At 45.6% G+C, this 55558-nt stretch carries 43 protein-coding genes; 26 read left to right on the top strand and 17 right to left on the bottom strand.

Annotation, left to right across the window (positions count from 1 at the left end; translation table 11 throughout):
* Window positions 1-245: 245 nt before the first annotated feature.
* The 10 genes from HW45_RS14805 to cydX all read left to right on the top strand — a co-directional run bounded on the left by HW45_RS14805 (window position 246) and on the right by cydX (window position 10348).
* Entirely contained in the window at window positions 246-1769 is a 1524-nt protein-coding gene (locus tag HW45_RS14805; protein ID WP_038227666.1) for a sugar ABC transporter ATP-binding protein, read from the top strand.
* On the top strand, window positions 1769-3757 hold the full coding sequence (locus tag HW45_RS29760; RefSeq protein WP_200874580.1) for a substrate-binding domain-containing protein: 1989 nt from the start codon (window positions 1769-1771) through the stop codon (window positions 3755-3757). Before HW45_RS14805 ends, HW45_RS29760 begins: the two co-directional genes overlap by 1 nt.
* A gap of 261 nt (window positions 3758-4018) precedes the next feature.
* The gene (locus HW45_RS14795; protein WP_006069667.1) at window positions 4019-4975 is read left to right on the top strand and encodes an MBL fold metallo-hydrolase; all 957 of its coding nucleotides are present in this window, start codon (window positions 4019-4021) and stop codon (window positions 4973-4975) included.
* Window positions 4965-5279: a hypothetical protein gene (locus HW45_RS14790; protein WP_038227665.1), complete on the top strand. Its 315-nt coding sequence runs from the start codon at window positions 4965-4967 to the stop codon at window positions 5277-5279. Before HW45_RS14795 ends, HW45_RS14790 begins: the two co-directional genes overlap by 11 nt.
* Entirely contained in the window at window positions 5267-6133 is an 867-nt protein-coding gene (locus HW45_RS14785; protein WP_038227664.1) for a DUF692 domain-containing protein, read from the top strand. Before HW45_RS14790 ends, HW45_RS14785 begins: the two co-directional genes overlap by 13 nt.
* Window positions 6126-6833, top strand: a complete 708-nt coding sequence (locus tag HW45_RS14780; protein ID WP_038227663.1) for a DUF2063 domain-containing protein — start codon at window positions 6126-6128, stop codon at window positions 6831-6833. The genes HW45_RS14785 and HW45_RS14780 overlap by 8 nt, the downstream gene beginning before the upstream one ends.
* A gap of 1 nt (window position 6834) precedes the next feature.
* Window positions 6835-7434, top strand: a complete 600-nt coding sequence (locus HW45_RS14775) for an HvfX family Cu-binding RiPP maturation protein (RefSeq protein ID WP_038227662.1) — start codon at window positions 6835-6837, stop codon at window positions 7432-7434.
* Window positions 7435-7500: 66 nt separating this feature from the next.
* Window positions 7501-9081 carry a cytochrome ubiquinol oxidase subunit I gene (locus HW45_RS14770; RefSeq protein WP_038227661.1) on the top strand — a complete coding sequence of 527 codons (1581 nt, stop codon included), beginning with the start codon at window positions 7501-7503 and terminating at the stop codon, window positions 9079-9081.
* 9 nt (window positions 9082-9090) lie between these two features.
* A complete protein-coding gene (cydB, locus tag HW45_RS14765; protein ID WP_038227660.1) occupies window positions 9091-10227 on the top strand; it encodes a cytochrome d ubiquinol oxidase subunit II in 1137 nt (378 codons plus the stop codon).
* A gap of 13 nt (window positions 10228-10240) precedes the next feature.
* Window positions 10241-10348, top strand: coding sequence for a cytochrome bd-I oxidase subunit CydX (gene cydX / locus HW45_RS28835; RefSeq protein WP_038227659.1), 108 nt, complete (start codon window positions 10241-10243; stop codon window positions 10346-10348).
* 84 nt (window positions 10349-10432) lie between these two features.
* Here cydX and putP read toward each other — a convergent pair whose 3' ends face one another.
* The 4 genes from putP to HW45_RS14740 all read right to left on the bottom strand — a co-directional run bounded on the left by putP (window position 10433) and on the right by HW45_RS14740 (window position 17567).
* Window positions 10433-11926: a sodium/proline symporter PutP gene (putP, locus tag HW45_RS14755; protein WP_038227658.1), complete on the bottom strand. Its 1494-nt coding sequence runs from the start codon at window positions 11924-11926 to the stop codon at window positions 10433-10435.
* 80 nt (window positions 11927-12006) lie between these two features.
* Window positions 12007-12696 (bottom strand): 1-pyrroline-5-carboxylate dehydrogenase, encoded by a 690-nt coding sequence (locus HW45_RS14750; RefSeq protein WP_038227657.1) that lies wholly within the window; start codon window positions 12694-12696, stop codon window positions 12007-12009.
* Between the two features lie 11 nt (window positions 12697-12707).
* A complete protein-coding gene (gene putA, locus HW45_RS14745; protein WP_038227656.1) occupies window positions 12708-15848 on the bottom strand; it encodes a bifunctional proline dehydrogenase/L-glutamate gamma-semialdehyde dehydrogenase PutA in 3141 nt (1046 codons plus the stop codon).
* Between the two features lie 294 nt (window positions 15849-16142).
* A complete protein-coding gene (locus HW45_RS14740) occupies window positions 16143-17567 on the bottom strand; it encodes a 6-phospho-beta-glucosidase (RefSeq protein ID WP_038227655.1) in 1425 nt (474 codons plus the stop codon).
* A gap of 247 nt (window positions 17568-17814) precedes the next feature.
* Here HW45_RS14740 and HW45_RS14735 point away from each other — a divergent pair, with 247 nt between their 5' ends.
* Both HW45_RS14735 and edd read left to right on the top strand, forming a co-directional pair.
* Entirely contained in the window at window positions 17815-18327 is a 513-nt protein-coding gene (locus HW45_RS14735) for a gluconokinase (RefSeq protein WP_038227654.1), read from the top strand.
* Entirely contained in the window at window positions 18324-20138 is a 1815-nt protein-coding gene (edd, locus tag HW45_RS14730; protein WP_038227653.1) for a phosphogluconate dehydratase, read from the top strand. Before HW45_RS14735 ends, edd begins: the two co-directional genes overlap by 4 nt.
* A 55-nt stretch (window positions 20139-20193) precedes the next feature.
* Here edd and HW45_RS14725 read toward each other — a convergent pair whose 3' ends face one another.
* The 3 genes from HW45_RS14725 to HW45_RS14715 all read right to left on the bottom strand — a co-directional run bounded on the left by HW45_RS14725 (window position 20194) and on the right by HW45_RS14715 (window position 24191).
* Window positions 20194-21201: a substrate-binding domain-containing protein gene (locus HW45_RS14725; RefSeq protein ID WP_006069682.1), complete on the bottom strand. Its 1008-nt coding sequence runs from the start codon at window positions 21199-21201 to the stop codon at window positions 20194-20196.
* A gap of 203 nt (window positions 21202-21404) precedes the next feature.
* Window positions 21405-22832 carry a glycoside hydrolase family 1 protein gene (locus HW45_RS14720; RefSeq protein WP_038227652.1) on the bottom strand — a complete coding sequence of 476 codons (1428 nt, stop codon included), beginning with the start codon at window positions 22830-22832 and terminating at the stop codon, window positions 21405-21407.
* Between the two features lie 9 nt (window positions 22833-22841).
* Window positions 22842-24191 (bottom strand): PTS sugar transporter subunit IIC, encoded by a 1350-nt coding sequence (locus tag HW45_RS14715; protein ID WP_038227650.1) that lies wholly within the window; start codon window positions 24189-24191, stop codon window positions 22842-22844.
* Window positions 24192-24433: 242 nt separating this feature from the next.
* Here HW45_RS14715 and HW45_RS14710 point away from each other — a divergent pair, with 242 nt between their 5' ends.
* On the top strand, window positions 24434-24745 hold the full coding sequence (locus HW45_RS14710) for a PTS sugar transporter subunit IIB (protein WP_038227649.1): 312 nt from the start codon (window positions 24434-24436) through the stop codon (window positions 24743-24745).
* A gap of 15 nt (window positions 24746-24760) precedes the next feature.
* Window positions 24761-25105 carry a PTS lactose/cellobiose transporter subunit IIA gene (locus HW45_RS14705; RefSeq protein ID WP_038227648.1) on the top strand — a complete coding sequence of 115 codons (345 nt, stop codon included), beginning with the start codon at window positions 24761-24763 and terminating at the stop codon, window positions 25103-25105.
* A gap of 50 nt (window positions 25106-25155) precedes the next feature.
* On the opposite strand, the gene HW45_RS14700 is transcribed toward HW45_RS14705, so the two are convergent.
* Window positions 25156-26022, bottom strand: a complete 867-nt coding sequence (locus HW45_RS14700) for a LysR family transcriptional regulator (RefSeq protein ID WP_038227647.1) — start codon at window positions 26020-26022, stop codon at window positions 25156-25158.
* Between the two features lie 100 nt (window positions 26023-26122).
* Here HW45_RS14700 and HW45_RS14695 point away from each other — a divergent pair, with 100 nt between their 5' ends.
* The 7 genes from HW45_RS14695 (at window position 26123) to HW45_RS14665 (ending at window position 33025) form a co-directional block, all read left to right on the top strand.
* Window positions 26123-27112 carry a haloalkane dehalogenase gene (locus tag HW45_RS14695; RefSeq protein WP_038227646.1) on the top strand — a complete coding sequence of 330 codons (990 nt, stop codon included), beginning with the start codon at window positions 26123-26125 and terminating at the stop codon, window positions 27110-27112.
* Entirely contained in the window at window positions 27109-27711 is a 603-nt protein-coding gene (locus HW45_RS14690; protein WP_038227645.1) for a short chain dehydrogenase, read from the top strand. Before HW45_RS14695 ends, HW45_RS14690 begins: the two co-directional genes overlap by 4 nt.
* A 227-nt stretch (window positions 27712-27938) precedes the next feature.
* A complete protein-coding gene (locus HW45_RS28395) occupies window positions 27939-28388 on the top strand; it encodes a hypothetical protein (protein WP_051868096.1) in 450 nt (149 codons plus the stop codon).
* A 168-nt stretch (window positions 28389-28556) separates the two neighbouring features.
* Window positions 28557-30347 carry a protein translocase subunit SecD gene (gene secD, locus HW45_RS14680; RefSeq protein WP_038227644.1) on the top strand — a complete coding sequence of 597 codons (1791 nt, stop codon included), beginning with the start codon at window positions 28557-28559 and terminating at the stop codon, window positions 30345-30347.
* Window positions 30348-30349: 2 nt separating this feature from the next.
* The gene (gene secF, locus HW45_RS14675; RefSeq protein WP_038227643.1) at window positions 30350-31252 is read left to right on the top strand and encodes a protein translocase subunit SecF; all 903 of its coding nucleotides are present in this window, start codon (window positions 30350-30352) and stop codon (window positions 31250-31252) included.
* Window positions 31249-32340: a calcium:proton antiporter gene (locus HW45_RS14670; protein ID WP_038227642.1), complete on the top strand. Its 1092-nt coding sequence runs from the start codon at window positions 31249-31251 to the stop codon at window positions 32338-32340. The genes secF and HW45_RS14670 overlap by 4 nt, the downstream gene beginning before the upstream one ends.
* A 31-nt stretch (window positions 32341-32371) precedes the next feature.
* Window positions 32372-33025 carry a DedA family protein gene (locus tag HW45_RS14665; RefSeq protein ID WP_038227641.1) on the top strand — a complete coding sequence of 218 codons (654 nt, stop codon included), beginning with the start codon at window positions 32372-32374 and terminating at the stop codon, window positions 33023-33025.
* Window positions 33026-33091: 66 nt separating this feature from the next.
* Here the strand turns inward: HW45_RS14665 and HW45_RS14660 are convergent, their stop codons facing one another.
* From HW45_RS14660 to HW45_RS14635, 6 genes are read right to left on the bottom strand one after another with little or no spacing between them, the layout of a single operon-like run.
* Window positions 33092-33754: an HAD family hydrolase gene (locus tag HW45_RS14660; RefSeq protein WP_038227640.1), complete on the bottom strand. Its 663-nt coding sequence runs from the start codon at window positions 33752-33754 to the stop codon at window positions 33092-33094.
* Window positions 33747-34775, bottom strand: coding sequence for an ABC transporter ATP-binding protein (locus tag HW45_RS14655; protein WP_038227638.1), 1029 nt, complete (start codon window positions 34773-34775; stop codon window positions 33747-33749). The genes HW45_RS14660 and HW45_RS14655 overlap by 8 nt, the downstream gene beginning before the upstream one ends.
* Complete coding sequence (locus HW45_RS14650) at window positions 34772-35578, bottom strand: ABC transporter permease (protein ID WP_038227636.1); 807 nt, start codon at window positions 35576-35578, stop codon at window positions 34772-34774. Before HW45_RS14650 ends, HW45_RS14655 begins: the two co-directional genes overlap by 4 nt.
* On the bottom strand, window positions 35565-36458 hold the full coding sequence (locus tag HW45_RS14645; protein ID WP_038227635.1) for an ABC transporter permease: 894 nt from the start codon (window positions 36456-36458) through the stop codon (window positions 35565-35567). Before HW45_RS14645 ends, HW45_RS14650 begins: the two co-directional genes overlap by 14 nt.
* Window positions 36455-37261, bottom strand: coding sequence for an alkaline phosphatase family protein (locus HW45_RS14640; protein ID WP_038227634.1), 807 nt, complete (start codon window positions 37259-37261; stop codon window positions 36455-36457). The genes HW45_RS14645 and HW45_RS14640 overlap by 4 nt, the downstream gene beginning before the upstream one ends.
* Before the next feature lie 26 nt (window positions 37262-37287).
* The gene (locus tag HW45_RS14635) at window positions 37288-38364 is read right to left on the bottom strand and encodes an ABC transporter substrate-binding protein (protein ID WP_038227633.1); all 1077 of its coding nucleotides are present in this window, start codon (window positions 38362-38364) and stop codon (window positions 37288-37290) included.
* A 223-nt stretch (window positions 38365-38587) separates the two neighbouring features.
* Between HW45_RS14635 and HW45_RS14630 the strand changes: the two genes are divergently transcribed.
* Window positions 38588-39304 (top strand): UTRA domain-containing protein, encoded by a 717-nt coding sequence (locus tag HW45_RS14630; protein WP_038227826.1) that lies wholly within the window; start codon window positions 38588-38590, stop codon window positions 39302-39304.
* Here HW45_RS14630 and HW45_RS14625 read toward each other — a convergent pair whose 3' ends face one another.
* Together HW45_RS14625 and pdxH are read right to left on the bottom strand one after the other, a co-directional pair.
* A complete protein-coding gene (locus HW45_RS14625) occupies window positions 39305-40105 on the bottom strand; it encodes a helix-turn-helix domain-containing protein (RefSeq protein WP_096443736.1) in 801 nt (266 codons plus the stop codon). It abuts the gene before it with no gap.
* A 279-nt stretch (window positions 40106-40384) separates the two neighbouring features.
* Window positions 40385-41023, bottom strand: coding sequence for a pyridoxamine 5'-phosphate oxidase (gene pdxH, locus HW45_RS14620; protein ID WP_006069701.1), 639 nt, complete (start codon window positions 41021-41023; stop codon window positions 40385-40387).
* A 357-nt stretch (window positions 41024-41380) separates the two neighbouring features.
* Between pdxH and HW45_RS14615 the strand changes: the two genes are divergently transcribed.
* The 4 genes from HW45_RS14615 to HW45_RS14600 are packed head-to-tail and all read left to right on the top strand — an operon-like array spanning window position 41381 to window position 47538.
* Window positions 41381-42772 (top strand): HlyD family type I secretion periplasmic adaptor subunit, encoded by a 1392-nt coding sequence (locus HW45_RS14615; RefSeq protein ID WP_038227631.1) that lies wholly within the window; start codon window positions 41381-41383, stop codon window positions 42770-42772.
* Between the two features lie 60 nt (window positions 42773-42832).
* The gene (locus tag HW45_RS14610; protein ID WP_038227825.1) at window positions 42833-43492 is read left to right on the top strand and encodes a transglutaminase-like cysteine peptidase; all 660 of its coding nucleotides are present in this window, start codon (window positions 42833-42835) and stop codon (window positions 43490-43492) included.
* 6 nt (window positions 43493-43498) lie between these two features.
* Window positions 43499-45409: a bifunctional diguanylate cyclase/phosphodiesterase gene (locus HW45_RS14605; protein ID WP_038227630.1), complete on the top strand. Its 1911-nt coding sequence runs from the start codon at window positions 43499-43501 to the stop codon at window positions 45407-45409.
* 14 nt (window positions 45410-45423) lie between these two features.
* Entirely contained in the window at window positions 45424-47538 is a 2115-nt protein-coding gene (locus HW45_RS14600) for a type I secretion system permease/ATPase (RefSeq protein WP_006069705.1), read from the top strand.
* Between the two features lie 112 nt (window positions 47539-47650).
* Here HW45_RS14600 and HW45_RS14595 read toward each other — a convergent pair.
* Window positions 47651-55558 (bottom strand): VCBS domain-containing protein (locus tag HW45_RS14595; RefSeq protein ID WP_038227629.1); only part of this gene is annotated, 7908 nt, incomplete at its 5' end.

Here is a 55558-nt window from a genome sequence, read left to right as displayed (position 1 = left end):
TGCTAATAACAAATAATTTATATTATAAATCAAAAGCTTAAATCAAAACTCTACATCCAAAAACCTAGTGCTATCCCAGTTTACTTTGTTGAGACAGTAATCAATTATGTGATCGACCCCTTATAATCGTAAGACTTCGTTACCATTCGAAATGTTTCGAGTATATTATTTGTTCATAAGGAAATCGTCAGCAGAGAAGGTACACCTGCTGAGAAGAATAACTTTCCAATTTGCAAGGAACCAATATGAGCAGTCCATTACTCACGATGAGTGGCATATCGAAAGCTTTCACCGGCGTTCAAGCTCTGCAAAACGTGAACATTCAATTGCGGGCAGGCGAAGTGCACGCCCTAATGGGTGAAAACGGAGCAGGGAAGTCAACATTAATGAAAGTGTTGATAGGCGTGCATAAAGCTGACGAAGGGTATATTCAGTATAAAGGGCAAACGGTCGCATTTGATTCTGTTCTGGAAGCCCAAAAAGCCGGCATATCCATGATTTTCCAAGAGCTGAACCTTATTCCTCATCTGTCCGTGGCAGAGAACATTTTCTTCGCTCGAGAACCACTTAAAAACGGCTTAATTGACTATAAAACCATGAGGTCAGAAGCCAAGAAGCTACTTGAGATGTTCGACATAGACGTAGAGCCGACAGACATTGTAAATACTTTGTCTGTGGCAAAACAACAAATGGTCGAGATTGCTAAGTCTCTTAGCTTTGATGTTGAAATTCTCATTATGGATGAACCGACATCAGCTCTAACGGATAAAGAAATCGATGCGCTTTTTGAGTTGGTCGATAAGCTTAAGGCCAAAGGTGTCGCCATCGTCTACATTTCACATCGAATGAATGAACTACGTCGAATATGTGACCATATAACTATCTTCCGAGATGGTCAGTATGTATCAAACCATCGTTTTTGTGAAATTTCGATGGATGAGATCATTGCCAAAATGGTTGGCAGAACTCTGGACAATCACTTCCCACCAAAGCAAGCCGTTATTCAAGATGACCTCATTTTCTCCGTAATGAATGTAGCTCGTGAAGGGGTCTTCCAACCATTAAACTTCGACCTTCGTAAAGGCGAGATCTTAGCAATTACAGGCTTAGTTGGTGCAAAACGTACAGAGCTTGCTCGAGCGCTGTTTGGGGCAGACAAACTCACCGACGGCGAACTCTTCGTCCACGGACAAAAGAAAGTCATTCGTACCCCTTCTGACGCGATCAAAGCCGGCGTCGCCTACCTCTCCGAAGACCGAAAACTAAACGGCATTGCCGTCAAAATGTCCATACGAGAGAACACAACTATGGCCTCAATGGACAAAGTGAGTTCGAATCTCGGAATAATATCCAATCAAGCTGAGGTAGACGCCGCGAATCAATACATCGACAAGATGCAAATAAAGACCCCAACCGTCGAACAGTTGGTTGGAAATCTCTCTGGTGGTAACCAGCAAAAAGTAGTGATTGGTAAGTGGTTGTTTAGAGATGCGAAAGTCATGATTTTCGATGAGCCTACTCGAGGTATCGATGTTGGTGCCAAATACGCCATCTACGAACTTTTAGATGAGCTAGCAACACATGGGATTGGAGTCATCATGATTTCATCTGAGTTGCCGGAAGTATTAGGTATGTCTGATCGAGTCATTGTCATGAAAGAGGGTGTGATGACCGCAATGCTTGAAACCGCAGCCACGACTCAAGAAGAAATTATGCAATACGCAACAGGAGTTAAAAACATGTTCCCACTATATGAGGAGGCAGTGTGATGAACGAAAAACACAAGGATATGCTACAGAAGTTAGCATCGCTAGGCGGATTATTCGTATTAATTATTGCTTTCTCCATCACTAGTCCACACTTTTTTAGTATGGACAATGCCATGACCGTAGGCCTGCAAACATCAACGATCACCATTATAGGTATCGGTGTAATGTTGACGATACTAACAGGGGGCATTGACTTATCCATAGGCTCAGTTATGGCGCTCTCGGGGGTTACCGCAGCCATGGCAGTAAATGCTGGAATGCCAGTTCCCGTGGGTATGGCTGTAGGAGTGTTGACAGGGGCCTTCTGCGGTCTTATTAGCGGACTATGTGTATCTAAACTGCGCCTCCCACCATTTATCGCAACACTAGGTATGATGATGATGGCGCGTGGTGTGGCACTCTACATCACTAATGCAGCCCCAGTTTCAGGGATGCCTGAGTCCTTCTCTTACTTAGGTAATGGTGCACTATTCCGCATGGTTGAGATTGGTGAGAATGGTTTCCCAATCATTAAATTTGCAGGCATACCTTATCCAGTGCTCGTCATGTTGCTGGTAGTCGCAGCATTCTCTTTCCTATTAACGAAAATGCGCCTTGGCCGCTACCTATATGCAATAGGCTCAAACGAAGAAGCCGCTCGTCTTTCCGGTATCGATACTCAAAAAGTCAAAACCGCTGCCTATGTCGCCTCTGGTTTCTTAGCAGGACTTGCTGGCGTCATTATTGCGAGTCGACTTGTCACCGCACAGCCAAATGGTTCGGTCATGGCAGAGCTTGATGCCATTGCTTCTGCCGTGGTCGGTGGAACCTCTTTGATGGGTGGAGTCGGGACTGTATTTGGTGCAGTCGTCGGGTCATTTATTATCGGTGTCCTGCGAAACGGCCTAAATATGAATGGCGTCAGCTTCTTCGTTCAACAAATCGTAATTGGTGGCGTCATCATCGCTACCGTGGCGTACGACCAATACCGTATGCAACAAACCACAAAAGTGAAAAACCCTACTACAAAATCCAAAAAGGATGTTAAAGATATGAAAGTTAATAAGATTGCTACTGTCGCTGCGATGGGACTCGCATTTGCCTTTGCTGGCCACTCCACTGATGCTACTGCCGCTCAGAAAGAGATTGCGGTTGTTGTCAAAACGGAAAACTCCAACTTTTGGCAAAATGTTAAAGGCGGTGCAGTTGATGCCTCTAAAGAGCTTCCTGCATACAACATCACTTTCCAAGGACCAGCAGCAGAAACTGCGGTTGATGAGCAGGTCAACATGATACAAAATGCACTAAACCGCGGAGTATCAGGGCTTGTAGTTGCACCTACTGACCCTAACGCATTAGTACCTGCACTTAAGGCAGCATGGGAGAAAGGAATTCCTGTTGCTCTTATCGACTCAGGCCTTAATGACGACGGTAAGTATCACCAAGCTTTCCTATCTACTGATAACCGTGCAGCAGGGAAACTTGCCGCAGAAAAAATGATCAAGTCACTCAATGGCAAGAAAGGCAAAGTGGCCATGATGAGCTTTACTGCTGGATCTGGCTCTGCTATGGAGCGTGACGGTGGCTTTAAAGAAACCATTGAAGCCGCAGGTTACGAAGTTATCGGTCCTTACTACTCCAATGCGGATATGGTTACCGCTCTAAACCAAACTATTGACGTCTTAGCTTCGAATAATGACTTAGTAGGCATTTTTGGCTCTAACGAACCAACAGCGGTAGGTATGGCACGAGCTATTCAACAACGCGGCTATACTGGAAAAATTGTTGCGGTCGCCTTTGATGGTAACTCAGATATTCAACAATTTATTCGTGATGGTGTGTTAGACGGTGCCGTTGTCCAGTCTTCTTACGGCATGGGTAACATGGGTGTAGAAACGGTTTCTCAAATCCTGAGCGGAAAGAAAGTCGCATCTTATATTGATACTGGTGTTGTTTATGTAACCAAAGACAATATTGACTCAAACAAAGCGAAAGCCGTTCTCTACTAAAGTTGTTGAAAAACAATTAAATTTGATTCAACAAAACAACCTCTAAGCATAACGGACCTTACAGGATAACTGAAGGTCCGTTGCTATTTTTCGTTCATATTAACTAAACATAACATTAAATATATTCATACATACTTAACCCTAATTTTTCCTTATCGTATCGGCGTGCTTTGACAGAGATCAACAAACTTGATGATTCCCTGTCTGCACTTTCACGCTTTGACCAAAAGTAGTCGATGACAAAAACGATAGGAAATGGTTATGAAATGGCCGATAAAAGCGCTGGCAGTCGCGCTAAGTTGCTCACTTGGGGCGACACAATCTTTTGCAATCAATCTCGAACCCCTAGATAAAGACTTTACCCTACAAATCCTTGGTTCTGGAGGTCCCATCTCTGATGATATGCGCGCCTCATCGGGAGAATTGATTTGGTGGAAAGGCAAATCAAGAATCATGATTGACGCGGGTGGCGGTAACTACCTACGATTTGGCCAAGCAGGAGGCAAACTCGAAGACCTCGATCTTTTAGCCATCACTCACTTCCACACCGATCACGTTGCCGATCTTCCAGCTCTGCTTAAAGGCGCTTACTTTTTCGAACGTGAGGACGCACTAGATATCACCGGTCCAGAAGCTGGTTCTGCATTTCCGAGTTTAACAGGCTATATGGATGCGATGTTCAATCAGGAACACGGAGCTTACGCTTACCTTAATGGACTTTATGATGGCTCAGATGGCCTGTTCCCAATCACCCTCACCGATGTTTCTTATCAAGAAACCACACCACAAAAAATCTACGAATTAGATGGGCTTACTGTTTATGCACTCGGCATCCCTCATGGAGATGTACCTACTTTGGCCTACCGAATTGAAAGTGAGGACGGCGTCATTGTTATTTCTGCAGACCAAAATGGCAGTAATCCCGCCTTCATTCCTTTTGCCAAAGGCGCTGACATTCTAGTAATGCCTATGGCCATTCACGAAGAAGCCGATGCTATCTCATCGTTTATGCATGCGAAACCTTCGACCGTGGGGGAAATTGCCGCTGAAATTAATCCTAAGCTACTGATTTTAAATCACTGGATGGGGCTAGGCCTCAAGCGTAAAGCACAGTCAGTGGAGATCGTGAAAAAGTACTACAAAGGAAAAATATTCTCTGCTCGTGATCTGTCGAGCTTCCCAATGGCGTCTTTCAAGGAGACTTCAAATGAACAATAAAATGGCTATATCAATCGCACTCAGCTCACTGGTATCAATGAACGCGGCACTCGCTGCCATCAGTGAATCTGCTGAAGCTCCTGTTACCGCTCAGCCAACAGAACAGCATGGCGGTAAATGTGCAGCAGGTAAATGTGGAACCGAAAAACGCTTTGAAAAACAAGAGCTCGATAGCGATCCACAAGATAAGTTAGTGCGCGCGCGTGACGGGAAGTGCGGCCTCTCTGGTCAAGGTATCAATGCGCCTGCGGACGCAGTGACATCAGCAAACAGTAAGGTGACAGGTGGAGTATGCGGACAATAACCAACACCAGCAAGGGATTGGGTCTGCGTATGGAGCATGTGGATATGCTGAGTGACATGCCTAAGCATCCCGATATCGACTTTCTCGAGCTCGCACCTGAAAACTGGATGAATCTTGGTGGCGCAAAACGGGAGCGTTTGGAGCAAATCGCTGACAAATACCCCTTGGTTGCTCACGGTCTCAGTCTATCCATTGGTGATTGCGTGCCGTTAAACGAAAGCTACCTGAAAGATGTCGCCCGTTTTCTTAATGAGTTTGATATCGAGATTTACAGCGACCATTTGAGTTTTTCTCGGGACAGTCAGGGCTATCTTTATGACCTACTACCGATCCCAAGAAGCAGAGAGAATATCGACTATCTAGCCTCTCGAATCCAACGCGTGCAAGACGTGGTCGCTAGGCCTTTGGTGCTCGAAAACATCTCGTTTTATCACAATTATGACAACGACATTCCTGAAGGCGAGTTCTTTTCAGAGCTTATCGAGAAATCTGGCTGTCAGATGCTGCTGGATATCAATAATGTCTACGTCAACAGCATCAACCACAGTTTTGATGCTTATGAGATGCTGCAAAGCTTGCCGAGCGACGCGATTCGCTATTACCACATTGCAGGACATCTGCAGCAGAGCGATCAGTCATTACTCGATACTCATGGCAAACCCGTCCCTGACTCAGTAATTGAATTGGCTCATTATGTGTTTAACCTCCACGGCAACAAACCACTACTGTTAGAGAGAGACCACAACGTGCCACCACTGGTCGTCCTTACTGAAGAGCTACGAGACATCCATGCAGTTGTCAAAGCTGCTGAACGACAAGTCCAGCTGTCTGAAAGTGGGGTCCTCTATGCTTAGCCCTCCAGGATTGATGCTTCAGCAAACTGAAGCACTTGCGCAGAAGATACGATTAGGTCGTATTGAAGGATGCCAATACGGTGAGTTTATTCGCGACAACGTTTTTGGTGTCGTAAACAACACCTTTCCTTTTTTCGTTGAGCGAGTCGGTCATCAAGCTTTGGTTCAGTTAGTGGAAGACTTTCTGTTGCAGCATTGTGCAATGGAACCTGAGTTTCATCACATCGCGACAGAGTTCGTGCAGTTCATTCAGCATGGTACTTGGGTCAACCAACTTGACCTTATGGTACTTGAATACGAGTGGATCGCCTTCAGCGCAGAAATTGACCAAGCTCGAATCAATATCGAGTCTTGCAGTGACATTGTGTATCAGAACCCTGAGCAATACACCTTGAGCTGCAATCCCACTCTGCACTTAGTGGAGTTGCCTTTTGAGGTGTCTAGTCACTCAATACAAATAACCGATAGCGCTCCATCAAACTACTACGCGGTATTTCGAAACGCTCAACACCATGTTGTCTCACAAAAACTTCGGCCCATCGATGTGGCACTGATTCAGACCCTTCAACCCTCATATTGTTCGAGCTTACAGACATTCCAACAACAAACTGAAGCTCAACTCGCCGATTTCGATGTACGTCTTTGGATACAACATTTCACCCATCTCGGGCTGTTAAACATCAACACCCTAGGAGAATAAAATGATTAAGTCAGTCTTAACTTGGTATGACAACCTTATCGACAAGTGCCGAAAAATCGACTTTTTGGTTCTACTGTCTATTCGTCTTTTCTTGGTTCCGGTTATCTATGTCGGAGCGCGCTCTAAAGTACTGGGATTCGCGGGCACGGTTGCCTGGTTTGGCGCCCCCGTAGCAGACGGTGGACTTAACCTCCCGTTTCCAGAACTTCTTGCGTTCCTCGCTGCTGCAACTGAAGTCGTCGGGTGTATCTGTATTGCCCTAGGCTTGTTTACTCGCATTATCGCGATTCCAATGATTTTTATGATGAGTGTGGCCAGTGCCATGGTGCATTGGAAACATGGCTGGGATGCGATTGCGACAGGGGGTATGGAATCAACCATTCGTCTAAACGGCTTTATCACTTGGTTAGCGGAAAACTTTCCGGGACGCTACAACTACATTACCGAACTTGGTGACCCGGTTATGCTCAACAACGGTATGGAATTCGCTGCCACCTACTTCGTGATGTTAATGGTGCTTTTTGTCTACGGCGGTGGTCGTTATCTAAGCCTCGATTACTGGCTAAAAAAGCCCTTTCTAAACAAGCCTGCAAACGCTTAATCACCAAATAAAAACCAATCTTTCTACTATTTCTACCCGCTACGCTCGTAGCGGGAAGGGGATGCTATGTTAACAGATGTCGTTGATCTGTCGCGTCTGCAATTTGCTAGTACCGCGCTGTATCATTTTATATTCGTGCCTCTCACCATAGGGCTATCATTCTTGCTAGCCATTATGGAATCGGTCTATGTAATGACGGGCAAAACCATTTACAAGGATATGACCAAGTTCTGGGGCAAGCTCTTTGGGATCAACTTTGCCGTAGGGGTTGCAACAGGCTTAACCATGGAGTTTCAATTTGGTACCAACTGGTCCTATTACTCTCACTACGTTGGTGACATCTTTGGGGCCCCGCTTGCGATTGAAGCACTAGTCGCCTTTTTTCTTGAATCGACATTGGTCGGGATGTTCTTCTTTGGTTGGGATCGGTTAAGTAAGCGTCAACACCTCACAGTTACTTGGCTTACTGCACTGGGTTCAAATTTCTCTGGTCTTTGGATTTTGATGGCTAATGGCTGGATGCAAAACCCCGTCGGTGCTGAGTTCAATTTTGAAACAATGCGTATGGAAATGACCAGTTTCACCGACGTGATTTTCAACCCAGTGACACAAGTGAAATTCGTTCATACCGTCGCCGCAGGTTACACCACTGGTGCACTATTTATCATGGGTATCAGCGCTTACTACTTGCTGAAAAATCGGGACGTAGCATTTGCAAAACGTTCATTTGCTATCGCTTGTTCGTTTGGCATGGCTGCCATCTTTTCCACACTTCTGCTGGGCGATGAATCTGGTTATGAACTTGGCGATGTTCAAAAGGTTAAGCTCGCAGCGATTGAAGCGGAATGGCACACCGAAGAAGCTCCAGCCTCATTTACCGTCTTCGGACTTCCCAATCAAGAAACCATGGAAACCGATTATGCGCTTAAGATCCCCTATCTCATGGGCATTATCGCAACACGCTCTTTGGACAAACCTGTGTTAGGTATCAGCGATCTCATGGCAATCAACGAACAAAGAATACGCAACGGAATGATCGCTTATGGTTTACTCCAGCGTTTAAGAAATGGTGATAAAACCGCCGAGAACATCGCTCAGTTCAATGACGTTAAGTCTGACCTTGGCTATGGTCTTCTGCTGAAGAAATATGCACCCAATGTCTCTGATGCCAGCGAACAACAAATAAAAATGGCGACACAAGACACTATTCCGCAAGTCGCACCACTGTTCTGGAGCTTCAGAATTATGGTGGTGTGTGGCGTCTTGATGTTCGCGCTGATTGGCTTTTCGTTTATTCAAGTTTGCCGTCAGAAAATCGGCAGCCAACGATGGCTACTTAAATCAGTACTTTGGGCGATTCCATTGCCATGGATAGCTTGTGAAGCTGGATGGTTTGTCGCTGAGTATGGCCGACAACCGTGGGCCATTGGTGAAGTTCTGCCTGTCAGTATGGCCACTTCAGACTTGGCTGCCAGTGATATTTGGATTTCGCTAGGAGCCGTTTACGTGCTCTATACCCTGTTCCTTATCGCTGAGATGTATTTGATGGTGAAATTCTCCCGCCGCGGGCCAAGTGTACTGAAAACCGGGCGTTACTATCACGAACAAAACCGTTCACTCGACAATGTTATAGACAACTACAAATAAGGAGATCATATGTTTGACTATGAAACACTCCGCCTCTTCACATGGGCGATCGTCGGCATACTGATCATCGGCTTTGCTATCGCGGACGGCTTCGATATGGGCGTCGCCGCACTACTGCCTATTGCCGGAAGAAGTAATGTTGAACGTAGGATTATGATCAATAGCATCGCGCCACATTGGGACGGTAACCAAGTTTGGCTGATCACTGCGGGGGGAGCGATTTTCGCCATCTGGCCTGCCGTCTATGCTACGGCTTTCTCTGGTTTTTACTTGGCGCTGGTTCTGGTTCTTGCCGCGCTATGGTTACGCCCTATTGGCATGGATTATCGAAACAAAATTGACGACCCTAGATGGCGACGCGCTTGTGATATTGCTTTAACGGTCAGTGGTCTCGTACCACCTTTAGTATTTGGTATTGGCTTTGGTAATTTATTTGTAGGTCTGCCATTCGAGCTCAATGAATTGCTGATGATCAGTTATAAGGGCGGATTTTGGAGCTTGTTTACTCCACTCCCCATAGTGTGCGGTGTCGTCGCGATGGCCATGACTCTGCTTCAAGGAGCTACCTTCCTGCAACTAAAAACGGTGGGAGAGCTTAATGAAAGAGCGCGATCCATCGCAGTGTGGACCGCGTGTACCGCGCTGATTATGTTCGTTGTCGGTGGCGTCATCGCTAATGGCCAAGATGGCTATATTATCCAAAGCCTTATCGATACCAATGGCGTTTCAAACCCAGTTGGCAAAGAGGTCTCGGTTGTCGCTAGAAGTATGCTGCATAACTTTGTTCACTATCCTGCGTTATTTATCGTACCTCTCACGGCATGCGCTATGCTGCTTTGTTCAGCACTGCTGTCCATGGCTAAGCACGCTGGCTGGGCATTTTTGTGCTCGAGTTTGGCAATTCTAACCATCATATTGACCGCAGGCATTGCGCTGTTTCCAATGATTATTCCATCAAGTTTAGTACCTTCTCACAGCTTGACGTTGTGGGATGCCACGTCAAGCTACAAAACGCTCAGCATCATCTCAGTGGTCGCCGTTGTGGTTGTCCCTGTAATCCTTGGATACACGACTTGGTGTTATTACAAGATGTTCGGCCGAATCGACAAGCAATTCATTGAAAGCAACAGCACATCGCTGTACTAGGGAGATAAAACGTATGTGGTATATCTGTTGGGTTCTAGGTGTGTTGCTCGCATGTTCCTTCGGGATCATCAACGCAATGTGGTTAGAGCAAACTCATGAAAAAAAAGATTTAGACTCATAATCTTAATCAAGGTCTGATAAAAAAAGCCTCCCGTATGGGAGGCTAGTGTTAGATGTGGTGACGAAAAGTCTCCAGATAAGCGTATTAATCTAACTCAACTAGGTTCCTCTCAAACGCTTCATGCTGAGCTTGAACCGCTTTGTCTGGGCCACCAGTCATTGAGCTAACTACCATAATCGCAATCCAAGATAGGATAAACCCAGGAACGATTTCGTAGATATCGAAGATGCCGCCAGTTAGCTGTTTCCAAACTACGATAGTCACACCACCAACTAAAATACCCGCGATAGCGCCATTACGGTTCATACCAGACCAGTATAGGCTTAGTAGGATTGCAGGACCAAAGGCAGCACCGAACCCAGCCCACGCATAAGACACTAGTCCAAGTACCGAGCTGTCTGGAGTCATCGCAAGAACCAGTGCGATAATTGACAATAAGATAACACCGACACGACCTACCATCACTACTTGCTCAGATGTCGCATCTTTGTTGATGATTTGCTTGTAGAAATCTTCTGCCAACGCCGACGAAGACACCAATAGCTGAGAATCCGCTGTACTCATAATAGCCGCGAGAATTGCAGCCAAAAGGATACCAGCGACTACTGGGTGGAATAGCGCATTAACTAGTAACATGAAGATTTTCTCACCATCTGCCAGTACATCGCCACCAGTGCCTGTAGTGTAAACCAGACCTACAACACCCACTAGCATTGCACCAAGCATAGACAACGCAGACCAAACTACAGCAATACGACGAGCAGTCGTTAAGTCTTTGTTTGAACGAGATGCTTTAAAACGCGCGAGGATGTGTGGCTGACCAAAGTAACCTAGACCCCATGCCACTAGAGAGATGATAGCGATTGCAGATAGCGGCTGGCCTTTCGTGTCATTCCATAGAGTAAGAAGCTCTGGGTTAATGGCTTCAAGATCAGACGTTAGCTGACCGAACCCACCTTGCATACCAATCACAGGAACAATCATCAGTGCCGCTGCCATCAATAGGCCCTGAACTAAGTCAGTCCAAGATACTGCTAGGAAGCCACCGAATAACGTGTACGAGACAACACATACCGTACCGATGATGACGGCAATGGTGTAATCCAAGCCAAATACTGTTTCAAACAGTTTACCACCTGCCACTAGACCAGAACTGGTATAGAAAAGGAAGAAAAGCAAAATGAAGAACGCAGATACAACCTGAATCACTTTTGAATTGTCGTTAAAACGACGAGACAAATATTCAGGCAGGGTCAGTGCGTCAGTAGTAATACTGTAAGTACGTAGTCGTTTTGCACAGATTAGCCAGTTTAGCCATGTACCTACCAGCAAGCCGCCAGCAAGCCAGAAAGCTTCAATACCTGCTGCATACGCATAGCCAGGAAGACCTAGCAGTAACCAGCCACTCATATCCGATGCACCTGCAGACAAAGCCGCTGGCCATGGTCCTAATGAACGACCACCTAGAAAGTAGTCGCTAGAATTGGCCGTGCGCTTGTAAGCAATCACACCGATAGCGAGCATCAACGCCAAATAAGCGATGAAAGTAGTTGTAATAGCGAAGCTATTTTGAATCATTATTATTTCCTCATCCTAGAATACAGCCTCCAACATAACGGTGATATTGGAGGCTGGTAGGGGTCCGTAACCTTATGTCACTAGCTACCAAGCTCAAGCAAAGTAGCGTTGCCCCCCACTGCTGTAATATTGATGGTTCTTGTTCTTTCTGTTATGAACCTCAACACGAGATTCGGATCGTGCGCCACAGGCAGCAGCGCCAAATCCGTCTCAGACACCAAAAGACCTATCGCTCCATCGCGATTAGCCAGTTGATGGTTAACCTGCCATTCAGTGTCTTTAGAGCCAACAAGACCAACCACTCGTACATCGAACTCGATAAAGGTGGAAGCTTCTTCTAAAGCCACAAATTGAACTAGGTTAGTAGGCAGTTGAGAACGCTCGACTGCCGATTTTAAAATTTGATTAAACTTGTCGTTACCAGAACAAACAATGACACCATTACCAGCGATAAGTGCTGCGGTAATTTGCGCCATTGCCGCGATCTTAGCTTGTGCTTCTTCGCTCTCTAGAACCACTAAAACCACACCACGCCCCGCCGCATAAAGCTCATTGGTTTCACCCGTTGGCCCTGGCATCACATGCGGGTTAGCTAATAACACGTTAGCTTGTTGAATATGGAAAGCCATCACGCTAGCGAGCGTAGCGTTCAGTTCATTCATATTACGCTGAGCAGAAAGTAAGCACTCACGTTGCTCAGCAAAATCACTAAGATTCCAACCTTCCCATGCTGTCAAAACATCGGAGAAAATAGTTGCGTTATTGACCATGATTTTTCTCCTTATTTCGCTGCTTGATTAGCGTTGGCGTTAATGACATCAGTAAAGCGATATAGGTAGTGTGGGCCACCTGCTTTTGGTCCAGTTCCGGAGAGACCCTGTCCTCCAAATGGTTGAACCCCTACCACCGCACCGACTTGATCACGGTTGATGTAGCAGTTCCCCACTCGAGCGTGTTTTTCCACCCACTCGTACGTCGATTCATTACGGCTGTGGACACCTAGCGTCAAGCCAAAACCTGTGGCGTTGATGCTATCAACCACTTTTGGTAGTTCAGATGCTTTGAAGCGGACGATATGGAGAATAGGACCGAAATGTTCTTCCGTTAGCACAGAGATATCAGAAATTTCAAACGCACAAGGCGGTACAAAATCCCCTTCTTGGCACTCAGCATCAAGCGACAGTTGCGCCACTTTGTTGCCTTGTTTTGCCATCGCATCAATATGTGCCAGTAGTTTTTGCTTCGCATTGGCATCAATTACTGGGCCCACATCGGTAGCATGCAGATATGGCAAGCCCACTTTAAGCTCATCCATTGCGCCTTGAATCAGGTTAATAACACGCTCCGCAATATCCTCTTGAATAAACAGAACACGCAATGCAGAACAGCGCTGTCCGGCAGAAGCGAAGGCAGAGCGAACAACATCGCGAACGACTTGCTCAGGCAGTGCGGTCGAGTCAACAATCATCGCATTTTGACCGCCGGTCTCTGCAATAAATGGTACTGGCGCAACTTGACGTGCTGCAAGCGTGCCATTGATGCGCTGGGCCGTTGGCGTAGAGCCAGTAAAGGCAACACCAGCAATCGCTGGGTGCGAGGTTAACGCCTGACCTACATCAGCACCGCGTCCTGTAATCAGTTGAATCGCATCAGCAGGGAAGCCTGCTTCAAGCATTAACTCAACAGCACGTACAGCGATAAGAGAAGTTTGCTCCGCAGGTTTAGCCACAACGGTATTACCCGCAACCAATGCTGCCGTGACCTGACCTAGGAAAATCGCCAGTGGGAAGTTCCACGGACTAATACAAACAAACACACCTCGTCCGCCGCGTGTCAATGTTTTTGACTGACCGTCAAAGCCAAGTACCGATTGCGTTTCGAAAATATGTGGTTGTTTCGCGTAGTAACGACAGAAATCGACCGCTTCGCGCACTTCATCAATACTGTCGTGAATAGTCTTACCCGCTTCCTGATGGCAAATCGCCACCAACTCATGAAGATTTTCTTCTAGCTTGTCTGCCAGTGTTAGTAAGCACTGACCACGCTCAACATATGGCGTCTGCGACCAACTAGTGAAACCTTGCTCTGCTACTCGGATAGCTTCGGAAACATGATCAAGGTTAGCCATAGCCACTTGCCCCACGACAAGACGGCGATCATAAGGCGCAGTGATCGTATCAACGTTAGCACCTTCCTTGATCATGCTTTCGTATTGCGATTGACCATTAATGATCGGAGCACCTTGCCACTGCTTAGCTCGGAACACTTCAACTTTGTGCTCGTAGTCTTTCACTTCGCTCTCAATATCAACGTTCACACCCACGGAGTTTTTACGATTGGCAAAAATAGCGGGAGGTAGGTCAATATTAGCGTTGTGTAGGGTGTCATTGGCAAGCAATGCGTCTACCGGATGAACAGTTAAGCTGTCAACAGGACAACGCGCATCAACAAGGCGGTGGACGAAGCTGCTGTTTGCACCGTTTTCCAACAGACGACGCACTAGGTATGGCAGCAAGTCTTTGTGACTACCCACTGGTGCGTAGATTCGTACTGGCTGTTTATGCGTATCCATCACATGGTCATAAAGTGAATCACCCATACCATGTAAACGCTGGAATTCGTAATCGGTGTGCTGAGCCATTGTCGCAATGGCCGTCACTGTGTGTGCATTGTGACTCGCAAACTGCGGGAAAATATTGCCACGCACGTTTTCACTCAATAAGAATCGAGCACACGCTAGGTATGCAACATCAGTCGCTTCTTTGCGGGTATAGACAGGGTACGCATCATAGCCCGCTTGCTGAGACCATTTGATTTCGCTGTCCCAATACGCACCTTTCACCAAGCGGAGTGGAATCAGGTCGCCTTGCTGCTTCGCTAAGCCGTTAACCCAAACTAAAACGGGAAGTGCACGCTTAGAATAAGCCTGGATCACCAGACCAAACTTGCCCCATCCTTTTGCCACGTCGCTACGATACACTTTCTCAAATAATTTAAGTGATAGCTCAAGACGGTCAGCTTCTTCCGCATCAATCGTAATCGCCACATCCAGCTCTCGCGCTCGAGTGAGAAGCTGAGTTAACGTATCGCAAAGCTCAGTCAGCACGCGCTCTTCGTTAGCGACTTCGTAACGAGGGTGAAGTGCCGACAGCTTGATTGAAACTGATGGTGCTGGACTAGTATCTAAGCCGTATTTATCACTGCCTACTGCTTCGATCGCCATCAGGTAGTCTTTGAAATACTTGTCAGCATCAGATTTAGTGAGCGCCGCTTCACCTAGCATGTCATAAGAGTAGGTAAAACCGCGATCACGCATCTTTTTACCATTCTTCTGAGCTTCACCAATGCTGCGGCCCAAAACAAACTGATGACCCATGATCTTCATGGCCTGATACATGGCTTTACGAATCACAGGCTCTGAGAACTTGTTGACTAAACGGTTCACCGCTTTTGCTGGGCTTTGTGATTCAGACTCAGCAAGCCCGACAACTTTGCCCGTTAGCATAAGACCCCATGTTGACGCATTGACAAACACAGAGTCAGAATTTTTCAGGTGAGATTTCCAATCAGCGACACTCAGTTTGTCGCGAATAAGCGCATCCGCCGTTGCAGAATCAGGAATACGCATTAACGCTTCTGCTAAACACATCAACAAAATGCCTTCTTGAGTATCTAAACTGTACTCAAGCAGCAAAGCATCAATCATTTGAATGGCATTTTTATCGGCACGGATGGCTTCGATAAGCTCGGTGGTTTTCTGTGGGATTTGCTGGGCTTCATTGCCTTGCGGCGTCGCCAGAGGTAAAAGCTGTTTCAACCATTGAGACTCATCCACCATGTAAAGTGGAGAGATCAGTGACCAGAGCTGTTCAAGCGGCTGCTCGACAAACTCCGTTTTTAGCACATCTGTTGCTGTAAACATGTGTGTTCCTCAATCTCTACTCAGCCGCAAAAGACGACTGGACTACTACAATGGCAGGCAGTGTATTTTGAGTGTTAAGGAATTACTTGTCAAAAACTCCGAGCTTTTTGCTGTTTTCTACGCTTATTAACAAAATTAATACAAGGTCACATCGAGTTAGACAAAATGAGCCGTTACAATCTGCAACCAAATTAACATATTGTTTCGTTCTCGCTAAACATTCCCCTCAGTTTTAAAACACAAAAAAGGGATGCACATAGGCACCCCTTCATAATCACCAATGAGAAACGGAGGTTATGACAAATCTTCACCGTTGGATTCAATCACTTTTTTGTACCAGAAGAACGACTTCTTACGAGAACGGTTCAACGTACCATTACCTTTGTTGTCACGGTCAACGTAGATAAAGCCATAGCGTTTACTCATTTCTCCTGTGGATGCGGCGACCAAATCAATGCACCCCCAAGGCGTATAGCCCATCAAAGGCACACCATCTTCAATGGCTTCTCCCATCGCTTTGATATGAGCGCGCAGATAGTCGATGCGATAGTCATCGTTAATCTCACCATTCGCTTCCACCACATCTTTGGCTCCAAGGCCATTTTCTACTAAGAACAACGGCTTCTGGTAACGGTCATAAAGGGTATTCATGGCGATACGCAAGCCGAGAGGGTCAATAACCCAGCCCCAATCGCTGGCTTCAAGGTGTGGATTGCGAACCGACTTCACGACATTGGCTTCACTGGTGTTGCCTTTATTCATATCAGCGGAAGCGCAACGAGAGGCGTAGTAACTAAAAGAAATAAAGTCCACAGTGTGCTTTAGAATTTCCAAGTCGCCGTCATGAATCTCAAGTTCTACACCTTTATCGCGGAACGTTCTTTGAGCATAAGATGGGTAATAGCCTCTGGCTTGGACATCAATAAAGAATAGATTCTCTCGATCTTTATCAAGCGCCATTTTGACATCTTCAGGTTTGCAGGAGTACGGATAGAAGTTGCCACCCGCTAACATGCAACCCACTTGGTTATCAGGGTTAATCTCATGGGCGATTTTGGTCACTAGAGCACTTGCCACAAGCTCATGGTGCGCCGCTTGATATTTCACCTGCTCTTTGTTCTCACCTTCTTTAAATAGCAGGCCAGCACCAGAGAATGGACTTGCTAGCAAGATGTTGATTTCATTAAATGTGAGCCAATACTTAACCAAACCATCAAAAGCTTCAAAACAAGTGCGAGCATAGCGCTCAAAAAAGCCAATCATTTCACGACTGCGCCACGAGCCATAGGTGTTCACCAAGTGCATAGGCACGTCGAAATGGCATAAGGTAACAAGAGGTTCAATACCATACTTCTGACATTCACGGAACAGATCTTGGTAGTAAGCAATCCCTTCTTGATTAGGTTCTAGTTCATCACCTTTAGGGAAGATTCTTGCCCAAGCAATAGAAGTCCGGAACACTTTGAAGCCCATTTCAGCTAATAGTGCGACGTCTTCTTTGTAGCGATGATAGAAATCGATAGCTCCATGACTTGGATAAAACTCCGATTCATCGAGCGCTACTTGCTCACGTAGACCCAGCTTAATTGGCATACGATTGTCACCGTACGGAATCATATCGACCGTCGTCAGGCCTTTACCGCCCTCTAGGTGCCCACCCTCAGCTTGGTTAGCAGCGATAGCTCCGCCCCATAAAAAGTTCTCTGGAAATACCGACATTGTTACCCCTCAAATCGTACATCGTGAACCGATGAGCTAGCATTTTATCAACACTATGCCAGCCTCATTTCGGCTGTAATTAAGTTTTTTAACTGGATGTGCTCTTGTTCACAACATTAAAAGTTACCGGTATCATGTTACCAGTAACATCGATAATATGAAGTCCAGTTTGTGAATTAATTGAATTGTGCGGATTGGATCAAATTTTGATTCGTGAGGAGGGAACTTGGGGAAGTGCATTATTGTGATGGGAGTTTCTGGCTCAGGTAAGAGCACAGTAGGCAAAGGGATTGCCGATGTATTAGGCGCAAAGTTTATCGATGGCGATGATCTTCACCCGAGAAGCAATATCGACAAAATGGCCTCAGGCATGCCGCTGACTGATGATGACAGAGCGCCATGGTTGACGCGTATTAACGATGCCGCGTACAGCCTAGGATGCAAGAATGAGCATGGTGTTATTGTTTGCTCTGCACTTAAAAAAGGGTACCGCGATACATTAAGACTTGGCAACAATAACCTTATCTTTGTGTTCCTAGATGGAGAGTTTGAACTCATTCGACAACGTGTCGAACAACGAGGAGGGCACTTTATGAAAGGCTCCCTCCTGCGAAGTCAGTTTGAAGCTCTAGAACGCCCTGATTGTGAACTGGATGTCGTGACTGTACCTATCGACATGCCACTAGAACGTGTGATTCATACCGCCGTTCGTGATATCCGCAGCCAATTATCTAATGCCACGCTTGAGGTTGTATCATGACTCATACAACCTTACTGGCCGTTACGCAGCGTATCGAGCAGCGCAGTGCCAAATTAAGAGAACAATATTTAGCGAATATTGCGAAGCAAAAACAAGCAGGCAAAGGGCGCTCGCAACTCTCGTGCGGCAACCTTGCACACGCCGTGGCTGCAGCGTGCGATGCGGACAAACAGTCCTTACTCAACAACACCAGCGCCAACTTGGCTATCATCTCGTCATACAACGACATGTTGAGCGCTCATAAGCCCTATGAGAGTTATCCGGAACTCATCCAACAAGCGTTAAGTCCGTTAGGCCATACCTCGCAAGTCGCGGGCTGTGTTCCCGCAATGTGCGACGGAGTCACACAAGGACAGCCGGGTATGGATATGTCGCTGTTTTCACGCGATCTTATCGCCCAAAGCACCGCCTTCTCACTCAGCCACAATATGTTTGATGGTAACTTACTGCTTGGTATTTGCGACAAGATAGCGCCCGGTCAATTAATGGGCGCGCTGGCGTATGGCCATCTTCCCACTGCGTTTATTCCCGCAGGTCCAATGGCAACGGGAATCTCTAATGAAGAGAAGGTCATGATTCGCCAACAGCACGCCGCTGGAGAGCTTGGTAAAGATTCGCTGCTAGAGATGGAATGTCGTGCTTACCACAGCAGTGGTACCTGTACCTTCTTTGGCACCGCCAATACCAATCAGTTAGTGTTTGAAGCCATGGGGTTAATGCTACCCGGTAGCGCGTTTGTACCACCAGATTCCCCGCTGCGAACAGCATTAACACAAGATGCCGCGAAGCGAATCGCCAGTAGCATTGCAGGCTCAGCAAATTATCGCCCACTGTGTGACGTGGTCTCAGCAAAAAACTTGATTAACGGTGTGGTAGCGCTACTCGCTTCTGGCGGTAGCACGAATCATAGCATTCATATGATTGCTGTCGCCCGAGCTGCGGGCTTACTACTAACTTGGCAAGACATCAACGATCTTTCGGATATCGTACCTTTGGTCGTCAATATTTACCCAAATGGCACCAGTGATATCAATGCCTTTCACGCGGCGGGCGGTGTCCCTGCCCTCTTAACCAGACTAAACCAGCAAGGGTTACTGCATCACGATATCGTGACGGCATTTGGCCGTTTTGAAGATCAGCTTTGCTACCCAGAATTAGACTCTCAATCTAATGATTATGCCCTGACTTGGTTACGCTCTGATGGGACGAAAAAACCAGAGGTCATCGCTCATGACAAGCAGTATTACCAAAAAACGGGCGGGCTAAAGCGAGTATCCGGTAACTTAGGGCAAGCTATCGTTAAAGTGTCGGCGGTTAAGCCAGAGCACAAGATTATCGAAGCACCAGCCAAAGTATTTAACGACCAAAACCAAGTGGAATCAGCCTATCGGCGAGGCGAACTCGAGTGCGACTGCGTGGTCGTCGTGCGTTTTAATGGCCCTGCGGCTAACGGCATGCCTGAGCTGCATAAATTGATGCCGTTGCTTGGCAATATCCAAAATAAAGGTTTTAACGTCGCCTTGGTGACTGATGGTCGGCTGTCTGGCGCGTCAGGGAAAATCCCCGCAGCGATTCATGTATCGCCAGAAGCTCTACGAGGTGGGAACATTGCACGTATTCAAGATGGCGATAGGATTCGATTAGATTGCCACCGTGGAGAACTCAGAGTGTTCGAAGGTATCGAGAGTCGCCCTGTAGAGGCTCATGATACCGAAATCCATCAACAGACTTGGGGCAGAGATCTGTTTGCAACTTGTCGCCAGAACGTCTCAGCAGCAGACCGAGGAGCGAGTTTCCTTTTTGCCGACTAAACCATGTTGACCCCGCGAGCCTACCCCCGAGTTTTCATTAAGGCGAGATTTTGAGTTAGAGACTCTCTCCCTCAGTAATCGTAAAGCCCATATCAAAAACTTTTTGCTCGCTTGGGGCTCCTGATAGCGCCGATAGTAATAACTCGGCGCTCTTTTTTCCAATCTCAAATCGTGGTGTATCAATACTTGCCAAGGTTGGGCTAATCACTTTACCCATATCCAGAGCGTTAAAACCAACGACGCTGATGTCCTCAGGAACTCGTTGTTGCTTAGCACGACACGCCATAATAGTACCAATCGCAATATCATCGTTGGTGCAGAATACGCCATCAAGCTCTGGTTGAATCAGCAGAGCTTTGTCGAGCAAAGTACTACCCAAAGCAAAACTAGAGTGCTCTTTGGTTAATACGTGTAGAGGTTCCAGCCCTGCCTCAGTGACCGCTTTATCATAGCCGTGCATACGTAGCTGAGTTCGGGTATCTAGGCGAGCACCAAAATAAGCGATATTGCGCTTACCTTTGGCTATCATTTGCGTCACCACTTCATAAGCTGCCTGCATATGGTCCAAACCGACCGCCATATCAATCGGATTAACCGGTAAATCCATGGCTTCTACTACAGGAATACCTGCGGTTTTTATCATTTGCAGCGTGCGCTCAGTATGATTGGTGTCCGTAAGAATTAGGCCATCTACCTGATAAGAGAGAAAAGATTCGATTTTCTTCTCTTCCACATCACGATCGTAGCTGTAGTGAGCGATCAAGGTATCGTAACCATTGAGGTTAGTCACATGCTCAACACCTTGCGCGAAACTAGAAAACACTTGGTTAGACAATGAAGGCAGTAGTATACCAATCGCTTTGCTCGACGACTTGGACAGCATTGCGGGTGTTCTATTATGGATATATCCAAGTTCTTCAACCACTTGAGCGATTTTATCGCGAGTCGCTTGGGCGACCGAATCTGGATTGCGCATATAGCGACTTACCGTCATTTTAGTGATACCCACTCTATCAGCAATATCTTGCAAAGTTGGGCGTGAACGTTTTGCTTCCATAGTCATTCAACGAATTCTCAAGTAGTAGTGAATGTTACTGTAACATTTTTGCTGTTAATGAACTAACGGTTATCCAAGTCTCTAGGTAGGGACAGTTGAAGAATAACGATTTTTATATCATATTCAGATAGATAGCTAGTAATATCAGGCAGGGCAAACAAAATTGGGAGAAAAGAACGGCGAGTATGTAAACTCGCCGATATTAGGGTTTAGCGGTACTCATCATCCAGATCGATATCTAGACATCGAGTCTCAGACAAGGTTTTATACCATTGGCCGGATTTTTTCACCCGACGGTTGCGATTGTCTTCCAGATCAATCTCTACCAAGCCATAGCGGTTCTTGAAAGCATTCATAGGTGAGACATTGTCCGTAAACGCCCAAAGCATGTAGCCTTTACAGTTTGCGCCGTCTTCGATCGCTCTTAGCAAATGGAACAAGTGCCTTGAGATAAAATCAATACGGTAGTCATCTTGAACCTGGCCTTGTTCATCTTTGAACTGAGCTTCATTTTCAATGCCCATACCGTTTTCACTCAAGATCCACTCGATATTGCCGTACTCATTTTTAATGCGCATCGCCATATCATAAACAATAGCCGGATCGATCTCCCAACCTCGTGAGAAGTTCATTTCTCTACCCGGTAAGTCAAAGCCGCTAAAGTACTTTTTCGGATGAAACGGCACGTGCTTTGGCCATTCCGCTTCGGGAGCTTTCACTCTGTGTGGGTAATAGAGGTTGGCTCCAATAAAGTCCACGGTATTGTGTTTGATGATCGCAAGATCTTCTTCCGTTGGCGTAAAGTCAATGCCATTGCCTTTTAATAACGTCAACAACTCCGCTGGATATTCCCCTTTGATAGCTGGGTCTAAAAATACGCGATTGTAGAACAAATCGTAAATTTCAGCCGCGCGCTTGTCGTGCACCGCACTAGAGCGTGGATACGTCACTTCAGGGTTAAGCACTACGCCGATTTTTCCGTCGTAGCCTTGGTCACGATAAGCTTTAACTATTTTTGCCGTCGCCAAGTTTTTGGCATGATTCCACACCATCCACTTATTGGTATCTTGCTCGTACGGGTATCGAATCGCATCAAGATACACTCGGGTTTGCACCACGATAGGCTCATTGAAACTAAACCAGTATTTCACCTTATGAGCGTAACGCTTGAACACTTCCTCCGCGTAGTGCACAAACATATCAACCACTTTAGGTGAGCTCCAGCCACCGTAGTGTTCGAGCAAATAAGCGGGCAGCTCATAATGCTCCAAGCAGAACATTGGTTCTATACCCTTCGCAAGCATAGTATCAATGACCTTATCAACGTAACCTGCATACTCTTCATCTACAATCCCTTGCTCATAATCAAGCATAAAACGAGACCAGTTGATGGAGCTGCGGTAGTGGGTTAAACCCACCACCTGCATTAGGTCAATATCTTCAACATAACGGTTGTAGAAATCGGTCGCAACTGCTGGCCCATAACCGTTGTGCCAGACTTTTCGGTCATTCTTGTACCAAGCATCAATATAAGAATCTTGGCTGTCTTTCTTGCCACTCCAACCTTCGGTTTGCCATGCAGAGGCTGCGGCACCAAGAATAAAACCTTCAGGAAACTTCATAGAGTATTGAGTCATTATGCTTCCTTAAGCCACCGCTTCTTTCGCTTCCGTTTTTTGCTCGCTTTCTAGATTATCGAGCTGCTCTTTGAACTGGTTCTCACACACTTTCACAAATGGTAGGTAGATGAGAATCGAGGTAACAATACAAGCAATCTGAGTCACTACTGCACCAAGCGACCCCCCCGTTGCCAGCCATGAGCTCAGAATCGGTGGACATGTCCAAGGAATCATAACCACGGCTTTACCTGCAAAACCAATCGCCGTTGCGTAGTAGCCAATCATGCCAGTAATCAAAGGTGTGATGATAAATGGAATCGCTAGAATCGGGTTCAGCATGATAGGCATACCAAACACCACTGGCTCGTTGATGTTGAATGCGCCTGGACCTACAGAAAGCTTAGCAATCTCTCGCATATCTTTACGTTTCTTACATACTAAGAAGACTGCGACAAGTAAACCAATCGTGACACCTGAACCGCCGATACTCATGTAGATGTCCCAGAAAGGCATCGTGATGATGTTCGGAATTTCTTCCCCGTTTTCATACGCTGTCATGTTCGCAGCAATCGCACCAAGCAACAGCGGCTCACGTAGTGGCTTGATCATTTGGTTACCGTGAATACCCACTACCCAGAAGACCTGAGCTAGGAACATCAGTAGAAGCACGCCAGGTAGACTTTGGATAGCACCTTCAAGCGGACGTTGAATCGCAGCGTACGTTGCATCGTAAAGCGTCATTCCCGAAATCTCGTAGAACGCAAAACCAAACGTAGCAATCGCAGTAACTGTGATGATAGACGGCAGCAATGCAGAGAACGAGTTCGCCACATTTGGCGGCACCGAATCAGGCATCTTGATTTGTAAAGCGTTGACTTTCAGGAGCTTGCTGTATACCTCAACCGATAGGATCGCGATAAACATGCCCAAGAATAAGCCTTTAGTGTCCGTATATTGGCGAGCAATAACGTTGCTCACTTCAAACGCTTCACCCGCCACAACCACTTCATAGGTTGTCGGAATGACTGCTACGAAACAGATAACAGCAAGCAAACCTGAGTAAGCGTTAACTTGACCATTAAGCTTGCCAAGCTCAAGACCAATCATAAAGATGGCCCCGATGGTCAAGAAGTTCAGTGTCGCATAGTTTATTTGTCCCATGATTGGACGGTATTCAGCCAAAAAGGCAAAGGTTTCAAAGGCAGCAAGACCTGACTGAGTACCCATAACCATGTTAGAAATCAGTACGCCAAACGCACCAACGATAATGACTGGCATCAGCATGACAAATGCTTGCTTGATAGCCATCACGTATTTCAAGCTGGTAAACCAGCCCGCCCAGTAATTGAGCTTTTCTGTAAACGCATTATTAAGCACGAGGTATCCCCTTCCATTCGTGTCGTTCATATTTGTTACGGGTAACATTACGGGTAACAAAACTAGAAAACAAAGAAAAATCCGGATAATTGTTAGCTTGAGCACGAAAAAAAGCCTAATTACTCATCAAACTTGAGCTAGATAACACTTTTGATAGATCACGTATTGCCGAATTAATAGTTACCCGTAACACTATAGACAACAAAAAGCACAAATAAGTGTCAATAACAGGAGAAACAACGATGAAAATTCTATTGCTATGTTCAGCGGGTATGTCGACCTCTATCCTAGTAAAAAAAATGGAAGAAGCTGCTAAAAATCAATCTATTGACGCTGAAATATTGGCTGTGCCAATTGCTGAATTCGAAACAAAGCTAGCCGACTGGGATGTGTTCTTACTCGGTCCACAAGTGAAATTCCGCCAACAAGAATTTGCAGCCTTGGCGGCAGAGCAAGGCAAGAAAGTCCTAGCGATCAATCCTATGGATTACGGTGCAATGCGCGGTGAGAAAGTTCTGGCAACAGCCATTGAAGCACTCAGTGAAACAGCTTAAATAGGGGTATCAAATATGGATCTTGAGATCACCATCATGGGCTTAATCTGCAATGCAGGTGAAGCGAGAAGTCTATCCATGGAATCTATTAAAAGTGCCCGTAACGGACAGTTTGAACAAGCACAAAGCTACCTAGATCAAGCAGATGAAGCAATTCGTCAAGCTCATTTAGTTCAAACGGAATTAATAGGCGCCGATGAAGGTGAAGGTAAAATCCCGGTCACACTAGTGATGGTTCATGCTCAAGACCATTTGATGACCACCATACAAGCAATAGAAAGTGCTCGCGAAACAGTGCATCTGTATCAACGTCTCAACAAACTCGAACAGAGCGTTTTTAACAACGTCAGTATGGCTTAAAATAAGAAAAACGATGCAAATCCGTCAGGTTTGCATCGTTTCATCGCACATTATGTCTTCGATATTTCATCAAAGTAGTGCCAAATCATCTTAGCCACAGGCCCCAACGCTTTATTTTTAGCACACGCCATATAAATCGGCACTTCAAGCTTATCAATGCAGTTGAGCTCTATTAAATTATCGAGCCCTTCAGCTTGCACTTCATCACTTGATAATCGTCCCCAGCCAAGTCCGCTTCGAATAATAGATTTTTTAGTCTGGTGATCAGAGACGTACCAGTGAACAGCATCCGCTAAAATGCCTGAATCAGGGCTAGTCTTATACGACGACTTAACTACAACTTGAGGCATGCCCAGCAAGTCTTGGACGGTCATATCAGCCTGAAGAGTGAGTGAAGATTGATTGGAAATATAAGCGGGCAAACGGATCTGATCGATATGTCGATACCTAACTCGTTGAGTGTCTTGTGTGAGACCCGCATAAATACCAATGTCCACTAACCCATCCAGTAACATACGTTCACCAGATGCCGTTTCGATATTAAGGTGCAATATTGTCTCTGGAAAATGCAGCTTAAGCTGCGTCAAGAGTCCCGTCACCTTTTCAATTGGGAAAATCGCGCCGACGCTAAGTCGTAATTCTGGCTCAATTTCCCCCGTCATTTGCTTGGCAAACACATCGAACTCGTCCGCTGCATTCAATAACTGTTGAATTTTTGGCATGAGCAGTTGCCCATCACGAGTCAGTTCTGGTCTGTAGGTATCGCGGTTAAAAATGGAGACTTGATAATACTCTTCCACTTGTTTCACCGAATAGGAAACCGCAGAACGAGCTTTAAAGAGTTTCTCACTTGCTTTGCGAAAACTCCCTTCTTGATGAATCACGTAGATAACGTGTAAATGTTCGAGGGCAATCATGGTCTAATTTTATGACCAAGTTGATATAAAAGCTATGCTTTTTTAGTCCATAAAACTCCTCTAAAGTCTGTAAGTCGAACAGGGACACAGGAGATTCATCATGCCATCAACATTTCTAAGAACACCAGATTCAGCGTTCGACAACCTAGCAGACTATCCATTCTCGGCTAATTACATAGAGATAGATGGTTATCGCATGCATTACGTTGATGAAGGGACACAGAACTCAAATACTGTTTTCCTTCTTCATGGACAACCTTCGTGGAGCTACCTATATCGTCATATGATTCCGATTTTGGTCGATGCGGGCTACCGAGTAATAGCACCCGACCTTATCGGGTTTGGGAAATCGGATAAACCCGTCAGTACCGATACTCATACCTATGCCAACCATGTCAAATGGATGACGATGTTCGTTAATAAACTCAACCTCCACCACTCAGCCGCATTTATGCAAGATTGGGGAGGTATGATTGGGCTTAGAGCTTTGGCAAATCAACCCAAATGGTTAGATCGCTTAATTGTTTCTAACACCGCACTCGCCGAGATGAAAGGTTTAGAGAAGTTGCTGGTTCCTAGTGTACTAAAGCTAATGGCTGCCTCAGCTGGTCAAACCGACTTGAGCCAACTCACAAACAAAATCAACTACGGAAATTGGGCCGGCTACTTTCGAACCGCTAGTCATTTGGATATAGGAGAAGTCATCCAGGCGCTAACCACAAAACCATTAACTAAGAGCGAAATTCACGCCTATAACGCGCCATTTCCCGACGAGCGATACTACGCTGGCCCTAGAAAAATGCCGGAAATCGTGGCTTCAGACCTCAATCAAGTCAATGAAGACTGGCAGAAGCTCAAACAGTGGCAAAAGCCTGTTTTGACTCTATTTAGCGACAAAGACCCTTTCTTGGCAGGACGCGGCTACGACAAAAAGTTCCAAGCAAATTTTGCAGGTGCCGCACATCAGCCTCACCGCACAATTACTGATGCTTCGCACTTTCTCCAAGAAGACCAACATCTTGAAATTACGAGCCAAGTTATTGATTGGCTTGACCACACTCATTTCAATCTAGCAGGACAATCAGCATGAAAAAAATACTCGCCATAGGGGCAAATGGGATCATTGGACAAGCAGTAATAGAACTTTTAGACGATACGTATACCGTCATCCCTGTAGGGTACTCGAAAGGTGAACGTCGAGTAGACATTGAAGATAACGACTCCATCAAAGCCATGTACGAAAGCGTCGGTGCTGTTGACGCCATCATCAGCATGGCTGGAAATGGAATGATGGCTAACTTCGATGACGCATCTGACCAAGCGTATCAGGTAGCGCTCAATAATAAAGTGATGGGACAAGTGAACGTCGCGCGACTAGGAATAAACTACCTAACTCCGGGAGGCTCGATAACGCTAACCTCTGGGCAGGCAAGCAACGCTCCAACCCAAAGAACAGCAGCCATTGCGATGGGTGTGGCCGCCATTAATGCGTTTGTCACAACCGCATCTCTTGAGCTCAAAAGCAATCACCGCATCAATGCGGTAAGCCCTTCATTCGTCAAAGAAACGATGGAACGAATGGGAATGGACAGTACTAATGGAATTTCAGCAGCGGATGTTGCTTTGTGCTATCAAAGCGCTTTAGAGGGAGTCGCAAACGGAAAGATTTTTGATGCCGTTACTACTTAATTAACATGTTGTATATTTGGGTGACCAATCAGCTGATGTGCTTATGAGTATTGCTGGTATGTCAATTCCCTCTCTAATATCTGCTCACTGTTATTCATTATGGTGAGCAGGCCTATGCAGACACAAATACTAACACTTATCTCGCTAACCTTTGCCCATTTTGTGACCAGCATCCGGTATACTGCCCGCGAACCAGAAAGTCATCGCTTACACGTAAAGGTTATTCATTGGTTAAACGTTGGTATCGTCTATTTCTAGCGCTTATGATTGCAGTTTGCACACATACTGTAAGCGCAGACGAGTATCTCACTCTCAATACTTCCAATCTCGCTAATACTTTTATCACCGTCGATCTTTCAACGACGCCATCTGATGATTTTAATGCCCCAACAGATGATAGTGGGTCGATTCTTAATGATTACATGGGTCCACTGTTTCTTTCTTCATCCAGACGTGTCATCAGTGATAGTTGGGATGCCGACCAAAAAGCAGCGCCTGATTACCACCTATTAATTGCCTTCTTAGCACCTCCATTGCTGGCGCTCGCCACAAGAAGCACCTCACTTATTCCACCGCAACGTCATTGGACGAGTCGCACACAAAGCGCTCCCTCAAGAGTGGCAGGCTGGAAAGAAGCCAACACTTTGTACGCCCACAGACAGCCTCACTCAAACTAACTCTCAAGATCAAGTTCAGGACTGCCTGAACGCTTCAACATGCGCAGCACATTAAGAGTAGCGACTTGCTAATGACTGAAATAAATGTCTTCACAGACTGATTTGGTTACGGCTTTCGTCTCTTTCATGATGACCATGCGCTCATTTTGATCCGTTTTAGAGAGTTTCATTGTGAAAAAACCATCACGTCAACCAATCAACCGCTACGCCAAGTGGAAGTACGTGGTACTTATATTCAGCTTGCTCGTCATGCTGTTAAGTGTTCTACCTTCTTTGTATGGTGAAAATGCCGCCCTTCATATTAACCATCGAGGGCAAATTTCTGATGCGAGTCAAATCGCTCAATGCCTTGAACATGCCAACATCACCCCCACTAGCATTGAGCAAGATGGTGATAAAACCATCGTGATTCTAAATAGCCCCAAACAACAAGCTGCAGCGCAAACACTGCTAAAACAGCACTTAGATGAATCCACAACCGTCGCACTAGCGATGGAGCCAGCAGCGCCTCAATGGTTACTAAAATCAGGTTTTTCGCCTATCGCTCTGGGCCTTGATTTGAGAGGCGGCGTCCAATTTTTATTGGAAGTCGATATGGAGCCCGTCTATCAAGCACACCGACAAATGGTTATCGATGAGTTCTCTTCGGAGTTTCGAACTAGCCGAGGTCGAATCACGGGCGATAGCGTTCAGCTCAATTTGTTTGGTGGAACTTCTACCGCAGAAGCACGAGCCTTTTTACGTCAGCAGTTTCCTAACTGGCACACGTCAATCCAAGACAACACGATTCGACTCTCATTGACAGATGAAGAGAAAAGCACTCTGCGCAACCTGACGGTTCAGCAAAACTTGCAGATCATGCGAGAGCGTATTGCCGAGCTTGGCATTACCGAAGCCTCGGTACAACGACAAGGTGAGAATCGCATTCGCATAGAATTACCCGGAGTTCAGGATCCTGCAGCGGCTAAAGACGTTATCGGTGCAACAGCTTCGTTAGCCTTTCATGCCGTCACAGATGGTCGAGGAAACCGCACCCAAGTTCTACCAGACAATGACGGAATCCCAGTTAATTTGGAGCGCCGCGCCATTCTTGGCGGAGAGCATATTATCGATGCGCGCGCGGGTGTCGGTGATATGGGAACCGCTGAAGTTAACATTTCGCTCGATACATCGGGTGGCCGAAAAATGTCTCAGTTTACCCGAAGCAATATTGGTAACCCGATGGCGACGGTCTACAGCGAGTACAGCCGCAATGCTGCGGGCGATAGCGAACAGCTCAGTAAGGTGATCAGTGTTGCCACCATTCAGTCACAGTTGGGTAGCCGTTTTCGTATTACCGGTGTTGGCAGCATGCAAGACGCACAAGAGCTAGCACTTTTACTAAGGGCTGGTTCACTCACAGCCCCAGTTACCATTATTGAGGAACGAACCATCGGTCCTTCACTGGGTGCTGAAAACGTCAAAAATGGCTTTGCTGCATTAGCGCTAGGATTAGGCCTAACACTAACTTTCATTGCACTTTGGTATCGACGCTTAGGCTGGGTCGCAAATGTTGCCTTGCTCGCCAACATGATGAGCTTATTTGGGTTAATTGCGCTGCTTCCCGGAGCTGTACTTACCTTACCTGGTATTGCAGGTATGGTGCTGACCGTCGGTATGGCAGTGGATGCCAATGTACTCATTTTTGAACGCATCAAAGATAAAATGCGCGAAGGGCGAACGCTAGCTCAGAGCATTGAAAAAGGGTTTAGCAGTGCCTTTCGTTCTATTTTCGACGCCAACCTCACCACCATGATTGTCGCCATTGCACTGTATGCCATTGGTAATGGTCCCGTTCAGGGCTTTGCCATCACACTAGGGCTTGGTCTATTAACCAGTATGTTTACCGGCGTGTTCTTATCGCGCGCCATCATCAATCTTGTTTGGGGGCGTGATCAGCGCCGAGAAGTGAGGATTTAGATATGACTCTTTCACAACATTCTCTTAGCCGAGTTCGCTTTAGCATGTCGGCAATTTCTGCGCTGCTTTTTGCTTTAGCCGTCGCTTTTATCAGTTTTAAAGGTTTTAACTGGGGGTTGGATTTTACTGGCGGTCTCGTGGCTGAAGTACGCTTAGACGCATCCATTGTCGCAACCGAGCTCAAAGCGTCACTTGATAACGCCTTGATGCAAGATGTCCAAGTGGTGAGCTCGACAGAGCCCGGCCGTTGGATCTTACGCTATAACCAACTCGATGATGTGGTGTTGTCCTTAACTCCAGCATTAGAGTCCATCAGCACATCCGTAGAGATCCTAAATAGCAGCATGGTAGGCCCTCAAGTCGGCCAAGATATGGTTGAGCAAGGTGGCGTGGCAATACTAGCTTGTTTTGTGTTGACCATGCTTTATCTAAGCTACCGCTTTGAATGGCGACTCGCTCTAGGCGCATTAGTGGCGCTGGTTCACGACATTGTTATTGTGCTCGGTCTGTTTGCCGTCACCCAGATGGAGTTCAATCTCACCATACTCGCCGCTGTACTTGCAGTGCTTGGTTACTCTTTGAATGACTCCATCATTATCGCTGATAGAGCCCGCGAGCTATTCAAAGCAAAGCCAAACGAGTCAGCGGATACACTTATCAATAACTCGGTACGTGCCACTTTCTCGAGAACTCTTATTACCTCAGGCACCACATTGGTAACTGTTTCTAGTTTGTGGTTGCTAGGAGGGCCTGCGTTAGAAGGCTTCGCGATTGCATTGTGTGTGGGTATTGCCTGTGGGACATGGTCGTCAATTTCACTTGGTATCACCTTACCTCAAATGATGGGTGTCCGACCTGAACACTACAGAGTGGCAACACCGAAACCAGAGGAGGCAATGCCATGACGCAGTTCTTGAAGCAGGAATTCGTACTGCTACTTGGCATCATTACCGTTGTATTGTTTAAATTTGCTGGTGACACTATCTTGCAGGCTCAAATGAGCTCAACTATCGGTATGGTACTTACCACGGCTCTGTTCGCAGTGGTCATGGCTTCAATATTTGCCGTGGTTCGCCATTCTGATGCTTTAGCCATCAAGTTAGGTGACCCTTATGGAACATTAATTCTGACCCTCTCAGTCATCCTCTTGGAAGTAGTGATGATTTCTTCTGTCATGTTGACGGGAGAAGCCAACTCCGTTTTGGCAAGAGATACTATGTTTGCAGTTGTGATGGCCGTCCTCAATGGTTTAGTCGGTATCACATTACTCATCGGCGGGCTGAAATACCACACACAGAAGTACAACCTTGATGGTCTGAAATCTTACCTCGTCGCCATCATTCCTCTGTCGTTGTTGTGTTTGGTGTTACCAAATTTCACCAGCGTTACAGAATTAGGGTCGATGTCTAAGGCGCTCACTATAACGCTAGTTTTAGCTTCAGTGGTGTTGTATAGCGTGTTTCTGTTTATTCAGACGCGCAGCCATACCCATTTTTTCATGGATGAGGACCACCAGGATAACCACGATTTTCATGGCCCTCTAGAGAGTAACTTTTACCATTCACTGTTACTTGTAGGTTATTTAATCGTGGTGATTCTGCTAGCTAAAAGCCTGGCTATCCCTATCGAAGGCACCGTCAGCTTACTTGGTGCACCACCAGCACTGGGAGGCTTGATAGTAGCCATCTTGATTCTTGCGCCTGAAGCAGTCGGGGCTGTTAAAGCCGCTTTAAACAATCAGCTGCAGCGCGCGATGAACTTGTTCTTTGGCTCCGTACTGGCAACTATCGCACTCACCGTACCGGCTGTCCTTCTAATATCTGAAGTCATACAGCAACCAATTCAACTGGGCTTGGCACCCGCTGAAATGGTCTTGCTCGCGACCACACTTATGATGACCGCCGTCAGCTTTAGTAGTGGCAGAACCAACTCCTTAAACGGCATGGCCCACCTCATTTTGTTCTTTGCTTACATCATCTTGATGTTTGAGTGATGTACTTAACTGACTATTAAGGATTTTTATCATGCAAGAAATATTCGTTGCTATTTGGCACCATGATTTCGACACTCTGGCTCAAGTAAGCTCACTCAATAGCTTTCTCTTGTTGCTTGCGTTTATTTTATTACTCGAATCCAGCTTCGTTTTCTTACCACTGCCGGGAGACAGTCTAGTACTGTTTGTCGGCGGATTAGTTGGAGTAGGAATTTTGGAGTTTTATCCCGCAGCTGGAGCACTCTGTTTAGCCGCGTCATTGGGAAGCATTAATGCCTATATTCAAGGACGAGTTTTAAACCAAACTCGGCTTGTGCCTTTTTTGCACCGCGTGTTACCGAATGATTCACTCCCTAAGGCCAAACGCTTGCTGAGTCGTTATGGGTTCTTATCCTTATTCATCTCCAGATTTATCCCATTTGTGAGAGTCCTGACACCGATGCTTATGGGATTATCGAAGCTGAATTTCATGCGAACTCTATTTATCAGCATGAGCAGTTCTGTTATTTGGTGCTTGGTCCTTATGCTCTCTGGTAAATGGTTGATGATTCATCCAAGACTTAATGACTACCAAGAACTACTTTCTAAGTCGTTGGTGATAGTCAGTTTATGTCTAATGGCGGGAGCAATTGTTGGTTTGCTGTACCGCTACTTACGCTCGAGCAAAAACAATATCGCCACTTAAGAATAAAGACGCCGCCGCTATTGGCTTAGATAGCAGCGGCGGATTTCTAGTATCAAGGCAGGGGCACTATAGTGACCACTTGAGTTGCTTCCATCCTTGCTTTTCACCTAATGCTTTTAGTGCTGGACATGGATTAACCAAATAAGCGTAATCAGCAAACTCGCACAAAGGTCGATCGTTAATGGAGTCGGTATAAAAATGAATCTCGGTATAGCTGTTATCTTGCGCAGATAACCATTGCGCGAGTTTTGCCACTTTGCCCTCTCGATAGGTCGCAATGCCTTTTATCTTGGAGGTGAAACTGTTCTGTTTGAGTTCTAAATCAATACCCATCGCTACATCAATCTCAAGACGCTTAGCTATCGCTTCAACTAAAAAGCTAACGGAGGCCGAAATAATAATAGTTTGGATATCGTCACGCTTTAGATCTGCAAGCAAAGTCTGCGCTTGTGGAAAGAGGCGGGACAGGATTTTTTCATCGATGCACTGTTCTACCCATTGCTGTACTCTCTCAGTAGGAACGTGGGTCAACGGTGCAATAGAAAACTCGAGGTAATCTTCCATATCCATCTTCCCTTCCGCATACAACGCCATTAGCCGTTTATCTTGGTCAAGGAAATCAGGTTGCATGGCAATGCCTTGCTCTACCAAAAACTCATTCCAAAGCACGGCGCAGTCAGCATCAAACAAGGTTTCATCCATGTCGAATACATATAGAGGTTTAGACATTTTCGGCTCTCACAGGTTGAATTTCGTTAAGGTTAAATAGCAGTTCTAATTGGCTGCCTGTTGCGAGTAATCGCTCCGAAGAACGGTTAAGAAGATCCACCGTCAACTCACAGTCATCAATGTCGACTTGATAGCGAATAACATTACCAAGTAACTGATGGTTTTTAATCACGCCCGTTCGCGGCGCAGAGATATGGCTAGCGTACTCGCGTCCTTGTTCTTTGACATAAATCGACTCCGGACGAATTGCGACTTTCGAGTTCACGTCCATATCAAATAACGATTTTGCTTTATCTGCTGCCACCAAATTGTAATGCCCCATAAAGCCTGCCACGAACTCATTTACCGGATGGGTATAGATGGCTTCGGGTGCACCTTGCTGAACAATCTCGCCCTTATTCATCAAGAAAATCCGGTCTGACATAATCATCGCTTCCTCTTGATCATGAGTGACAAAGATAGTGGTCAGATTAAGCTCTTTTTGAATAGAACGAATTTGTTGCCTAAGGCTCTTACGAATTTTGGCATCCAACGCAGACAGAGGTTCATCCAACAAGAGAATTCTTGGTTTGACCACCAGAGCACGAGCCAATGCCACGCGCTGTCTTTGACCGCCTGAAAGCTGATGTGGATAGTGGTTTTCTTTACCCTGCAGTTCCACCAGCTCGACGACGTTTGCAACTTCACGCTGTATTTCGGCTTTACCCAAACTTTGCATCTTAAGTCCAAAAGCGATATTGCCCGCCACCGTCATATTCGGAAACAGGGCATAGGACTGAAACACCATGCCGATACCACGTTGCTGAGGCGCGGCATGGGTAATATCTACTCCATCGACAACGATCTGCCCACCTTCGACTGGATTCAGACCTGCTAGACTGCGTAGCAATGTCGACTTACCACAACCGCTGGGGCCAAGTAGGGTAATGAACTCACCTTTCTGGATGGTAAATTCGATGTCTTCAAACACCGTGTTGCTGCCAAATCGTTTGGTAAGATGATTGACGGATACGTAACTCATGATTTGCCCTTCTGTTGATTACTGCTAAAACGGCTGGCAAGCCATGTCAGTAGGAAGATAAAGAAAAAGTAAGTCATCACTAATGCCGAAGTGAAGTGACCACTGGTTTGACGCATGTTGTAAAGATAGATCTGTAGTGTTTCGTAGCGAGTTCCCACCAAAATATTGGCGAACACAAACTCACCGAGTAAAAACGAGAACGATAGAAATAACGACGCCAGCAATCCTTTCTTCAAATTCGGAACGATGATCAAGAGAAATGCTTTTGTGGTGCTCGCTCCAAGCAGATGCGCAGCGTCCATCAAATCGTTGAGGTTAATGGCCTCAAAGCTGTTCGAGATTGCTCTGTACATAAAAGGCAGTGCGATGGTGAAATAGGTTCCGATAAGGATCCATGGAGTTCCAACCAAAGGAATAGCGCTATCGGCATAGATCTGAAGCAAACCTACCGATGACACTACTGGAGGTACCGCAAATGGCAGCAAAATCAGTACATTCATTAGTTTGTCGAGCTTTGGAAAGTAGTAAAACACCACAAAGATCGCTGGAAGGATTAATACCACGCTAAGTGCAAGTGCCGCAAAGCACACCAGTAATGAACGCCCAAAGGCGGCGAGAAAGCGAGAATCCGTTAGTAGCTGAACATACCAATTTAAGGTAAATCCATCTGGTAATATGGTCGCCCCCCAACTTGACGACAACGAGTAAACTAAAGTAGCGACGATTGGAATCAGCATGATACCAACAATTCCGTAGACAACGGTTTTGTGATAGTAAACGCTCACATTGCTATTTCGATGCATGATAACTCCTCGACAATAGCCACTGATTGATGATGGTGATAAAGGCTAGAATGGCCATGAGAATCACCGAGATTGCTGCAGCAAGGTTCGGTTCTAAGAACAAGTCTCCAGACACCAAACTCGCAATTCGTACCGTAATTACGTTGTAGTTACCGGTTGTTAGTGCATAGACGCTCGCATACGCGCCCATGGCATTGGCGATCAGAATAATGAAGGTGCCAAGTAGAGCTGGTGATAACACCGGAAGGGCTATTTGAGTCCAATATTGATGCGTTTTGGCACCGAGCAACGCAGATGCCGACTGCCAATCATCTTGCAGCGCATCAAAAGCAGGATAGAGCAACAACACGCCAAGCGGGATCTGGAAATAGATATAAATAACCAGTAATCCCCACTTGCCATACAAGTTGAAACCTTCAATCAACCCATACTGCTTCAGCAGTAGCGTGACGGCACCGTTAACCCCTAAAATAATAATGAACGCAAATGCCAACGGCACACCGGCGAAGTTGCTGCTCATATTGGTAAAAGCAATCACACCATCACGAAGCTTGCTGTCCACTCGGCGCAGTGATGACACCAACAATGCTGCGATAGCCAACCCTATGACACTCGACCAAATCGATAGCCAAATACTGTTGCTAAAAGCCTGCATCATAAAACTCGAGTCGAAGACCTCTGAATAGTTCTCAAACGAAAACACGCCATCATATTGAAAACTATTGAAGAAGACCCAAGCCATAGGAGCAAGCTGAAACAGGTAGAAAAACAGCACAAATGGCGCCAGCCAAAGTACAGGCTTGAACTTGTTCCACAGTGATTGTTTTCTGCTTATTCGCTGCTCATCTGGACAAGCAGGTGTTAATGCTGCGCCACTCATAATGCAATCAATTCCGGTGAGTAAGGCTTGCGATGTTCCAGCCCAAGCAACTGACAACAGATGCCACAAAGCTCCGTTTGCTTCACATCCGTTGCGGCATGGGTAAACTGCTCACCAATAACAAACAACGGCACTTCGCGCTCTTCAGGCAAAATACCACCATGCGACAAGTCATTATTCATACCGTGGTCACTAGTGATCATCACTTGATAGCCCGCTTCCACCCACGTCGTAAGGTAGTTAGATAGGAAAATATCGGCGGCTCTCGCACTGTTTCGATACTGCCTAGAGTCGAGACCATGCTTATGCCCAGTATTGTCGATATTCATAGGATGTATCAGCAAAAAGTCGGGGTGATATTTCTGCCTCAAGGATTCGGCATCAAGGAACAGGGCTTCATCAGGATAATGATCCCAATGATAGAAACGACCATATTGAATGTTCAACGATTCATCGTCAGTGAATCTATCGCGCACTGCATCATAAGGCGCACGGTTGTATAGTTCACTAACCCAATGATAAGCCGCGGCCGCGGTCACTTTACCCTGAGATTTCGCCAAGCTGAATACCGATTCTTGATTCGACAAGCGAACGATTTCATTGTTTACGATGCCACTTATGACAGGAGGAACTCCGGTCAAAATGCACTCATAGAGTGGTCTGGACATAGAAGGGAGTTCGCATTGAATGGGATACAACGTCGCTTTTTGTTGCTCGATTAAGCCATTCAAGTAGCCCATGCAATCACGGGCTACTTGATAATTGAGACCATCGAGGACAACAAGGATAACCCTATTGCTCATACTTACCTCTGTATAAAAGTCTCAAATTACTGTTGGTGAATCAGTACGTTTTCTTGCCACTGGCGAGGCAGGCGACGCGCTGACTTTTCCCAAGCTTTAAAGTCTGTGACAGGATGAACGTTACCGTATTGGTCGTTGGCAATCAGTTTAGCTTGTACTGATTCAGGCAACTTAACGTTGGAACGAATTGGACGCGCATAACCTTCAGCTAGGTTGATCTGCCCTCGGTCACTAAAGATGTGTTCACGAGCTAATTTTGCAGCGTTAGGGTTTTTCGCATACTTGTTGATAATCGTGGTGTAACCGGAGATAACCGAGCCATCTTGCGGGATATTGACGCTAAAGCGTGAGCGGTCAATTTGGTCACGATAATTAAGCGCATTGAAATCCCAAAGGATTGCCACTTCTACTTCACCTTTCTCAAGGTTGGCAATGCTAGGGTCAGTAAATGATAGACGCCCTTGCTTGGCAAGCTTAGAGAAAAACTCAATCGCTGGGCCAAGGTTAGACTCATCGCCACCATTAGCGAAAGCCGCCGCCAATACGGCATTATTAGCCTGCGCTGCCACACCCACATCGCCGACCGTCACTTTGTAGTCGCCCTCAAGAAGGTCTTGCCACGTTTTTGGGGCATCTTTGACCAAGTTGTTGTTTGAGATAAACGCGATAGTCCCTGTATACGCCAGTGCCCAGTGGCCGTCTTTATCTTTGGCCCAATCAGGAATCTCGTCCCATGTGGTAGGCTTATACGGTTGCGTTACGCCCTTTTGAACCGCCACTCGAGCGAATGCAAAGCCGACATCGCCAATATCTGCTGTCGCATTTTTCTTTTCAGCTTCAAACTTAGCAATTTCCTGTGCCGAGCTCATATCCGTATCTTGGTGCTTAAGTCCATAATCAGACTTAAGGTCATTCCAAGTATCTTTCCAGTTTGCCCAACTATCAGGCATACCCACACTGTAAACCGCACCTTCCTGCTTCGCCGCTTCTGTAAGAGCAGTGACGCTATCGTTAGCAAAAGCAGTGGAAGAAATCGCAGTGGCAATAAGTATCACAGCACTGAGTTTTGCAGTGATACTTGCACGGTTAAGCAAAGTTTTCATTATCTCTATCCTTCTGGACTAGGTCAGTAAGTTCACTTTTTATGCTATTTGGGGAATGTGACAATTTATGTGCCTGTATTTGACGTTTTTATTGAGGTTAGATGGCAGTTATACGTCAAATTTATTAAAGCCAGTGACTGATAAGTCAGTTTCTGTTGTCATGAAACTGTTACTCGCCTGTCGTATCTTGTTCATGCCGATGAATCATGGACTAGATCACTCAATGCCAATCCAAACAACACAGCTCAGTAGAATAAAGACGACTATTCGAGAACAAATCCAAAGTAATATCATGATTGCAGGCCAGAAACTGCCATCCGAACGAGACCTTAGCGACCTGTTTTCTACTACGCGTATTACCATTAAAGATGCGCTGACTTCACTAGAAACTGAAGGATTGATTTATCGAGAGGAACGTCGAGGTTGGTTTGTCTCTCCAGAACGTATTCGCTATAACCCATTGTCGCGCAGTCACTTTCATCAGATGATCCGCGAACAGCACCGTATCGCCGAAACTAAGCTAGTCAGTGTAAGAAGTGAAATGGCGAGCGGAATGTACGCCAAGGCATTGGCCGTAGATACCATTACACCCATCCATATTATTGAACGCTTAAGGTATATCGATGGTCGGGTCGTGCTGTTTGTAGAGAACTGCCTGATCGCTGCCCTGTTCCCAAAGATACTGGAAGAGAACCTGACACTATCGCTCACTAAGTGCTACCAAGAGAAATACCAATTCCATACCCAACGTTCACACTTCGACGTCATCCCTACGTCCGCTCCAAGTCATGTGGCACAAGCCCTTAACTTGGTGGAGGGACAACCCGTTGTCAAAATTTGCCGCGTGAACTTTAACCAATATGGGGTATTAATGGATTGTGAGTTTGAGTATTGGCGACCAGATGCCATGATGATTTGTATTGATAGCGAGTCGCAATGATCAAGAGAAGCGCTTTCGATATTGCGAAGGAGAAACACCTTGTAAACGTGAAAAGGCATGCGTAAAAGTGCTTTGTCCTGAAAAGCCTGTTAACTCAGCGACTTGACCAAGGTTTAAGTTGCCTTGCTCAATTAAGCGTTTTGCGGCATCGACACGTTTGTTCAATACATATTGATGAGGAGTAATACCGATTTGCTCTTTAAATAGCATATGAAATTGGCTTTCGCCTAAAAATACACTTCCAGCTAATTGAGCCACAGAGATCTTATGACACAGGTGCTGTTCAATGTAACGATCGATCTGTTCAAGATCGAATCGTGAGTCACGAAGTGATGTTTTAAGATCCGAGATATGGCGTTGCAATAATGCTACGACCGTGTCATTGCATGCACGACTTAACAGCAAATCATCAGGGCTGCTTTTCATTTCCGCCACTAACATTTGTATCAGCTTTTGAATTTGGATATCCAACTGAAAATAAGTCTTGGATTGAGATAACTCGTTGATTCGTTGAAGAAGTATCGGATCGTCATTGTTAGGGAGAGGCATATTCAACACGAGAATATCAGGCTGATCAATCACACCTCCGAAAGCATGATCAAGGCCTGACGTCACCACGCACCCTTGCCCCGGGCCGACGAGGTTACCCACACCACCTACATCAAACTCAGATTTCCCCTTCAACCCAATCACAACTTGGGTATATTGGTGCTCGTGTGAGTCCATATGAGAGGGTAACCGAACGATTTCTGCTGGTTTTGGGGAAGCATGATCAAGGATGTCATTGTTTCGTGTCACCATGTTTCCGGCCATCTTGTAAAATGAGATTCGATCCGCCGAGTATACCCATTTCAATAGCAATTGGAAAAAGTAATCGCCACCAAGCTTGTGATAACGGGCACGGAGTGATGATTTTGTATCCCGCTTAGAACTGCGAAAAAGGATCCTTACTTGATCAAGCTTCCGGAACCATGATCATGAAGCGATAAGTTACGGTGGTTGTAATTTGTGCGATATCGATGATTGATACATAAAAAAGCTGCGAAAACCGCAGCTTAGAAACAATATTTGCGCCAATGGTTACGGAGCGAGTCGTTCTGCATCCCATTGACCTTGACCGTCTTTACTAAACAAGAAGCGATCATGAAGTCGGTGTTCACCACCTTGCCAGAATTCAATCGATTCAGGGCGAATGCGATAGCCACCCCAGAATGAAGGTACCGGAATTTCACCTTTAGCAAATTTCTGCTTTAGCTCTAGGAACTTACCTTCAAGTACGCCACGAGTTGAAATACGACTACTTTGCTTACTAGCGATAGCAGCAAGTTGGCTTTCTTTGGGGCGAGAGGTGAAATACTTCATGTTTTCCATCGCCGTCAATTTCTCAGCGACACCCGTGATATGCACTTGTCGTTCTAATGGATGCCAAGGAAAGTGTAAGCTTACTTTACTGTTGTGCTCAATGTGTTGAGCTTTACGACTACCTAAATTGGTGTAAAAAACGAAACCTTCACTGTCCACATTTTTCAGTAACACGATGCGTTGAAACGGCATTCCGCGTTCATCAACCGTCGCCACTGTCATTGCCGTAGGATCGGTCAATTTAGCGTCGACCGCTTGTTGCAACCAAAGATTAAATTGAACAATAGGATCGCTATTCAAGTCCTTTCGACGCAACCCCCCTTGAGAGTACTCTCGGCGGATATCTTCAATTCCCATAACCACTCCTCACGTTTTTCTTGAATTCTGCGCTCTAAACTACGAGAAAACAACCCGCTAACGGTATCTTATTATCGATTTTTGAATCCAATCTCCTAGTTTGTATTCGAGCTTATGACACACGCAGCCATATCAGACAAATTTTCGATAATTCATTACTTTATAAACAAGAATCCACTGCTAAACTTCTAAATACGTTGAAAACATACCGATAGATGTAATTCTTGAAATATTAGATTGTTGATAAATATGCAGGACAGATCGACTCTTTGTTGTTGAAAAGGTTACATTTCATTAACGATGGTAATAAAATCATATTATTAGATAAATCCTAGCCATCTGGATTCCGAGTTGAACATGGATAAAAAAGAATACAAAAAGGTCTCTGACGCTGAACTCGACTACATCGATGACAAAACCGCGGCCTTACTCCTTAATACCCCCACCAGTGCTCGGATTATGCTGTGGGTAATGGTGCTCTTTTTTATTAGTGCGGCAGTGTGGGCATCTTGGGCTGAAATAGACAAAGTGACGGTCGGGCAAGGCAAAGTCATTCCTTCATCACAAGTACAAGTGATCCAGAACCTCGAAGGTGGCCTTGTTAAAGAGATTTTGGTGAGAGAAGGTGACACGGTCAAGAAAGGTCAGCAGCTCCTGCTTATTGACGATACGCGTTTCCGCTCAGATTACCGCGAACGAGAGCAACAAGTTCTCAATTTGACCGCCAACGTGTTACAACTCTCAGCCTCCTTAACCAGTGTGGTCATCAATGAAGATGTCAAAGATAAAGAATGGAAAAAATCGGTGACCCTGGATTTCAACAAACTCGCTTTCCCACCTACTTTTGAAGAAGAAAACAAAGCTCTCGTTTCCAGACAACGCGCTGAATACCGTCAGGACCTCAACAAGCTACGCAATGAGCTCTCCGTTATTGATCAACAAGTTCATCAAAAACAACAAGATCTGATAGAAATCCAAGCGCGAGTCCATAACCTCAGAGAAGGCTATAACCTTGCACGTGATGAACTAAATATCACCAAGCCTCTTGCCGATGAAGGTGTTGTTCCTAAAGTCGAATTATTAAAGCTTCAGCGTCAGGTCAATGACACTCGACGTGAGTTAACTTCCACAGAACTGAAAGTCCCAGCTTTAAAATCTGCTATTCAAGAGTCCATGCTAAGCCGCATTGATATTGCACAGAAGTTCCGTTCAGAACAGCAAGAAAAGCTCAATCAAGCTCAAGATAAGCTCTCTTCTATGACTGAGTCAGCCGTAGGGTTGGAAGATCGTGTGAACCGTACTGTTGTGGTCTCTCCTGTTAACGGCACCGTTAAGACACTGAACGTCAATACTGTAGGCGGCGTTATTCAACCTGGAATGGATATCGTAGAGATAGTTCCAACGGAAGACACTTTGTTAGTGGAAGCCAAAATAGCACCACAGGATATTGCTTTCCTAAGACCCGATCTTCATGCCATCGTCAAGTTCAGTGCGTATGACTTCACCAAATACGGTGGATTGGATGGCACCTTGGAACATATCAGTGCTGATACGACCCAAGACGAAGAAGGAAATAGCTTCTATATCGTAAGAGTAAGAACCGACAAAACCAATTTTGGACACGATGAGCAGTTACCGATCATCCCTGGTATGACAGCGTCCGTGGACATTATTACAGGCAAGAGAACGGTTCTGGATTATCTACTCAAGCCAATACTAAGTGCGCAAAACAACGCACTGAAAGAATAAAGGAATGTAGTGTTACGGATTGAGCGGACAGGAAGTCTGCAAACTAAGTTCAAAACCGCACTGTTGGTATGCGGGGTAATCACAGCTATTTCTTTGGCTGGATATAGTGACGCCTATACCAAGCAAGAGCAACGTTGGATAAGCACCGTAGCAAAAACATATGGACCTCGAGCCGGTAAACGAGTCGAAACTTGGCGCACTGTTATCGAAGATTTACAGGGTAAATCAGAGAAAGAGCAACTTGCTGGAGTGAATCAGTTTTTCAATCAGCTCAACTTTGTCGACGACATACATTTATGGGGTAAGAAAGACTATTGGGCCACACCACTTGAATTTTTGGGCAGTAATGCAGGGGATTGTGAAGATTTTACTATTGCTAAGTACTTCTCGCTGCTTGAGCTCGGTATTTCAGACAAAAAACTGAGGCTTGTGTACGTCAAAGCCATCGAATTGAACCAATTTCACATGGTACTCGCCTACTACGAGACACCGCGTTCACAGCCTCTGATTTTGGATAACCTGATTGGTGAGATCAAACCCGCTTCTAAGCGAGGCGATTTGCTACCGATCTACAGCTTTAATGGTCGCAACTTGTGGACCATGAAAACAACCCAGGGCAAATTAGCCGGAAAGTCGTCGAGACTGAAATTATGGAATGATTTGCGAAGCCGAGAGCGTTCATTGACGTTAAGGAAACCTAAGGTAAATTACGACGAGTAAACAATTATGACACTATACAGACAGCTAGTGGTCGGCATGATAGCAGTATTCATTATGCTATTGACGTCGGTGTTTATCATCGAGTTCAACACGACTAAAAACTTCCTAGAGCAGCAACAACGCTCAGAGGTAAACAACACGATTAACACCGTGGGGTTGGCCTTAGCACCTTACTTGAAGACACAAGACAAGGTTGCGGTTGAATCTGTGATTAATGCGCTATTTGATGGCAGTACTTATTCGACAGTAAAACTCGTTTTCCTAGAGACCGATGAAGAGATTGTCCGCAGCTATCCAATCAAACCCAACGGAGTACCAGATTGGTTTACCAACCTGAACCTATTTACGCCCATTCATGATTCCCGCGTGGTTACTAGCGGTTGGTTGCAATTGGCTGAAGTAGAAATCATCAGTCATCCCGGTGAAGCTTACGCTCAGCTTTGGCAAGCGTTTGAGCGCCTTGCTGGAGCATTCGTTGTTATCTTTACCTTAGGTTTGTTATCTATAGCCTTTATCCTGAGACGAGCTCTCACGCCACTTAGAGCTATCGTAACCAAAATGGAACAGGTAGCGAATAAGCAATTTGGTGAACCTTTGCTTCGCCCCAATACGAAAGACTTGATCGCCGTCGTTGATGGTATAAATAGCATGTCCGCGCATGTTGAAGAGTCGTTCAAACAACAAGCGAAAGAAGCACAGAAGCTCCGTGAACGCGCTTATATGGATCCAGTATCTCAACTTGGTAACCGCGCCTTCTTTATGGGCCAGTTAAATCAATGGCTTTCAGAGTCTTCGTTAGGCGGTGTGGCTATCTTACACGCTGAGTTCATTAAACAAACCTACAAAGCTGATGGCTACGAGGCTGGCGATGGATTAGTAAGAGAGCTGTCTGATCTCTTATCGATGACCATCAATATTCCAAACACCGTCATTGCCCGTATATCAACCGACGAGTTCGGTTTTGTATTCCCGAACATTGATGAAAGCGAATTGAAGTTCGCGGCAAATAGCATCATTACTTGTATTCAAGATCTAAACGCCGACCCTACAGGTCTGAGCAAGGCTAACGCATCGCTAGGCGTTGTCTTTAACGAAGAGCGTAAAAACTCAACACAAATGCTCTCAGTGCTTGATAACGCACTGACCAAAGCGAAATCTAATCCGGAAATCGATTATGGTTATATCTCTAGTGAGCACACTGGCGTCATCATGGGTAAACAGCAATGGCGTTCACTGGTAGAAGAAGCGATCAGCGACGATGCAGTCACCTTTAGATTCCAAGCAGCAAACAGCAGTGGTGGTGAGACGTATCACCGAGAGGTGTTCTCTGCCATCGAAATGAATGGCGAACGCTATACAGCCAATCAATACCTACTTGCTCTAGAGCAGCTTGATGCCAGCCATATCTTTGATGAGCACGTTATCATGTCGGTGATTAACAAGCTTGAGCGAGAAGAAATGTCCGATTCAATGGCAATTAACATCACCCCAACTAGTATCGCTCAACCAAGCTTCATTCGCTGGATTAGCCAAGTGCTCGCCAAGCATCGTGACATTAACGACAAACTACACTTTGAGATCCCAGAAAGCTGCTTTATCAATAATCCGCACCATACTGCGCTCTTCTGTAACGCTATTCGCAATGAAGGTGCCAAGTTCGGTGTGGATAACTATGGTCGGAACTTCCAATCACTGGAGTATCTCAACGAGTTCAGACCAGATTATGTGAAACTGGATTATCTCTATACCCACCAGCTTGACGATGAAAAACAGAAATTTACGCTAACATCGATTTCGAGAACGGCGCACAATTTGGGTATTAAAACTATTGCCTCACGAGTGGAAACACAAACTCAGCTCGACTTCTTGTCTGAGCACTTTGTGGATGTATTCCAAGGCTTTATCGTGGACAAATAATAGGTGCAGAATCCATGAAGGATCCGTTACTAAACTCGCTTATCTATATCAGCCGATACTACGGCTTAGCCAATTCCCCAGAAGCATTGGTGAACGGCTTACCCCTATCGGAAGGTAAGCTCACACCATTCTTACTTCCTCGTTCAGCCGAGCGCGCTGGATTGGTAGCGAAGGAGAATCGCTCTGATATAGATAAAATCCCAAGCATCGTATTTCCTGTGATACTGCTGTTGAAAGGTGGCGATGCTTGCGTACTAAACAGTATTGATTCCGATGCCAATGAAGCAGAAGTGATTACGCTTGAGTCCGGCATGGTCCCCATTTCCGTCCCGCTCGAGGATTTGAAAGAACAATTCACTGGCCGCTACTTCTTGGTCAAGAAGCAGTTTCGCTATGACGAGCGCTCACCGGAAGTCCTAAAAACTCGTGATGGCCACTGGTTCTGGGGCACTCTGTGGGAATCGAAACGCATCTACCGTGATGTGCTCATTGCCTCGCTATTGATCAATATATTTGCTGTAGCCGCACCACTGTTCACTCGTCTTGTATATGACAAAGTGGTGCCTAACCTAGCATTTGAAACACTATGGGTACTGGCGGCAGGGATATTTATTGTCTTCGGATTCGATTTAGTACTTAAGCTTATGCGTAGCTACTTTATTGATGTTGCTGGGAAAAAATCGGATATCCTGATTTCCTCTAAGCTATTTAGCAAGGTTATGGGCATCAGAATGGAATCACGTCCTCCTTCTGTCGGTGCCTTTGCGCGTCACTTACAAGAATTTGAATCAATTCGTGAATTCTTTACCTCTGCAACGATTGCTTCGTTAATCGACTTGCCGTTTGCATTGCTATTTTTGGTGCTTATTTGGCTCATGGCGGGCAATCTGGTCATTATCCCAATCATCGGTGTGTTGATATTAATCATCTACTCGATGTTGATACAAGGACCGCTGCGTAAAACGATTGAAGAAGGTTCACGCCTAGCTTCTCAAAAGTACGCCAACCTTATTGAAAGTTTAGCTGGCCTAGAAACCGTAAAAATCTTCGGTGCACAGAGCCAATATCAGTATCGTTGGGAAGAAGCTGTGGCCCACATGGCGAACTGGAACATCAAAAGTAAGCGCATTACGGATGGGATTCAAAACACCGCAGGATTTGTTCAGCAATCTTCCAATATCGGAATGATCATTCTTGGTGTGTATCTTATTGCAGAGGGTGAGCTCACGATGGGTGGCCTGATTGCTGCAACCATGCTAAGTAGCCGTGCTATTGGCCCTTTGGTGCAGCTTTCATTGCTTTCTACACGATACAATCAAGCAAAGTCGTCGATGACCATCATTGAACAAGTAATGGCAATGCCCGACGAGCAAGAGGAAGGAAAGCGCTATATTCATCGCCCAATCATCCACGGCAAAATCGAATTGGATCGCGTGACCTTTCACTACCCTGATTCTCCAATGGCGTCCATTCGAGATCTGAGCCTTACTATTGAACCTGGTGAAAAGGTCGCGATTATTGGACGTATTGGCTCAGGTAAAACTACGCTAGAGCGCCTCATAATGGGCCTGTATCAGCCTACAGAGGGTCACGTGCGTATTGATGAGACAGACATCGCTCAATTGCATCACGTGGATGTACGACGCAATATAGGCTGTGTGCCGCAAGATTGTGCTCTGTTCTATGGCTCTATTCGCGACAACATTACGCTAGGGCGACCATTGGTCGACGACCGTGATGTTATGGATGCAGCAAACCGTGCAGGGGTGACCGTATTCACTCAGCAAGATCCTGCTGGTCTTGAGCGTCAGGTTGGTGAAGGTGGTCTGCTGTTATCCGGTGGTCAACGTCAAGCCGTTGCTATTGCACGAGCATTTTTAGCGCGTCCACCTATTTTAATTATGGATGAACCGACAAGTTCAATGGATAACCGTTCCGAACTGCATATCAAGACACAGTTAAAACAGCTTAAGGAATCCGAGACGCTGATTTTAATCACTCATAAAACATCGATGCTAGATGTTGTAGACAGAGTCATCGTCATGGAGAAAGGGGCAATTATTGCTGATGGTCCTAAGGTGCAGGTGTTGAGTGATTTGAGGCAAGGTAAAGTTCGCGCTGCAAGTTAAAACCAAACTATGTCTCCTCGTCCTCAATGTGTAAACTCATTTCAGACGACACAACAGAAACACAAAGGCCGCAGCGATTAAGCTGCGGCCTTTTTGTCGCTATGCACTTAGATTAAGTGTCATGAATAATGATAATATTGCTCAACTGTTGAACATCCAATTCAGACAATCCAGTTACACCCTCAAGTTCAATGGTGACACTCTTATCGCCCTTGGTGACATTAACCAAGGTGCTCGTATTATCATCGTTTTCAGTGAGTGTAATCTTGTCTCCGCCGACGGCGACATTATCTAACAGAGCTTCTAATGATGTATTACTATCTTCAAATACCTCTGACAAGTCGATAACGTCGCGGTTTCCTTCCACTTGAGAGAAATCAGTAATCACATCATGACTGCCGTCTAAGTCACCTTCGCTCCATTTGAAGGTGTCATCTCCAAGACCACCAGTTAATACATCATTACCAAGTCCACCGGATAGAACATCGTCACCATCCGTACCATGGATAACTGTGACGCCACTGCCTCCCTGGACTGCATAATCGACTTCTTCAGACTCGTCCACATTACCATTTGGCATGATATTGACGTTAACGGTTGCCGTTTCTAGGCTTGGAAGTCCATCTGAATCGATAGCTCTATAATCAAATTGATCCGCTACCTCACCATCGGTAACTTTCACGCTTTGAAGCACAAAACCAGCGTCTTTGCCCTCTGCGTTAAATGGCATAATGCGCATTTCATCAAATGGTATATCCGATGCTACCTCAATAATTGCTTGATGGTCGACGATAATGCCGTTATCCATCACGATTGGATTATCATCTAATAAAACACCACCAGCATATAGGTAAACAAAGACTTGAGCCGCACCATTACCGTTAGCCGCAGCACTAAATTGTCCAGTTAAGCTTCCTACGCCGACAAGAGCTCTTGTCATCATGCCTACCGTAAATTTAATGGACATAAATTCACTTTGTTTGGCTTCAGTTTCTTTCCCCTGACCTCGCTCATCATCACGCTTAGTGTAGAAACCAGATTGCTTAGCTGCCCCTGCACTATCAAAAGCTATCTCTTCCATTTCAACGCCAAGATGAGGTTTGTCACCATCGTATGTTCCTCCGGTCACAACGATGTCATTACCAAACGGCTCATCTCCTTGAGGATTATAGCCCAGCGCTGAAACGTCAAAACCAACTTCTAGGTCGTAAAATATATCGACACTATCTTCCACCACATCGCCAACGTCTAAGTCAAAACGCTCACCAGAATTACTCAGGAAATAAAGTTGACCATACTCGGGCTCATCAGTGATTTCCACAAGAGTTGCTTTTGTATTACTGGCATCATCTTCACTATCCGTAGCAAAGTCTGAAAAGTTGAGTGGAATAGTGTCATCCGGCGCAAAAAACTCAAAGTCTATGACTTCAGGAGGTGTATTTGGCGCAGACGGCTCTGGGTTATCTAATACGATAAGGTTCATCGATTCCGAGACAACCTCATCTACCGGAGAATAGGTAGCATCCAGTTCAGAGGCTATCGCTTTGATTGTAATAGGATAGGTTCCAACATCAGCCACTTTAATCTGCAGATCATTCAGGTCACTCCAATCAGATATATCGACTTCTCCAGAAGATCCTATGATCGAAGTTTGAATACCATTGGTGACAACAGCGCCTTGTGGAAGCCCTTGAATCAGTAAAGTCAGTACTTCTGAACCATCGGCATCATTTAGACTGGCAGAAATATCGCTAATATCAATGAAGGTGTCCTCGTAGCCTACATTGCTTCGTGTCGAAAGCACTATATTATCAAGCAATGCCCCATAGCTATTCTGCTCAGGCGACTCAAAAACAACTCGATAATTAGAGCTATCCGGAGTCTGGAAAAACAGCGGTTCATCTTCAGACCAGTCTCTAACCACCAAACTATGCTCTTCTCCGCTACCGTAGGAACGCAATGTTTCAACTTCAACCCAAGCACCTTCTGAGTTCTCTTTTTCAAGCTTAATATCCATCGGCGAATCACTGCGTCTAGCCGCGGCATCAAAGTTTAACTCGTAGAATTGTCCTGGAGTTCCAGCAAAGCTAGTAAATAAAGAATCTTGTTGGCCACTACGCCCTTCTATTTCAAAGATCTGGTTTTGCTCACCATTCCCTAGATAAACGCCTTCTTTACCGACTTCACCTCTATTGGTAATAACGCCCCAATCACCACTATTTAAGTCATCAGGAGTATCCACACTGAGTTGCGCACCACTAATATTGCCTTTCCAACTGCTATTACCCAGATTGACATTTTCAAAATTGATTGCAGAAACAATGTTCTCGCCGGTCACAATTAATGTTGGGGTATCTGTTATTGGTCGGACAGTAACCGCCAAATCATGCTGCTCTACCACATTATCATCTGCATCACGACCGGACACCGACAAAGTGAAATCGACATCGCTATCTTGTGGTGGCTTAATGGATAAATTCGCTAATTGTGATGGCAGAATATTTGCCGCATTGTTGGTCACGACTATCTCATCAGTACCTGAGAATAAGGTTGCTCCCTCAGGAATACCACTAATCACAACTTCTGTTGCATCACTGTTTGCGGGCAATTGTATATCCAACGCAATCTTGTTGTCTTCGTCACCAATCGCGGCGGCAACAACCAGGTCAGCGATCGCAGTAAAGTTAATGGTTGAAACTGCGGTATTTGATGGTTGCATTGCATCATCAAATGTCGTGATTTCAATGACTCTATCCTCATCATCCGGAGATTGTGAGGAGTTGGAGAATTCAATTAGCTGAATAGCAGCCTCATAATCGGCAGGTGTTGCTTCTCCGCTCAGAGTAATTTTAATTGCACCAGAATCGAGTGCTTCTGTTGTATAACTAATCCCGCTAAGTAGAGGGTTAGTCGCACCATCAATTCCAAAATTGTCACCCGCTTTTGGATTGGTAAAGACAATTTCGGCCTCATGGATGACATTCTTCTCGTCAAAAATGGTGATGTCACTATCGACAACCTCAATAGCACTATCACCTTCTTGGTAATTCGTATCGAAGCCTATACCGTCAGCACTTAAGTCAAGATCGAGCGTTGGTGGCATATTATTTTCACGCTCATCAACGATGGTAACGATAGATTCAGGACTTTCACCTTCATCGGAGTCAACTGCTTTGTATTTAAAACTGTCGTTCAGGGCAGTTTCTAGATAGCGTAACTCCCAGTTACCTCGGCCATCAGTACCAACGCTTACTCCCGCAATTAAGACTCCTTCTTCGACATCGCCTAAATCATCAATTGAGAAGCTCAGCTCATGGAATAAAACGTCATTTCCTGACGTATCTTTTTGTACATCAGGTGTGTAATTGACGGTATCGCCATTACTGAGTGTGACCTTAATCGTAACAGCCGATTCGTTTTGGCCACCTAAGCCACTATAGAAATAGCCTCCCATGCCATCTAAGCCAAGGGTGACGTGTGTGGCTGGACGATCCGCAAAGTTGATAGATAACCACTCACCTTCATTAATACCTTGGCCGCCACCAATACCTAAACCATGACCAACATGATTATCTTGGACATCACCTCGATACTGAGTGAGATTGCCTTTGTTACTGTTAATGGTGATATTGTCTGTGCTGCCGTCACTGTTAGAGAGCTCTAATACTCGATTCTTACCATCGACTTCAGTACCCCAATTGTAAAACTCATCTTGAGTGCTTTCCATATCACTTGATGTTGGTACTACTTTGGTACCAAGGATAAAGCCTTGAGCATCTGAATCAGGCTCATAGGTTATCTTAGTTGGATCAAACGTATCACCGTTGGCGACATTTGTTTGAGTGATTACCTCACCATCATGATAGAGAGTACCGCCAATCGGAAGCTCCGTGATCGCAACTAGAACCTGTTCAGAATTTATGTCATCTTCAATATCCGAAATATGGTCATCGCCGTCTCCAGAATCTACACCATCAACGGCAGCTCTCGTAGTATCAAATACGACAGCTGTAACATCATTATCAGTAATGCTGAAACTAAAGCTTTCTGATTCTGGTCCGTCATTGATAGGAACGACATTAATCGTTGAAATTGCAGTGTTTGATTCGATATTTTGGTCATCGAACACCTTGATTTCTATCTGTCTCGGAATCGCACTTGGATCTTCACTATCATTACTAAACTCAACCCACTTCAATGCAGCCTCATAATCTGAAGCACTGCCCGTGCCACTTATCACAATAGTATCGGAGCCTAATGCATGAGTGATTGTCAAACCTGAAGCAAGTACCGCCGCAGCTGCGAGTGCAATTGAGTCACCAGACTGAGCGTTGGTAAGGGTAATTTCAGCTCTAGTTATCACATCGATATCATCTGTGACAGTGACGTCTTGGTCAACAATGACAACAGGATCATCACCTTCACTAAAGGTTGTAGCGTAACCCGTACCATCACTTGCATTAGTCGGACGCAGGGTGACGACTAGATCATTAAAGTCTTTATCACTCTCATCGTACGCAATATCTTCAACACGGATTTCCAGTGCACCATCATCAACTCCAGAAACCGTAAATTGATACTGAACACTATCTTCTGTTGATAAGTAGACAGGCTTACTTGGTATCTGGCCGTTTACCAACAAGTCGCCTTGAGCATTAAAACTGAGTACTGCATCATCTGGGGTTTGATTTGCACCATTGGCAATAAGGAAAAATTCCAGCCCTTCCTTAGAATCCAGTTCAGCTAATAACTGATCATTGGCAAGTCCCGCATTAGTATCATGTATTAACACTACAGGGTCGGTTGGATTACCTTGTGAGTCGGTGTAAAAATAACCAAACACATTAGAGTAACCCGCTCTTTCACTCTCAAAAACAATCTCGTAATCTTCGCCATTTAAGTCAATGGTAGGGGCTAAATTATCATTATCACCACCAGACTGCCCGCCTAGTTGCCCATCATCAGAAATAGTGGCACCAGCAGACACGCCTACGTTACCGTTAACTGTCAGACCAGCTGGCTCAGTCACTTTTAACGTAAAGTTCTCATCTTGCTCATAGACATCGTTATCTTGGATACCTACTTGGATATTGACGGAGGTAACACCAGCTGGAATGGTAATCTCGCCATTAACAATCTGTAGTGGAACATTGGTCGTCCCATCGTTATAGCTCGCCGTCGTAGTAGTAAAGTCATCATCATCGGTATCAACATCGAGTCGATCGAGCGCTACCGTGAGGTCGACATCAGAAGGATTACTTAAAGACAGAGTGAACGGAACACTTCCCGCATCTTCGCTCACTTCCCCACCACCACTCAATGAGAGTGTGATTGGATCGTTATCTTGAATATCTCCAGTCACAGTTTGACCGTCGACTACCAGAGTAAAGCCTTCGTCACCCTCATAACGATTATCATCGATTGTCGGCAACGTAATTGTAAAGTCAGAAACGTTAGCAGGAACTTCAAGCTCTCCGGTCACCTCGTTGTAAGTGACCCCATTGCTGAAGGTCATAGTCGATGGGTCAACATCATTAGCTGAAGCCTCATCGCCATTAGCGCCAAACTCAATGTCAAAGAAAGTCTTCACATTGGTAGAACCGTCCAGAATCACGTTATAGGAGAAGCTATCCCCTTCTTCAACACTAGCCGTACCTATCTCAAACCCGCTGACTGAAATCGGTCCAGGGTTGACCAGAACATTCACTGTTGCAGTGTCAAAGCCACCTTTATCGTCGGTAATTTGGTACTGGAACTCAGTGCGACCCGCAAAGCCTTCAGGCAAATCGAAAATGACATTACCACCTTCAATACGCGCATCACCTTGCGTCTCACCGAACACGTAAGTGATACGAATATCATCACCATCCACGGCATCGTCGTTAGATAAAAGCTCTGAAAGCGGAATGACGACAGGTTCATCATGGTCAAAGACATAAGCGCCCGCACCGACCACTTCAATGCCCTGAAGGAAATAATCAGAAGAGTCAGTGCCACGTGCAGGGCCACCGGTGAAATCAACGGACTCAAATACCAATTTGTCGTAGGCAAAGCCGCCCGTTTCAATATCAAACGTGCCTTTATTACCTGACTCATTATGGAAATAATCACTGGCAACCAGAGTATCGCCCAAATAAGCACTCCACTTACCTTGTTCATGACTGCCTGCCCCGCCCTCGTTAGCGAACAAGTTGGTTACAGAAAAAGCCCCATCTACAGCTGGCTCTTTGAGCGTAATAATGAGCTGCTCAGACTCTTCTTCATTTCGGTTATATTGAATTTGAGATTCAGGGCCACCGTTGGTAGTGCCGTCAGGAATACCAATACGGTCAGTACCGTCGATATTGTAGTTAACAGTTTGGCCATCATATTTCGCCTGAATGCTGTCAACCATATCCCAACCTTGATCGCCCGCTCCCATATCACCTTGAACAAGGCTATAAGACTCTGGATCATCTATCGCATCTGGTGCTAGGTTGGTACGTTGATCATCGATAGTCACTGTTGATTCATCACTATATGCGCCATCAGAATCAAGTGCTTTATAATCAAAGGAGTCTTCTAAATTCGTCTCTAGGTATCTTAGTTCCCAGTTTCCATTACCTTCAGTTCCAACCGTGACACCATATATTTGTAACCCTTCAGCGCCAGAAAGATCATCGATTGATATCGTAATGTCTAAATCAAGATCGCTATTACCAGACGTCGTCTTTTGAATCGGATCTAGAACTCTCGTTGAACCATCGCTTAAGGTAACGGTAACTAGTACTGATGACTCGTTGGCATTGTTGAGATTTTCATCAAAATAGCCACCTAGACCATCTAGCCCTAATGTCACTGAAGTGGCTGGTCTCTCGGAGAAATCAATCGAAATAGTCTCTCCCTCATTGATGCCTTGTCCACCACCGACACCAAGGCCAAATCCAACGTGGTTAGCGTCTCCCCGGTACTGAGTGAGATCCCCACCAATTGAGGTAATCCTGATCGAGTCATCACCCAAAGTTAAAATGCGCTCTCCAGGATTATTACCGGGAGACCCCCAGTTTAAGAAATCGGTTTGCGAACTGGCTTCGCTGTCCAACCCTTGCGAATCTTTAACACCTAAAACAAAGCCTTGAGCACTTTCATCAGGTAGATAGGAAATATTATCTGGATTAAACGGTGTGCCGTTAGCCCCTCCTTCGACATGGAGGTCAGCTTCAACAATCGCTCGAGTTTCACCGTTTTCAGTGTAGAGAAGTGTACCGCCTAAAGGCAGCTCAGTGATTACAACTGACAGTGACTTTCCATCCGTGGTACTACGATCATCTTCATAGTCGGAGATATGGTCGGTTCCATCACCCTCAATAGAACCTTCTCCAGTATCAAAAATAACTGGAATCGCATCATCTCCGGAGAGTGTAATTGAGAAGTCTTCGGAGTCAGGTCTATCATTGGTACCGTTGATAGTAATTGTTACCACTTCAGTGTCAGTTGCTCCCCACTCATCTTCAACGATGACGTCAAAGGTAATTGGCAATGTCTCACCTTGAGCTAGCTTCTGAACGGCGTCTGATTCGTTATCTAAAACAAATTTCCACTCCCCCGTTTTTGGGTCAGTGATAACGAACTGACCGTACTGTGAGGTACCATCAGCAACTGAGAAAGTGAGGTCGTGCCCAGTATCTACATCATTAGCCACTATGGTCCCCGTTGCTTCAGGTGACCCTACATTGATGCCACCAGACTCAGTAACTGCCCCCGTAAGGTCGCTTTCGTCTTCGTCAATTACTGGTGCATCGTTGCTGCCTTTGACAACAATTCGAATCGTCTGCTCAACACTAGCACCATGTTCATCTTCCACGACTACCGTGTATTCAAGACGTTTCTTCTCACCTTCTGCCAACGCATCGGTCGCAGGCAGATCATCCTTCAGCTCATAACGCCAGTCACCGGTTTCTTCATCAACACTGAATGTGCCGTAAGTGGTGTCTGCTGGCTCTTTGAGTGTAAAGCTTAGCTCCGCTCCATTATCGACATC

Origin of the sequence: Vibrio sp. ER1A (assembly GCF_000733315.1) — a bacterium.
In the GTDB taxonomy this organism is placed as follows: domain Bacteria; phylum Pseudomonadota; class Gammaproteobacteria; order Enterobacterales; family Vibrionaceae; genus Vibrio; species Vibrio mediterranei.
Note: the sequence above shows the minus strand (reverse complement) of the source record. Positions and strands in the feature narration are given on the sequence as shown.

What these genes read in the sequence shown, in the direction of transcription:
- HW45_RS14660 (WP_038227640.1), bottom strand. Translation starts at nt 33,754, where the DNA reads ATGTCTAAACCTCTATATGTATTCGACATGGATGAAACCTTGTTTGAT.
- putA (WP_038227656.1), bottom strand. Translation starts at nt 15,848, where the DNA reads ATGTTTACAGCAACAGATGTGCTAAAAACGGAGTTTGTCGAGCAGCCG.
- HW45_RS14670 (WP_038227642.1), top strand. Translation starts at nt 31,249, where the DNA reads ATGACGCAGTTCTTGAAGCAGGAATTCGTACTGCTACTTGGCATCATT.
- HW45_RS14640 (WP_038227634.1), bottom strand. Translation starts at nt 37,261, where the DNA reads ATGAGCAATAGGGTTATCCTTGTTGTCCTCGATGGTCTCAATTATCAA.
- HW45_RS14655 (WP_038227638.1), bottom strand. Translation starts at nt 34,775, where the DNA reads ATGAGTTACGTATCCGTCAATCATCTTACCAAACGATTTGGCAGCAAC.
- cydX (WP_038227659.1), top strand. Translation starts at nt 10,241, where the DNA reads ATGTGGTATATCTGTTGGGTTCTAGGTGTGTTGCTCGCATGTTCCTTC.
- HW45_RS14615 (WP_038227631.1), top strand. Translation starts at nt 41,381, where the DNA reads ATGGATAAAAAAGAATACAAAAAGGTCTCTGACGCTGAACTCGACTAC.
- HW45_RS14770 (WP_038227661.1), top strand. Translation starts at nt 7,501, where the DNA reads ATGTTAACAGATGTCGTTGATCTGTCGCGTCTGCAATTTGCTAGTACC.
- cydB (WP_038227660.1), top strand. Translation starts at nt 9,091, where the DNA reads ATGTTTGACTATGAAACACTCCGCCTCTTCACATGGGCGATCGTCGGC.
- HW45_RS14665 (WP_038227641.1), top strand. Translation starts at nt 32,372, where the DNA reads ATGCAAGAAATATTCGTTGCTATTTGGCACCATGATTTCGACACTCTG.
- HW45_RS14740 (WP_038227655.1), bottom strand. Translation starts at nt 17,567, where the DNA reads ATGTCGGTATTTCCAGAGAACTTTTTATGGGGCGGAGCTATCGCTGCT.
- HW45_RS14635 (WP_038227633.1), bottom strand. Translation starts at nt 38,364, where the DNA reads ATGAAAACTTTGCTTAACCGTGCAAGTATCACTGCAAAACTCAGTGCT.
- pdxH (WP_006069701.1), bottom strand. Translation starts at nt 41,023, where the DNA reads ATGGGAATTGAAGATATCCGCCGAGAGTACTCTCAAGGGGGGTTGCGT.
- putP (WP_038227658.1), bottom strand. Translation starts at nt 11,926, where the DNA reads ATGATTCAAAATAGCTTCGCTATTACAACTACTTTCATCGCTTATTTG.
- HW45_RS14605 (WP_038227630.1), top strand. Translation starts at nt 43,499, where the DNA reads ATGACACTATACAGACAGCTAGTGGTCGGCATGATAGCAGTATTCATT.
- HW45_RS14790 (WP_038227665.1), top strand. Translation starts at nt 4,965, where the DNA reads ATGAACAATAAAATGGCTATATCAATCGCACTCAGCTCACTGGTATCA.
- HW45_RS14795 (WP_006069667.1), top strand. Translation starts at nt 4,019, where the DNA reads ATGAAATGGCCGATAAAAGCGCTGGCAGTCGCGCTAAGTTGCTCACTT.
- HW45_RS14630 (WP_038227826.1), top strand. Translation starts at nt 38,588, where the DNA reads ATGCCAATCCAAACAACACAGCTCAGTAGAATAAAGACGACTATTCGA.
- HW45_RS14710 (WP_038227649.1), top strand. Translation starts at nt 24,434, where the DNA reads ATGAAAATTCTATTGCTATGTTCAGCGGGTATGTCGACCTCTATCCTA.
- HW45_RS14695 (WP_038227646.1), top strand. Translation starts at nt 26,123, where the DNA reads ATGCCATCAACATTTCTAAGAACACCAGATTCAGCGTTCGACAACCTA.
- HW45_RS14645 (WP_038227635.1), bottom strand. Translation starts at nt 36,458, where the DNA reads ATGAGTGGCGCAGCATTAACACCTGCTTGTCCAGATGAGCAGCGAATA.
- edd (WP_038227653.1), top strand. Translation starts at nt 18,324, where the DNA reads ATGACTCATACAACCTTACTGGCCGTTACGCAGCGTATCGAGCAGCGC.
- HW45_RS14725 (WP_006069682.1), bottom strand. Translation starts at nt 21,201, where the DNA reads ATGACTATGGAAGCAAAACGTTCACGCCCAACTTTGCAAGATATTGCT.
- HW45_RS14625 (WP_096443736.1), bottom strand. Translation starts at nt 40,105, where the DNA reads ATGGTGACACGAAACAATGACATCCTTGATCATGCTTCCCCAAAACCA.
- HW45_RS14705 (WP_038227648.1), top strand. Translation starts at nt 24,761, where the DNA reads ATGGATCTTGAGATCACCATCATGGGCTTAATCTGCAATGCAGGTGAA.
- HW45_RS14700 (WP_038227647.1), bottom strand. Translation starts at nt 26,022, where the DNA reads ATGATTGCCCTCGAACATTTACACGTTATCTACGTGATTCATCAAGAA.
- HW45_RS29760 (WP_200874580.1), top strand. Translation starts at nt 1,769, where the DNA reads ATGAACGAAAAACACAAGGATATGCTACAGAAGTTAGCATCGCTAGGC.
- HW45_RS14805 (WP_038227666.1), top strand. Translation starts at nt 246, where the DNA reads ATGAGCAGTCCATTACTCACGATGAGTGGCATATCGAAAGCTTTCACC.
- HW45_RS14650 (WP_038227636.1), bottom strand. Translation starts at nt 35,578, where the DNA reads ATGCATCGAAATAGCAATGTGAGCGTTTACTATCACAAAACCGTTGTC.
- secF (WP_038227643.1), top strand. Translation starts at nt 30,350, where the DNA reads ATGACTCTTTCACAACATTCTCTTAGCCGAGTTCGCTTTAGCATGTCG.
- HW45_RS14690 (WP_038227645.1), top strand. Translation starts at nt 27,109, where the DNA reads ATGAAAAAAATACTCGCCATAGGGGCAAATGGGATCATTGGACAAGCA.
- HW45_RS14775 (WP_038227662.1), top strand. Translation starts at nt 6,835, where the DNA reads ATGATTAAGTCAGTCTTAACTTGGTATGACAACCTTATCGACAAGTGC.
- HW45_RS14735 (WP_038227654.1), top strand. Translation starts at nt 17,815, where the DNA reads ATGGGAGTTTCTGGCTCAGGTAAGAGCACAGTAGGCAAAGGGATTGCC.
- HW45_RS14750 (WP_038227657.1), bottom strand. Translation starts at nt 12,696, where the DNA reads ATGGTCAATAACGCAACTATTTTCTCCGATGTTTTGACAGCATGGGAA.
- HW45_RS14780 (WP_038227663.1), top strand. Translation starts at nt 6,126, where the DNA reads ATGCTTAGCCCTCCAGGATTGATGCTTCAGCAAACTGAAGCACTTGCG.
- HW45_RS14600 (WP_006069705.1), top strand. Translation starts at nt 45,424, where the DNA reads ATGAAGGATCCGTTACTAAACTCGCTTATCTATATCAGCCGATACTAC.
- HW45_RS14785 (WP_038227664.1), top strand. Translation starts at nt 5,267, where the DNA reads ATGCGGACAATAACCAACACCAGCAAGGGATTGGGTCTGCGTATGGAG.
- HW45_RS14720 (WP_038227652.1), bottom strand. Translation starts at nt 22,832, where the DNA reads ATGACTCAATACTCTATGAAGTTTCCTGAAGGTTTTATTCTTGGTGCC.